Below are 57,671 nucleotides of genomic sequence, written 5' to 3'. Positions count from 1 at the left end.
TGTACTGGTTCCTCCGTACTCCGACGCCGGGACCTCGGTGCCGTTGCCCTGTACCCACGCGGTGACCTCGTCGTTCCGCCCGCCGGGACCGCCCATGCGCCCGCCGGCCAGGACGTACTTCAGCCGCCCCTCGGCCACGTACCGCTGGAGCGTCTCCACGGTCATCGCCGGATCGCTGCCGCTGAAGCCGCCCATCGCGATGACGGGCTCCCCACCGGTGGCGAGGATGAGCGACGACGCCTCGTGGGCGCTGCTCACCGCGACCAGCCACGTGGACGTCCCCTTGTTCGCGCGCAGGTAGGACACCAGCGCGGGGTCGACGCCGCCCTCAGGGCCGCCGGGACCGCCGGAAGGCCGCGTTCCCGCGCGGGCGGAGGCGCCCGTCCGCGTGCCGGTGGCCGCGCCTGCGGGCAGCCCCGGGCCGGGGGGCACGCCGTCGCCGGCATCTCCGGCCCGCATGCCCGGACGGCCGGACGGCCCGCCCGGACCTCCCATGCCGCCGAAGCCCGTCTGCGGTCCGGCCGTGGGGTTGGTGCCGTTGACGGGGTCGGACAGCGGGGTCAGCGCGTACGCCGCCGGGCCCGCGAGCCCGCCCGCCAGGGCGAGCGCGATCGCGACGGCGGCGAGCCGTACCCGTCCCCTGCGGCCGAGGCGCAGGACGACCAGGCCGAGGAGCGCCGCCGCGCACGCGACGGCGACCGCGAACGGCAGCCAGGGCACCCAGCCGGACGTGCGGCGCAGGACGGCGAACGCCCACGCCCCGGTGACCGCGACGCCGAGCGGGAGGGCCCAGCCGGCGACCGGCCGCCGCGCCCGGTACGCCCCCCACATCAGCACGCCGCCGATCCCGGTCAGCGCCGCGACGGCCGGGGCCAGGGCCGTGGCGTAGTACGGGTGGAAGATCCCCGCCGAGAAGCTGAACACCGCGTAGTGCACCACCAGCCACCCGCCCCACAGCAGCAGGGCCGCCGGCACGCCGGGCCCGGCCGGCACGGCGAGGGGCCGCGCGCCTGAGGTGTCCGGGACGGCGGTCGGAAGCGGGTGGACGTGCGGGTCCACCGGGAGCCCGCCGCCCGCCGGGCCGCGCCGCCGCGCGTACGTGAGGAGCCCGAAGACGAGGGCGAGGGCCGCGAACGGGATCAGCCAGGAGATCTGGCCCGCCATGATCTCGTTGAACAGGCGGCCCGCTCCCGCCTGCCCTCCGAAGCCGCCGCCACCGCCCGGACCGCCCCCGCCGGGACCGCCGCCGCCGCCGAAGATCCGCCCGAGGCCGTTGTAGCCGACCACCAGGTCCCAGACCGTGTTGTCGGTGCTGCCCCCGACGTACGGGCGGTCGCCCGAGGGCCACAGGTCCACGACGACCATCCACCAGGCGCTGGACACGACCAGCGCCGCGCCCGCGACGCCCAGGTGACCGAGCCGCCGCCACAGACCCACGGGCGCGGCCAGCACGTAGACCAGCGCCAACCCCGGCAGGACCAGGTACGCCTGGAGCATCTTCGTCGTGAAGCCCATGCCGACGAGGACCCCGCACAGCACCAGCCACCGCGGACGCCCCGTCCTGACCGCCTCCGCGCACGCCCAGGCGGCGGCGACGAGCAGCAGCACGAGGATCGTGTCGGGGTTGTTGTCCCGGTTGATCGCCACGGTGATCGGCGTGAGCGTCATCACCAGGGCGGCCAGCAGCCCGGCGACATGGCCGGTCGTGGAGCCCGCCACGGAACCCGCCACTGAACCGATCGTGGAGCCGGTCGTAGATCGTGCCACGCGGCCGAGCGCAGAACCGGTCGGAGAGCCGGTCACCGGGCCGGTCACGTGTCCCGCGTCCGCACCCCGTCCCATCCCGTCGAAGGCGCGCCGGACGGCCGAGTACAGGATGCCGGTAGTCGCGACGCCCGCGAGGGCCTGCGGCAGGAGCATGCTCCAGGTGCCGAACCCGAAGATCCGCGCCGACAGGCCCATGACCCACAGCGCGAACGGCGGCTTGTCCACCGTGATGAACGCCCCCGAGTCCAGCGCGCCGAAGAAGAACGCCTTCCAGCTCCGCGTCCCGGACAGGACGGCGGCGGCGTAGTAGTCGTTCGCGTGGCCGTTGCGTCCGAGTCCCCAGGTGTAGAGCACTGCGGCCAGGGCCAGCACGGCGAGCAGCGCGGGGCGTGCCCAGCGGGGCTGCCCCGGCGGGCCGAGGACGATCCGGGCGAACCTCCCGCGCGTGTCGTGCCGGCCTCCGGCCATGGGGAGCGGGGTCTCGATCTTCAGCGTCATCGGCCATTCTCCTTCTGATCGGCGGGCAACGGGCGACTCCGGTCCGGGCCGCCGCGCTCGGGGCGGCGCGGGGTGAAGACCCAGGCGCGCAGCAGCAGGAAGCGCAGGAGGGTGGCGAGCGCGTTGGCGCAGACGACCCCCGCGAGCTCCGCCGTCCGGGAGGCGGTGTCCGGGAGCAGCGCGAGGGCGCAGGTGGTCAGGGCCAGCCCGGCCGCGAACGCGACCAGGCCCTGGACGTGGTGCCGCAGCGCCCCGGCGCGCCCGGAGACGCCGAAGGTGAAGCGCCGGTTGGCGGCGGTGTTGGCGACGGCGGTCACGAGCAGCGCGACCGCGTTCGCCGCCACCGCCGGCATGAACCCGCGAAGGACCCAGAACAGGGCCGTGTAGGCGAGGGTGCAGGCCACCCCGACTGCGGCGAACGAGGCAAGGTGGCGTACCAGCCGAGGACGCGCCGGCCGCGGCCTCAGCCCGGCCCGCCCCGGGCGCGGGTCCTCCGGGAGTCCGGAGCCGACCACGCGCGACCCCTCCGGGAGCCCGGGGCCGACCACGCGCGACCCCTCCGGGGACCCGGGACGAACCCCTGCCGGGAACTCCGGGCGAACCGCGTCCGGGACGTCCGAGAGGGCGGTGCGGGCGAGCCTGGCCATGCCGCGCAGGTCGTCCAGGGCGGTGCGGACGATGTCGACGCGGCTGTCGGGGTCGTCCACCCAGTCGACCGGGACCTCGTGGATGCGCAGGCCGTGCCGCTCGGCCAGCAGGAGCAGCTCGGTGTCGAAGAACCACTGCTCGTCCTCGACCGCCGGCAGCAGTGCCTGGACGACTTCGGTGCGCGCGGCCTTGAACCCGCACTGGGCGTCGGAGAAGCGGGCGCCCATGGCCGAGCGCAGCAGCAGGTTGTAGGCGCGGGAGATGATCTCCCGCTTCGGGCCCCGGACGACCCGGGAGGTGCGGGCGAGCCGGGTGCCGATCGCCAGGTCGCTGTGCCCGGACAGCAGGGGCGCGACCAGGGGCAGGAACGCGTTGAGCCCGGTGGACAGGTCCACGTCCATGTAGCAGACGACGTCGGCGTCGCTCTCCGCCCACACCCGGCGCAGCGCGCGCCCCCGGCCCTTCTCGTCCAGGCGGACGGCGCGCACGCCGGGCAGGTCGCGGGCGAGGCCTTCCGCGATGCCACCGGTACCGTCGGTGCTCGCGTTGTCGGCGATCGTGATGCGGAAGCCGTAGGGGAAGGTGCCGGTCAGGTAGTCGTGGAGGTGGCGGACGCTGGACGCGAGCGCCCGCCGCTCGTTGTACACCGGGACGACCACCTCGACCAGGCGTCCCCGCCCCGTCGGCGGCGAGGCGAACCGGGCGAGCGGCTCGGAGGGCTCGGGGTCGCGCAGGGGCGCGGGCGCGGACCGGCCGGAGGCCCCTGGGGAAGAGGCCGCCTCGGCGGGCGCGGGCCGGAGCGCCGACGCGGAACGGCCGTCCGCGGGGGAGGTGGCCGGCCGAGTCGTCGGCGGGGTCATCGACAAGGTCGTGGGCCGGGTCGTGGGCGGGGTCATCGGCGACGACCCGGGGTCGGTTCGTTCATGGGTCCACCGTCGGCGGGCCGGATTGAACGACCGTTAGGCCTTCATTAACCCCGTCTGAGAATGCGCGCGCCCGGGAAGCCGGACGGTGGCCAGGATCCCGCCGCCGGCCGCGTTGGCGAGCGTGACCTCGCCTCCGGCGTCGCGGACCGCCTGGGCGACGATGGCGAGGCCGAGCCCGGAGCCGGACATGCTCCGGGCGGCCGAGGACCGCCAGAACCGTTCGAAGACGTGCGGCAGCTCGTCCTCGGGGATGCCGGGGCCGTGGTCGCGCACGGTCAGCTCTCCCCCGGCCAGCCGCACGCGGACCACGCCGCCGGGCGGGCTGAACTTGACGGCGTTGTCCAGCAGGTTCACGACCGCGCGTTCGAGCGCGCCCTCGCGGCCGTGGACGTACCACTCGGCGAGGTCGGCGTGGACGCGGACCTCTCCGGCGCGCAGGCGGGCGCGGGCCAGGGCGGTCTCGACGACGTCGTGGAACGGGAGGCCCGGGACGGGCTCCTCGCCCTCGGAGACGCGCGACAGCTCCAGCAGGTCGCCGACGAGGCTGGACATCTCGGTCATCTGCGCCTTCAGCCCGGCCAGGAGCCGCCGCCGGGCGCCGGGATCCAGCGGGCGGCCGGAGTTCTCGCTGTGCAGCAGCAGGTCGACGTTGGCGCGCAGGCTGGTGAGCGGGGTGCGCAGCTCGTGCCCGGCGTCGGCGACGAGCTGGAGCTGGCGTTCGCGCGAGCCGGCCAGCGCGGCGGTCATGGCGTTGAACGACGTGCCCAGCCGGGCGATCTCGTCGTCGCCGTCGACGGGGATGCGCGTGGCGAGGTCCTCCGTGCGGGCGATGTGCTCGACGGCGCCGGTGAGCCGTTCGACGGGGCGCAGCGCGGCGCGGGAGACGAGCCGTCCCGCCGTGGCGGCGCCGAGGACGCCGAGGGCGGCGACGCCGGCGAGCGTCAGGGCCAGGACGCGCAGGGTGGCGTCCATGCCCGACAGCGAGCGGGCCGCGCTGACCGCCACACCGGGCCCGATGTTGACGGTGAGCACGCGGACGGCGTCGCCGCTCTCGGTGACGCCGTCCCGCAGCAGCCGCCCTCCCGGCACGCGCGCCACGCGCTCGTCGGCCGGGACGACCTTGACGGCGTCCCATCCCTGCGCGCAGCGGGCGCCCTCGGCCGTGACGATCTGCTGGAGCCGCAGGAACGGTCCAGGCGGCTCGGCGCCGGTCGGCTGCTCGGCGCAGTCGCGGCGGATCATCGCCGCCGTCCTGCCGTCCAGCGGGGGCTGGTTCAGGGAGTCGTTGAGCTGGCGGTCGAGGACGTCGCGGACGAGGAACCAGCAGGTGGCGGCGCAGACGGCGATCGCCAGCGCGACCGCGGCCGCGACGAGCAGGGTCAGCCGCGATCCCAGCGACCGGCGTCCGCCGCGCGTCGGGCCACTCATCAGGCGGAGGTCCGCAGCGTGTAGCCGACGCCGCGCACGGTGTGGATCAGGCGCGGCGCGCCTCCGGCCTCGGTCTTGCGGCGCAGGTACATGACGTAGACGTCGAGCGAGTTGGAGGACGGCTCGAAGTCGAAACCCCACACGTCGCCGAGGATCTGCTCGCGGGTGAGCACCTGCCGGGGGTGGCCCAGGAACAGTTCGAGCAGCAGGTATTCGGTGCGGGTGAGCTCCAGGGGGCGGCCATCGCGGGTGACCTCGCGGGTCGCGGTGTCCATGCGCAGGCCGCCGTAGGCGAGCACGCCGGTCTCCTCGGGGGGCCGCCTGGCGCCGCGCCGCAGCAGGGCGCGGACGCGGGCGAACAGCTCGTCCAGCTCGAACGGCTTGACCAGGTAGTCGTCGGCCCCGGCGTCGAGCCCGGAGACGCGGTCGCCGACGGCGTCGCGGGCGGTGAGCATGAGGACCGGCACCTCCTCGCCCGCCGCGCGCAGCCGCCTGCACGCGGTGAGGCCGTCCACGCGGGGCATCATGACGTCGAGCAGGACCAGGTCGTAGGACCCGCCGGCGAGCGTCTCCAGGGCCTCGGCGCCGTCCTTGGCGAGGGTGACGTCGTACCCCTCGAAGGTGAGGCTGCTGTGCAGGGCCTCGCGCAGGGCGGGCTCGTCGTCCACCACCAGCACGCGGACGGCGTCCCGGCGGGCGGGATCCTGGAGATCACGGAGGTCGGAGGTGCTCACCGGCCCACGGTAGCCGCGAATCGTGAGAAGCCCGTTAAGGACCATGAGAACGCGATGAAAAGGCGCCCGCTCGCCCTCACCCGGCGATCGGCCAGGATCCACCAGGGGCGCGGCGGGGGGCGCGGCGGGGGGCGCGAAACCCTCAGGAGGTGGCCTCCAGGACGGCCATGGCCGCGTTGTGCCCGGGGATGCCGCTGACGCCGCCGCCGCGCCTGGCGCCCGCCCCGCACAGCAGGACGCGCGGGTGGGCGGTCTCGACGCCCCACCGCCCGGCCTCTCCCGGGTCCTCGGCGAAGGGCCAGGACAGGTCCCGGTGGAAGATGTGGCCGCCGGGCAGGCCGGCCTCGTTCTCCAGGTCGACGGGGGTTTTGACCTCCAGGCACGGCGATCCGTCCGGGGCGCGCAGCAGGCAGTCCTCAATGGGCTCGGCGAGGACGCTGTTGACGGAGGCGAGGGTGGCGGCCAGCGCCTCCTCACGCGCCTTATCCGGATTTTCCCGGAAAAGGCGGGCGGGCATGTGCAGCCCGAACAGCGTCATCGTCTGCGCCCCGGCCTCCCGCAGCGACGGCCCGAGGATCGACGGGTCGGTCAGCGAGTGGCAGTACACCTCGGCCGGCGGCAGCGTGGGGATGCTCCCCGCCGCGGCCTGCGCGTACGCCCGCGCGAGCGCCGCGCTCCCCTCGTTGATGTGGAACGTGCCGCTGAACGCCTCGGCCGGGTCCACGAACGGGTCGTTCAGCCGGGGCATCCGCGCGAGCACCATGTTGACCTTGAGCTGCGCCCCCTCCGGGTCCGGCGCGCCGCCCTCGCCGAGCAGCCGGGCCAGGATGACCGGCGAGGCGTTGACCAGCACGTGGCCGCCCGTCACGGTGTGCTCGGCGCCCGCCCCGTCCCGGAAGACGACCTCCCCGCCGGGGTCGACGGCCAGCACCTCCGTCCCGGTCCTGATCTCCGCGCCGTACCGGGCCGCGGCCTCGGCGAGCGCGCCGCTGACCGCGCCCATGCCGCCCACGGGGACGTTCCAGTCTCCCGTGCCGTCCCCCACGACGTGGTAGAGGAAGCAGCGGTTGGCGAGCAGGTCCGCGGACGGGTCGGCGAAGGTGCCGATCAGGGCGTCGGTCAGCACCACCCCGCGTACGGTGTCGTCGGCGAACCGCTCGTCCACGACCTCGCCGATGGGCCGCTCGAACAGGTCGCGCCAGGCCTCCTCGTCGGCGACGACCTCGTCGCGCACGGCCGCCCGGTCGCGCAGGGGCTCCAGCAGGGTCGGGGCCAGGCGGCGGGCGACGCGGGCGGTCATCGCGTAGAAGCGGTCCCAGGCCGCGAGGTCTTCGGCGCCGCCGGTCACGTTGGCGAAGGACGCGGCGGTGCGGGCGGCGTCGCCGTTGTCGACGAGCAGCCCGGTGTCGCCGACGGGGGTGTAGGAGGCGTAGCGCCGCCGCCGCAGGTCGAGGGCGAGACCGAGATCGGCGACGACCTTGCCGGGCAGCAGGCTGACGAGGTAGGAGTAGCGCGACAGCCGGGCGTCCACCCCGGGGAACGCGCGGGCGGAGACGGCGAGGCCTCCGGCGTACGGCAGGCGTTCCAGCACCAGCACGCGGCGGCCGGCGCGCGCCAGGTAGGCCGCGGCCACCAGGCCGTTGTGCCCGGCCCCGACGATGACGGCGTCGTACTGCGACGGTCTCATAACAAAGCCCCCTAACCCGGACAGTACGGTGAGATGGCACACCAGGGAACAATCTCCCTGGGAGCGTACATACGGAGAGGACCGAGAGCGAGCATGCGACTGACCGGCCCCGGCGCGGCGATCCGGACGTCCGAGGAGGTTTCCGAGGCCCTGGCCACGGGCGCCCCCGTGGTGGCGCTGGAGACGACGATCATCTCCCACGGCCTGCCCCGCCCCCGCAACCTGCGCGTCGCGATCGAACTGGAGGAGCTGGTCCGCGAGGCCGGCGCCGTCCCCGCGACCATCGCCGTGCTCGACGGGGTGGCCCGGGTCGGCCTGGACAAGGACATGCTGGAACGCGTCGCCACCGAGCCGGACCTGCGCAAGCTGGGCTTCCGCGACCTGCCCGTCGCCGCCGCGCTCGGCGCGAGCGGGGCCACCACCGTCTCGGCCACCGCGTTCCTCGCGGCGCGCGCCGGGATCCGGGTGTTCGCCACGGGCGGCCTCGGCGGCGTCCACCGCGAGTGGACGGCCGACCAGGACGAGTCCGCCGACCTGGACATGCTCGCCAAGACCAGGATCACGATCGTGTGCGCGGGCGTGAAGTCGATCCTGGACGTGCCGGCCACGCTCCAGCGGCTGGAGACGCGCGGCGTGACCGTCGCCGGGTACCGCACGGACGCCTTCCCCGGCTTCTACCTCCACAGCTCCGGGCTGCCGGTCGACTGGCGGCTGGAGAACCCCGAGGACGCCGCCGCGGTGATGCGCGCGCAGGACCGCCTCGGCGGGCCCGAGACCGCGCTGATCGTCGCCAACCCCGTCCCCGAGGACGAGCAGCTCGACCCCGCCCTGCACGACCGCGTGCTGGCCGAGGCGCTCGACGCCGCCGCGCGCGAGGGGATCGCCGGGCAGGCGATCACCCCCTTCCTGCTGGACTACCTCGTGCGGGGCACCGGCGGCGCCTCGCTGGAGGCCAACCTGGCCGCCGTGCGCGGCAACACCCGCCTAGCCGGGGCCATCGCCGCCGCCTGGACCGGTCCGGAGAGCTGAGTGGCCGGCCTGCTCGTCATCGGCGACGCGGTCACCGACGTTGTAGCGGTCCACCACGCGCCGGTGGCCCCCGGGACCGACACCGCCGCCGACATCGTCGTGCGGCCGGGCGGCTCGGGGGCCAACACCGCCGCCTGGGCCGCCCACCTGGGCGCGGACGCGCGCATCCTGACCCGCGTCGGGTACGACACCGGCCCCTGGCACGTCGCCGAGCTGCGCGGCGCGGGGGTGCGCCCGCACGTCCAGGTCGATCCCGGCCATCCGACGGCGGTCGTCATCGCCATGGTGGACGCCACCGGGGAGCGTTCCATGCTCACCAACCGGGGCGCGGGCGGCCGCATCGGGCCCGCCGACTGGGACGACGGCCTGCTCGACGGCGTGACCCACCTGCACGTCTCGGGGTACACGCTGTTCGCCGAACCGGGCCTCGCGCTGTTCAGGACGGCCGTGGGGGCCGCACTCGGCCGCGGCCTGCGGATCAGCGTCGACCCGGCCTCCACCGGGCCCCTGACGGGCTTCGGCGTCGAGCGGTTCCTGGCCGAGACCCGCGCCGCCTCGCTCGTCTTCCCCAACCGGGACGAGGCCCTGCTGCTCACCGGCGAGCGCGAGCCGGAGCGGGCCGCGTCCGCCCTCAGCGCCCGCTACGGCACCGCCGTGGTGAAGCTGGGGCCGGACGGCGCCCTGCTGGCGGTGGACGGCCGCGTCACGCACCGGGCCCGCGCCGCGGCACCGCGGGCCGTGGACTCCACGGGTGCCGGGGACGCGTTCGCCGCCGGGTACCTCACCGCGCTCCTGGACGGTCACTCAGCGGAGTCCGCCCTGGAAGCGGGCTGTCTGGCGGGCGCGCGGGCGGTCGCCGGGCTCGGCGGGAGGCCCGGCGGGACGGGCGGGATCCGCGCACCGGCGGGCCCGGGAGTCAGTGAGCCGCTATGTTCTCCCTAGATGGCGCTAATTGATAGCCTCCGGCGTAAGCTGCACCATTAGCAACATGCGTCACACTCGGGAGGATGCGGTCAGCCGATGGACGCCGATTCAATGATCTGCCTGAGTGATCTGGTACCGGTTCTGCGCTGGAGCCGGCCTCAGCAGATCGCCGAAGTTCTCGCCGACCCCCGGCTTCCTGGGGGCTGGTGGGCGTCGGTCGCTCTCGGTCGCGCCCTCGGCACGACCGGTGTCGAGTGGCTCTGCGACCGCCTCTCGCGGCTGGCGGTCAGCCGCTGGGAGCATTTGGCGCTGATGGACGTGCTGCCCGCGCTGCAGGTCCACAAGGTCGACCCGGCCCTGCCCGGCTGGCCGGAGCCCGCGCGCTCGGCCATCAGCGGCATGGGCGGATGGCAGCGGCTGCGCAGGCTCACCGCCGCGGACCTGCGGGTCCCGTCGGCCCCCGCCTCGCCCGAGGTCATCATCACGGCGATGTTCCGCGAGGTGCTCGGCCGGGTCCCCGCCGTGTCGCCGCAGGTCCCCGCCGCCGCGGGCCCGCCGACGGGCCCCCATCCCGCGCAGCGGACCGGGCCCCAGCCCGCGCTGCCCGCCGGGCCCCGGACGCCGCCGACCGGCCCGCACCCCGCCCAGACGACCGGCTCCTACCCCGCGCAGCCGACCGGCCCCTACCCGGCGCAGCCGACCGGGCCCCAGCCCGCGCTGCCCGCCGGGGCCCGGACGCCGCCGACCGGCCCACACCCCGCCCAGACGACCGGGCCCTACCCCGCGCAGCCGACCGGCCCGCACCCGGTCCAGGCTCCGGCCGCCGGGGCGAACGGCGCGCCGCAGGCCCCGTACGCGCCGCAGGCGGCCGCGCAACCCGCCCTCCCGCCCTCACCGCCCGTCTCGGACAACCCGCTCGTCCGGCTCGTCGACGCGGTCTTCCGCGAGTGGACCCCGCTCGAGCGGGCCGTGGCGATCGAGCGGCTGTTCGCCGAGGAGCCCGTCAGCCTGCGCAGGCTGGCCCACGAGCTGCACGTCGACCGTGACATGCTCTCCCAGGCGCAGCGCGCCGCCGAGGAACGCGTGCTGCACTGGCTGCGCTCGCCGGAGTCCACCGCCGTCACCGGCCACCTGTTCCGGCTCACCGAGTGGCTCGGCAACGCGGCCACCGAGGAGCAGCTGATCGGCGCCGACCCCGCGCACCCGATCGAGGTCCCCTCGCTCGGCACCCCCCTGTGGCGGGTGCTGGTCGCGCTCATGCGCGACCGCCGCCTCCAGGACGGCTGGCTGGTCGTCGGCGACCTGACCCGGCTGCGGGAGCGCACCGCGCAGATGCTCGGCGACAAGACCTCCGGCGAGGACGCCGTCGAGCTGCTGGCGCAGGTCGGGATCCGCGCCCACTCGGCCCAGGCGTGGATCGACGCCCTGCCGAAGGCCGCGGTCCCGCCGCCCGACCTCACGGCGACGGGCGGCTTCGCGCCGCTCCCCCGCCGCACGCCCGGCGCCAACGGGCACCAGATGCGCGGCGGCGTGCCCGTCCCGTCCGTGTCCGGCAACCTGCCGGACGCCCAGGCCGCCCTGGCCGCGCTCACGGCGCTGTCCGGCCCGCCGAGACCCCACCTGGTCCCCGAGCCGCGCGCCGCGACCCACGCGCCGCCGCTGCCGAGCCCGTCCTCCGACCCGCGCCGCTGGCAGCGCATCGACGTCACCAGCGAGCACCTGCGTGGCGAGCCGGTGCCCGTGCCGGAGGGGTACGCCACCCAGCTCGGCATGCGCCCCGGCACGCTGCTGTCGGTCACCGGCCCCGGCGACAACGCGGTGGTCCTGGTCTGGCGCGACCGCCAGCCCGTCTTCGACTCCCTGCAACCGGTCCTGATGCGCCTCAACGCCCGCCCAGGCGACTCGGTCTACGTCACCGTCGACGGCTACCGCCTGGACGCCCAGCTCACTGCCTGATCACGCATCGTGTAACCGGTCACTGACAGACCGAGCGTGTCACGGTGGGAGTTCAAGCACACGTGAGGCTCAGAGACGTCCAGCCTCTGGCCGCTGGATATGGCTTTGGGGGCCGACTCGGCCGACTGAGCTGTCATCTATCCAGGAGGCCATAGGCATGAAGCCGGCCGAAAGGCTGTACGACCTGCTGAGCTCCTATGACGACAGCGATGTTTCGATGTGGCGGTTCTACGCCGTGTGGTGCGAAGGCATCGCCGTCGAGGAAGCCGTTCTTCTCCTGAGCGCCGACCCGGACACCGCCACGCCGGCCACCTTCGTCGGGTGGGGGCCCGGCTCCGACGGAAGCGGTGACGAGGACAGCGGCTTGCTCGTGGGGACGATCAGCGCCTGGGTCGTGCTCATCGGCGACCACCGCTGTACCGAAGACGAAGCGCTATCCGCCTTATCGGAGAACAACAGGCGGACACTGGGAATCAGCTGGGATAGCCACGACGACAACACGCTGAAATACGCCAGGGACGGCGAGCTGATCACCGTCCTCGATATCTTCGACACGAGCGACCGGTCAGGTCGCGACCCGGACGCGCTCGATCCTTACCTGCACGGCCTGCGCTTCAACATAGACGAGCGGAAGCCCGGCGAACCCATGGTCGAACCGCACGAGAGTTTTCACCTCCGCGCTGGTCGCCATCGGCAGGATGGTCGGCCGGGAGATCGACAAGGAATGGCTGGACTCGACGCTCACCTGCTACATCGTGCCAGCGGACAACTCCGAGTCGTGAGAGCCTGTCCTCGGCAGGCGGCCAGTGCCTCCCCCGCCACCAGCGACCCCCTCAGCACGGCCGACCACGCCGGGCTCTACTACGGCGCCCCAGCCATCAGCTTCCCCTTGCATGTCGCCCAAGCCGACGGAATACCCCTGCTCACGCGCTGCGCCAGGCGCTGAGCAGTTCCTCGGGACCGTACGCCGCTTGGAGCCCGGAACAGCTGATCCCGTTGCGGGAGACCGCCACGAGCGGTACCGGCTCGTCGGTGATCGCCGCCCGGTGCTTCTGCAGCGCGGCCAGGTCGTGGCTGTCGAACGTGGAGTTCTCCAGCCACTTGATCGAGCCGAGGAAGAGCAACTGCTTGGCCACCGGTTGTCGGTCGGCGCCCACTAGGTCGATTTCGACGTCATTGCTACGGGTCCAGTACCCGCCGATCGCCGGGGTGGCGGGTAGGAGCCCGTCCGGCAGGAGACGGGCGAGTGATTCCCGGACGAGGGGCTCGATCGCGCGGCCCCGCCAGGCCGTCCACTGCTCCTTGATCCGGCTCAGAGTGAGATCTCCCCGCATCCGCTCGATCTCCGCCATGTGCGGATCCAGAAACGCGAGCCAGAACCGCAGGTAAGGATCGGCCACCCGGTAGCGCCGTTCCTTCGACGGCCGCAGTGAGAGCGGCAACTCGGCTGCCACCACCCGTTTCTCGGTCAGGACATCCGTGGCTCGGGTGAGACTGGTGTGAGCGATGCCGCCGGCGGCGCGCGCGATGTTGGTGAAGGTGCGCTCCCCGGTACCGATGGCCCGCAGGACTTCCCTGCTCATCGCCTGCGGTGGAAACTCGGCGGCCAGTGAGCGCTCTGCGGAGACCAGCAGCGCCGAGATGGGGTTGTCCAGCGAGTCGCGAAGGAACTCCCAGACGTCCGCTCCGGCCCGCCACTCCGCGCAGATCAGCGGGAGACCGCCCGTGATCAGGGCGGCGTCGAAGGCGGCCGCCGGCGGAAGGCCGAGCATCTCGCCGATGTCGGCCGGGGTCAGCGGCCCCACGACCATTTCCCGGCCCCGCTGATGGAAGGGTCGGTCGTAGCTGTTCAGCGCCTCCATCATCGACAGGTCGGATCCGACCAGGAGGAGAAGTACCGGCTTGCGGCTGAGCAGGCGGTCCCATGCCCGCTGGAGCATGCCCTCGAAGGCGTCGATGCGGTCCATGAGATACGGAACCTCATCGATGACGACCACGCTCGGGCTGTCATCGGGCAGGATCGCCGCAAGCAGCCTGAATGCCGCATTCCACTGCTCCGGGGTCTCCTCCGAGAACAGTCCCCGCTCCGGCAGCGTGGATCTGGCGACGGCGTCGAGCAGCTCCGTCAGTTCGTCCTCTGCCGTACCGCCCGCCGCGGTGAAGAAGAGGTTCGGCGTCTCGGTGCGCCGGAGGAACTCCTCGACGAGGCTCGACTTGCCGACCCGCCGCCTTCCCCGCATGAGGATGCATTGACCTGGTCTGGCCGACCCGGCGGCATCGTGAACCGCTTGGAAGGCGTTGCGGAGCACGTTCAGCTCCCGCTCCCGCCCGACGAAACGACGCATGTACACCCCCGTAGCCGATAGTATCGACAGAGATACTATCGCCATCGCTACCAACTTGCCCGCCGCCGGCTCGTAGACTGGGCCAGCCTCTTCAGGGTCGCGGTCATGACCGTGTCGATGCCCCTGGACGCCAATGCGTACTTTCCTGTACCAGCGCGCAGCGAGCCGGCATTGCCACCGGTAAGCGGGGTGAGCTTTGTGGGGCGCCCCGTCAGGCGGGGTGGTCGCCGGTTTTGAGGACCTTGCGGTAGTACGTGCCGGCGGATTCGTACTTGAGGGCCTGGTAGAACTCGGGGGCCCTGCGGGTGGCCAGGGCGATGTAGCCGGCGTCGCGGCTTCGGGCCCAGGTTTCGAACTCCTCCAGGAGCGCTCGGCCGAGGCCGCGCCTGCGGAAACCGTGCTGGGTCATGGCCTCTTCCACCCAGGCGACGGGGCCGTTGGCGAACAGGGTGAGGTGGACGAAGCCGAGAAGGTACCCCCGCACGTGGCCGTCCACGCAGGCCACGAGCACCAGCGCGTCGGGGTTGCCGAGCAGTGCCGGGTAGGCCGCCTGGAAGGCGGCGCGCTCTGGCCGGAAGGAGAGCGCGAACTCGCGCGTCAGCCCGTAGATCTCCTCGCCGTCGTCCTCGCCCGCCCTCCGCACCAGGAGATCATCTGAAGTCATGAAAAGGACTTTAGGGACTCGCACGCGTGTTCGTCCATTCGGATGCCGGGAAGATCAGGCGTCGGCGTCGTACGGGCAGAAGGCGTATCCGAGTTGGGAGGCCAGCTCCAGCTGGTCGTAGTAGATGCGATGGCTCTCGATGCCGCCGTCGTCGACGCTGCAGAGGGACGAGCCCCGCAGGACGACGGGACGCCCGGTCGCGTCGAGGTCCCCGCCGCCCGGCATCATGTAGGGCCCGCCGTGGGTGCCGGTGACGGTCCACTCGCTGACCGCCGTGTCGCCGTGCGCGATGCCGGTCCAGATCGTCGCCATCATGTCGGGGAAGGCGCTCATGATCGCCTCCCAGAAGAAGGAGATCTGCTCCGGGCCCTCCCCGATGCCGCTGGGGGTGACCAGCGCGGCACGCGGGCCGTAGCAGCGGACCACCGCCTCCAGGTGGTGGCGGTTGAAGGCCTCGGTGACCCTGTTCATGGACTCCATCGCGTCGGGCATGGCGACGCCCTTCCTCGCGGCACCGCCGGCCCCGGTGTGGCGCGAAATAGCCTGAAATGCTCTATATGTCGGTTTGCTTACTTTAGCGCAGACCGAGCGATGCGCTCAGGGACCGGCGATCCGCGCGGGACTAGGCGCTCAGGCCCAGCTGGCGGGCGATGAGCATGCGCTGGACCTCGCTCGTCCCCTCCCCGATCTCCAGGATCTTCGCGTCCCGGTAGAAACGGCCCACGGGGTACTCGTTCATGAACCCGTAGCCGCCGAAGATCTGCGTGGCGTCGCGGGCGTTGTCCATCGCGGCGTTGGAGCCCACCAGCTTGGCGATCGCCGCCTCCTTCTTGAACGGCTCGCCCGCCAGCATCTTCTCGGCCGCGTGGTAGTAGGCCAGCCGCGCGGTGTGCGCGCGCACCTCCATGTCGGCGACCTTGAACTGGATGGCCTGGTAGCGCCCGATCGGCATGCCGAACGCGTGCCGCTCCTTGACGTAGCGCAAGCTCTCGTCCACACAGCCCTGCGCGAGGCCCACCGACAGGGCGGCGATGGCGACGCGGCCCTCGTCCAGGGTGCGCAGGAACTGGGCGTACCCGCGCCCGCGGTCGCCGAGCAGGTTCGCGGCGGGCACCCGGCAGTCGGTGAAGGACAGCTCGCGGGTGTCGGAGGCCGACCAGCCGACCTTGGAGTACTTCTTGGACACCGTGAACCCGGGCGTACCGGACGGCACCAGGATCGTCGAGATCTCCGGCGTCGCGGACCCGTCCTCGCGCGGACCCGTGAGGGCCGCGACCGCGACGAATCCGGTGATGTCGGTGCCGGAGTTGGTGATGAACGCCTTGGAGCCGTTGATCACCCACGCGTCGCCGTCCAGCACCGCCGTGGTGCGCATGCCGCCGGGGACGTCGGTGCCGCCGCCCGGCTCGGTGAGGCCGAAGGCGCCGAGCGTGCGTCCGGCGGCGAGGTCGGGCAGCCACTCGGCCTTCTGCTCCTCGGAGCCGTAACGGTAGAGCGGCATCGCGCCGAGGGAGGTCGCGGCCTCCAGGGTGATGGCCACCGAGGAGTCGACGCGCGCCAGCTCCTCCAGGGCCAGGCACAGGGCGAAGTAGTCGCCGCCCATGCCGCCGTACTCCTCGGGGATGGGCAGGCCGAACAGTCCCATCCGCCCCATCTGGGAGACGATGTCGTACGGGAACGCGCACCGCTCGTAGTAGTCGCCGATCACCGGGGCGACGACGTCCCTGGCGAACTCCTCGACGGTCTTGCGCAGCGCCTCGTACTCGTCGTTGAGCCGATGCATGGCCTACTCCTCATCCTTTGAAGCCTCTGAAGCCTCTGAAGCCAGTTCCTTCGCGAGCGCGCGGACCACCCGGGAGGGGCTCGGACGTCCCAGCTCCCCGGCCAGCCACACGCTGGTCGCGACCAGTGACCGGAGGTCGACGCCGGTCTCGACGCCGAGCCCGGCGAGCATCCAGAGCAGGTCCTCGGTGGCGAGGTTGCCGGTGGCGCTCCTGGCGTACGGGCAGCCGCCGATGCCGCCCGCCGACGCGTCCACGACGGTCACCCCCGCGCGCAGGGCGCTGAGGGTGTTGACCAGCGCCTGGCCGTAGGTGTCGTGGAAGTGCACGGCGAGGCGCTCGGGGCCGACGCCCGCCTGGGCGAACGCCTCCAGCAGCGCGGTCACGTGGCCGGGGGTGCCGACGCCGATCGTGTCCCCGAGCGAGAGCTGCCCGCAGCCGAGGTCCAGCAGGCGCCTGCCGTTGCGGACGACCTGCTCGATCGGCACCGGCCCCTCCCACGGGTCGCCGAAGCACATCGACAGGTACGCCCGGACGGCCAGGCCGTTCTCGCGGGCGCGGGCCACGACCGGGGCGAACATCTCTATCGAGGCGTCCACGCTCCGGTTGAGGTTGCGCCGCGCGAACGTCTCGGTGGCGCTGCCGAAGATCGCGACGTCGGTGACGCCGAGGTCGAGCGCGCGGTCCAGGCCGCGCTCGTTGGGCACCAGCACCGGGTAGCGGACGCCCGGTACGCGCTCGACCCGCTTGAGCAGTTCCTCGGCGTCGGCGAGCTGCGGCACCCACTTGGGGTGGACGAAGCTGGTGGTCTCGATGGTGGTCAGCCCGGCCGCGGCCAGCCGGGCGACCAGCTCCGCCTTGACCTCCAGGGGGACGACGGACGGCTCGTTCTGCAGGCCGTCGCGCGGGCCGACCTCGTAGATCGTCACCCGCTCCGGCAGCCCGTCCGCCGGCACGCGCATCGGTTCGAGCATCATGACCCTCCCGTCTCGTCCGGAGACCCGTCCGGTGCACGGACGACGGCGAGCACCGCGTCCATGTCGACCGGCTGACCGGCGCGGACCGAGAGCTCGGCGACCACACCGTCCGCGGGCGCGGTCACGGTGTGCTCCATCTTCATGGCCTCGACGATCAGCAGCGGCTGGCCCTCGGTGACCTTCTCGCCCGGCGTCACCTTGACCAGCAGCACCGTGCCCGGCATCGGGCTGCGGACGACGCCGTCACCGGCCAGGCCCGCCGCGGCGCGGTCGCCCGTGTCGCCGGGCACGTGGCGGGTGAGCGCCCAGGCGTGGCCCTCGCGCCCCAGCCAGACCGTGCTCCCGGCAGGGCCGCCGCCGGTCGCGCAGGCGTAGCGCGCGGTCACCCCGTCCAGCGTGACGAGCACGTCGCCGCGCCGCTCGCCGGGCGCCGCCCCGGCCGCGTCCCCGGGGGTCAGCCGGGCCGCGCGCGCGGGGCCGTCGCCCACGGCGACCTCGGCGGCACGTCCCGGCAGGCCGCGGACCCGGACCGGGACCGGCTCGCCGCGCGCCGCGAGCAGCCAGGTCGTCCAGGCGGCCTCGCCGACGCGCCAGCCGTCCGGCACCTCCCACGGGTCGTCGCCCGCGTCCGCGGACAGCCGGTCCTGCAGGACGAGCGCCGCCGCGGCGAGCACCTCGTCCGGCGGGGCCCCGGTGCCGTACGCCGCGGTGAGCAGGGCGTCGAGGCGCTGGTCGATCAGGCCGGTGCCGAGGCGCCCTGCGGCGACGTCGGGGTCGGCCAGCAGCGCGCGCAGGAACGCGACGTTGGTGGTCACGCCGAGGACGGAGGTCTCGCGGAGGGCCGCGTCCAGCGTCCGCAGGGCGCTCGCGCGGTCGGGCCCCCAGGCGATCACCTTGGAGAGCATCGGGTCGTAGTCGCTGCCGACGACCGCGCCCTCGAAGAGCCCGGAGTCCACGCGCACCCCGTCGCCGTCCCGGGGCTCGGCCAGGGCGAGCACCCGCCCTCCCGTGGGCAGGAAGTCCCGCGCGGGGTCCTCGGCGTACACGCGGGCCTCGACGGCGTGGCCGCGCAGGCGCACGTCCTCCTGCGCCAGGGGCAGCGGCTCGCCGGCCGCGACGCGGAGCTGGAGCTCGACCAGGTCCAGGCCCGTGACCATCTCGGTGACGGGGTGCTCGACCTGCAGGCGGGTGTTCATCTCGATGAAGTAGCCCGGGTGCCCCGGCTGATCGCCCGGAACGATGAACTCGACGGTGCCCGCGCCGACGTACCCGACCGCGCGGGCGGCGCTGACCGCGGCCGCGCCCATGCGGCGGCGGGTCTCCTCGTCCAGCAGCGGGGACGGGGCCTCCTCGATGATCTTCTGGTGGCGGCGCTGGAGGCTGCACTCGCGCTCGCCCAGGTGGATCACGTTGCCGTGCGCATCCGCGAGCACCTGGATCTCGATGTGCCGGGGATCGCCGACGTAGCGCTCGACGAGCAGCGTGCCGTCGCCGAACGCGGCCTCGGCCGTGCGGCGGGCGGAGGCGATCGCGTCGGGCAGCCCGTCCGCCGAGCGCACCACGAGCATGCCCTTGCCGCCGCCGCCCGCCGAGGGCTTGATCAGGACGGGGAAGCCGATGCGCGCGGCGGCCTCGGCGAGGTCGTCGCCGGGCTCGGCGCCGCCGGGCACCACGGGCACGCCCGCGGCCTCCACCGCGGCCTTGGCGCGGATCTTGTCGCCCATCGCCTCGATCGCCTCGGGCGGCGGGCCGACGAACACCAGGCCGGCCTCGGCGCAGCGCCGCGCGAACGCGGTGTTCTCCGCCAGGAACCCGTACCCGGGGTGCACGGCCTGGGCGCCGCTCGCCCGCGCGGCCGCGACGACCCCCTCGACGTCGAGGTAGCCGGAGGCCAGCCGCACGGCCGCGTCGGCCTCGCGGACGTGCCGGGCGCCCGCGTCGGCGTCGCTGTGGACGGCGACCGAGCGGATGCCGAGCCGGCGCAGCGTCCTGATCACCCGGAGCGCGATCTCACCCCGGTTGGCCACCAGCACGGTCTCGAAAAGCCCAGAGTTCATGGTCACATCCGGAAGACGCCGTAGCCGATGGGGTCGAGGGGGGCGTTGGCCGCGGCCGACAGGGCCAGCCCGAGCACCGTGCGGGTGTCGAGGGGGTCGATCACGCCGTCGTCCCAGAGCCGCGCGGTGGAGTAGTACGGGTTGCCCTGCGCCTCGTACCGCTCGCGGATCTCGCGCTTGAACTCCGCCTCCCCGGCGGCGTCGCCGCCCGGCCGCACGGTGGCCAGGACGTTCGCGGCCTGCTCGCCGCCCATGACCGAGATGCGGGCGTTCGGCCACATCCACAGCAGGCGCGGAGAGTACGCCCGCCCGGCCATCGCGTAGTTGCCGGCGCCGAACGACCCGCCGATCACCACGGTGAACTTGGGCACGCGGGCGCAGGAGACGGCGGTGACCATCTTCGCGCCGTGCTTGGCGATGCCCCCGGCCTCGTAGGCGCGGCCCACCATGAAGCCGCTGATGTTCTGCAGGAAGACCAGGGGGATCCCGCGCTGGTCGCACAGCTCGATGAAGTGCGCGCCCTTGAGCGCGGACTCGCTGAACAGGATGCCGTTGTTGGCGACGACGCCCACCGGGTGGCCGTGGATCCGGGCGAAGCCGGTCACCAGCGTGGCGCCGTACTCGGCCTTGAACTCCAGGAACTCGCTGCCGTCCACCACGCGCCCGATGACCTCGCGCACGTCGTAGGGGGTGCGGGTGTCGGAGGGCACGATGCCGTACAGATCGCGCGGGTCGTGGACGGGCTCGCGGGACGGCGCGCGCTCCCAGGGGGCGGGGCCGCGCGGGGCGAGGGTGGCGACGATGTCGCGGACGATGGCCAGCGCGTGGGCGTCGTCCTCGGCGAGGTGGTCGGTGACGCCGCTGACCCGGGCGTGGACGTCGCCGCCGCCGAGCTCTTCGGCCGAGACCTCCTCGCCGGTCGCGGCCTTCACCAGCGGCGGGCCGCCGAGGAAGATCGTGCCCTGGTTCCTGACGATGACGGCCTCGTCGCTCATCGCGGGCACGTACGCGCCGCCGGCCGTGCAGGAGCCGAGCACTGCGGCGATCTGCGGGATGCCGCGCCGGGACATGGTGGCCTGGTTGTAGAAGATGCGGCCGAAGTGCTCGCGGTCGGGGAACACCTCGTCCTGCAGGGGAAGGAACGCGCCGCCGGAGTCGACCAGGTAGACGCACGGCAGGTGGTTGTGGAGGGCGACCTCCTGGGCGCGCAGGTGCTTCTTGACCGTGATCGGGTAGTACGTGCCGCCCTTCACGGTGGCGTCGTTGGCGACGATCACGCACTCGCGGCCGGAGACGCGCCCGACGCCGGTGATGATGCCGGCGGCGGGGGCCTCGTCGCCGTACAGGCCGGTGGCGGCCAGCGGCGAGAGCTCCAGGAAGCGGGAGCCGGGGTCGAGCAGCGTGCCCACCCGGTCGCGGGGCAGCAGCTTGCCGCGCTCGACGTGCCGCGCGCGCGAGCGCTCGGGGCCGCCGAGGGCCGCCACCGCCAGCCGTTCGCGCAGCTCGGCGGCCAGCCGTTCGTTGACCTCGGCGTTGCGCTTGAACTCCTCGCCGCCCGGACTCACCAGAGTCCGGAGCACAGGGGCCATGGTGCGCTCCTCCCACCGGTTAACGTACGCTAACTCCGCCCTGGATGTTAGTCATCATTAACCGGTTCGTCTACCATTGCCGGTCATGACGGTCATGCGAAGTCCTACCCGCGTTCCCAGCCCCCGGCGCAGGGAGATCCTGGACGCGGCCGCCACGCTGTTCGCGGCGCGGGGCTTCCACGGCACGTCCATCGAGGAGATCGGCGGGGCGGTCGGCATCTCGGGCCCCGCGCTCTACCGCCACTTCAGCGGCAAGGTGTCGCTGCTGTCGGAGATGCTGCTGGACATCAGCGAGCGCCTGCGCGGCTCGGCGGTGGAGCGGGTCACCCGCGCCGAGACGGCGGCCGAGGCGCTGGACGCGCTGATCGGCGGCCAGATCGACTTCGCGCTGGACCATCCGGCGCTGATCACCGTGCACGACCGCGAGCTCGGCAACGTGCCCGAGCCGGCCCGGCGGCAGATCCGGCGGCTCCAGCGGCTGTACGTCGAAGAGTGGGTCACCGTGCTGAGCGAGCTGTACCCGGACGTGCCCCCGCCGGGCCTGCGGGCCGCGACCCACGCGGTCTTCGGGCTGCTGAACTCCACCCCGCACAGCGCCGGGGAGCTTCCCCGGGAGGCCATGGCGGCGCTCCTGCACCGCATGGCCCGCGCCGCGCTCTTCGGGCTCGTTAACCAGTACTAACTTCCTCACCGTCCCATCCGCCGCCCCGGCCCGCCGCCGTGGCGCCCTTCCGCATGTCCGGAAATAGCCTCTTGTTGCGCCAACTATCTAGATATATCGTTAACGTATCTCGATAGTTGGAGGTCGTGAGATGGACACCCACACGACGACCGGCACACGCGCATGACCGCGCCACCGCCACCACCACAGGCGCCACCCCCGCCCGTGCCGCCGCCGTTCGGCGCGCCCCCGCCGGGCCCCGTTCCCCCGGCGCCGCCGTTCCCGCCCGCCCCTCCGTGCCCGCCGGGAGCCCACTTCGCGCCCCGCGTGCGCCGCGGGGACGTACGGGCCGCGCTGCTCTCCCTGCTGGCCGAGCGGGGGCGCAACGGCTACCAGATGATCCAGGAGATCCAGAGCCGCAGCCACGGCATCTGGCGGCCGAGCCCCGGCTCGGTCTACCCCGCGCTCCAGCAACTGGAGGACGAGGGCCTGATCGCCGGGACGGACTCCGGCGGCAGCCGCACCTACGAGCTCACCGGTAAGGGCCGCGGCCACATCGCCGAGCACGGCGACGTGCTGGTCAACACGTGGTCGGAGGTCGCGGGCAGCCTGCCCGAGGAGATGATGGAGTTGCGCATGCTCTGGGCGCGGCTCGGCGACGCGTTCGCCCAGCTCACCCAGGTCGCCACTCCCGAGCAACTGGCCGCGGCGCGCAGGCTGCTCAAGACCACCAGAAGGTCGATCTTCGCGATCCTCGCGGAAGGCGGGGACGAGGAGGAAGAGGAACAGTGACGACAAGCGAGGCGCCCGCCGTCGCCGTACGGGGGCTCAGGAAGAACTACGGCACGCTGGAGGCCGTGAAGGGCGTCGAGTTCGACGTGCGGCCGGGCGAGGTGTTCGGCTTCCTCGGCCCGAACGGCGCCGGGAAGACCACCACGATCAGCATGCTGTGCACGCTGGTGAACCCGACGGGCGGCAGCGCCCTGGTGGCGGGGCACGACGTCGTCCGGGAGCGCGACGAGGTGCGGCGCAACATCGGGCTGGTGTTCCAGGACCCCACCCTGGACGGATACCTGTCGGCCGCGCAGAACCTGCGCTTCCACGCCGAGCTGTACGGTGTGCCGAGGGACGTCGTCGGAGAGCGCATCAAGCAGGTCCTGGAGATGGTCGCGCTCTGGGACCGCAGGGACGCCAAGGTGAACACGTTCTCGGGAGGCATGAAGCGCCGCCTGGAGATCGCGCGCGGGTTGCTGCACTCGCCGCGCGTGCTCTTCCTGGACGAGCCCACCGTGGGCCTGGACCCGCAGACCCGCTCCGCCATCTGGGGATATATCAACAAACTGCGTCACACCGAGGACATCACGATCTTCATGACGACGCACTACATGGACGAGGCCGAGTACTGCGACCGCATCGCGATCATCGACCACGGCGAGATCGTGGTCATCGACTCGCCCGAGGCGCTGAAGGCCAGCGTCGGCAAGGACCGCGTCCAGATCCAGACCGCCGACGACGAGACGGCCATCACCGCGCTCAAGGAGCGCTTCGACCTGGACGCGGCCGTCCGCGAGGGCATGGTGACCTTCGCCGTGGCCTCCGGCGAGGCGTTCGTGCCCCGGCTGTTCTCCGAGCTGGGCGTGCCGATCCGCTCGGTCAGCGTGTCGCGCCCGTCGCTGGACGACGTCTTCATGAACTACACCGGCTCCACGATCCGTGACGCCGAGGGCGAGAGCGGCGCGTCGTCCGTCATGCGCGCCATGGCGAGGAGGTAGAGATGGCAACCGGAGTCACCGCGCCCGGCGTCGTCCGGGTGCGTGTGCCGGGCCGCAGCGTCCGCCACGACCTGCGCGCGATCAAGATCGTGCTGCACCGCGAGCTGCTGCGGTTCGTCAACGACCGCACGCGCATGGTGTCCGTGCTCGTCCAGCCCGTGCTGTGGCTGTTCGTGATGGGAACCGGCCTGAGCACGCTGATCTCGGGCCGCGCCGCCCAGGGAGTCGACTTCCGCACGTTCATGTACCCGGGCGTGATCGCCATGACGGTGATCACGACGGCGATGTTCTCCGCGGGCTCGATCGTCTGGGACCGCGAGTTCGGGTTCCTGCGCGAGATGCTGGTCGCGCCGGTCGGGCGCGGCTCGATCGTGATCGGCAAGTGCCTGGGCGGCGGCATCGTCGCGACCGGCCAGGGCGTCATCATCCTGGCCCTGGCCGGCCTGGTGCACGTGCCCTACTCCCCCACGCTGATCCTCACGCTGCTGGGCGAGATGTTCCTGGCCTCGTTCACGATCACCGCCTTCGGCGTCAGCCTGGCGGCGCGCATGAAGAACATGCAGTCGTTCTTCGGCGTCATGCAGATGGCCATCATGCCGATGATCTTCCTGTCGGGCGCCATGTTCCCCCTGGCCAACCTGCCGACATGGCTCGCCCTGCTCACGAAGATCAACCCCCTGACGTACGCCGTCGACCCGATGCGCCACGCCGTGTTCAGCCACCTGTCGGTGAGCCCGCAGGTCGTCGACGCGCTCAACCCCGGCGTCCACTGGTTCGGCTGGCACGTCCCGGTCGCGCTGGAGCTCGGCATCGTCGCCCTGATGGGCGCGGCCCTCCTCGGCGTCGCCATCGCCCAGTTCCGCCGCACCGACTAGCCCCACCGGACAGGCCGGCGCCGAACCCCCGACACGGCCGGCCGGATACGGCCGGCCGGGCACGACACTAGCCGCCGGACGGCTCGCCCGTCACCGCCGCGCCGTAGTCCCGCACGACGCCGCCGAGGTAGGCGATGACCTCGGTGAGCTGCGTCATGACGAACTGGCACTCGGGCGCGCCGCCCCGCGGGCAGACGCGGTAGGCCGTGCCGCGCATGCCCGTCTGGATCGTGACCCGCCCCCGGGGCGAGCCGTCCGGGCCGAACACCAGCAGCTCGCCGGGCTGGTGGGTCACCGGCTGGATCTTCCCGTACGCGAGCACCAGACGTACCCGCCGTACCACCAGGCAGGCGATGCCCTCCTCGCGCAGGCTGTCGTGCAGCGCCTCCAGCAGCCGCGTCTCCGCGTGCGCCTTCTTCTCCGTAACCGCCTTGGTCTTGATCTGGTTCATGAGATGAGAACCGTTCGTCGAATGGGAGAGTGACCCGGGCCAGGTGCCCGGGCCGCGTGTTTCCGTGGCCCGTCCCGGACGCGATTTCTGTAACGAAGCCGCCGCCGGTCGAGTTAAAGCCATAAATGCCTTAAAGGGCTACATTCGGCCGTGAAGGTCTTCCACGGCGTCGGACCACCCATACCCCCCGGCGTCTTCGCCCGGTCTTCTCAGATTGCTCCTTCGCGATTACTCTCGGTAGAGCTTTCCCTTCAACACCGCACGGACAGATCTGGTTAATCCCGCCGTGAGAAACGCGGGGCGGTCGGAGGAGCGTCTCGATGCCGCATCCAAGTGAGCTCAACCCCGCGGAGAGCCCGAGAGCCCTTTTCGGGTACGAGCTGCGCAAACACCGGAAGGCCGCCGGTCTCTCCCAGGAGCAGCTCGCGGCCCGCGTGCAGTACACGGCCGCGATGATCAGCTCGGTCGAGACCGCCAAGCGCACGCCGTCGCGGGACTTCGCCCAGCGCTGCGACGACGCGCTCGACCTGGACGGCGCGCTGGTCCGGCTGTGGCCGTTCATCCACCACTCGGCGACGCCGCCGTGGTTCCGGCCCTGGCTGGACATCGAGCGCGAGGCCTCGGCGCTGCGCGCCTGGGAGCCGCTGGTCATCCCCGGCCTGCTCCAGACCGAGGCGTACGCCAGGGCGATCTTCCGCGGCGAGCCGCGCCCGGTGCTGGAACGGGTGGAGGAACAGGTGGCCGCGCGCATGGAACGCCAGACCATCTTCGAGCGCCCCGAGCCGCCGATGTTCTGGGCCGTCGTGGACGAGGGCGCGCTGCACCGCGTCATCGGCGACGCCCGTGTGATGATCGATCAGCTCCGGCGCCTGGAAGACCTCGAAACGGTTTCCAACGTCATTGTCCAGGTATTGCCGTTCCTGGCGCGTTCCACCGCCGGTCTGGAGGGCGGATTCCTTATGGCGCAGGCCCCGGGCGTTCCGGACTCCGTCTACGTCGAGGCGGTGGGCGGGCACGGCCAGGTGGTCGAACGTGCTTCGGAAGTGCACGAACTCCTTACGCGATACGAGATGATCCGTGCTGAGGCGCTGCCTCAGCAAGCATCTCTTGAGCGAATTAGGGAGATTCGAGAACATATGGAGCTGAACGAGGAACTCGCCGTGGCGCGATGGGCGAAGTCCAGTTTCTCCGGCGGTAGCGGCGGCAATTGCGTCGAGGTGGCCCCGCTGGCGGGCGGGCGCATCGGCATCCGGGACAGCAAGAGGCCGACCGGACCGGCGTTGGTCTTCACGCCGGGCGAGTGGGCGGACTTCGCGAACGGCATCAAGGCAGGAGAGTTCGGCGCCTGATCTCTGACGGGCGAGCGCCACGGCCCGGGAACCCGCGGGTTCCCGGGCCGCGGTGCGCTATCGGCCGTACGCCTAGGTCACCTCTTCACCTTGACGTAGTCGGCCCGGGAGGCCGAGGCGCGTGCCCCGGCGTTCCCCTTGAACGTGACCTTCCAGTGGCCGGAGTTCCACGCCTTGACCTGGGTCCAGAACGCCCCGGAGGTGCCGGTCGCGACGGTCTTGACGTACTCCCACTTGGACGACCCGGCCCGCTTGAAGTACAGCGCGACCTTCTGGTGGCCGTACCCGGCCCAGTGGTCGCCCTTCCAGATCTGCAGCGCACCCCGGTTCTTGACGTACCTGCCGTACTTGACCGGCTCGGGGTAGGCGTCGAACCGGATGATCCGGGTGCCGGCGGCCGGGGCCGGCGGTGTCCTGACCGTCACGTACACCGCGCGGCTGCTCGACCCCCGCACGGTGCGGGAGCCCGGGAACTCGGCGCGGAACCAGCCGGACCGCTCGGCCCGGGCGTCGATCCGGAACCGGCCGCCGCGGTCGGTCCGGTCGTAGGCCACGAACTGCCACCGGCTCGACCCGTCGGGCTTGAACAGCAGGTTGACCTTCTGCCCGCGGTAGCCGTCCCACCCGCGCAAGGCCTCCAGGCGGCCGCGCGCGACGAGATCGTCGCCCTTGGCCGCGGGGTTCGGGGACACGGTGAAGCCGGAGATCCGGCTGCCGGTCCTCTTGATCCGCACGTCCACCCGGTCGCTGTCGCTGACCGACTTGTGCGCGACGTCCGAACCGTCGTACTCGGCCCGCCACCAGCCGGTGCGCCACGCCCTGACGCCGAGCGAGAAGCGGCCCCTGGCGTCGGTGTACTTGTCGGCGACCCGCTCGTAGCCGGAGGCGCCGAGCGCGCGGAACGCGACGTGCACCTTCTGCGACGCGTACGGCTTCCATCCGTCGGTGCCGTTGATCAGCAGGCGGCCCCGGAGCACCAGCGTGTCGCCCCGGCCGATCGGCTCGGGTCCGGCGCCGAACCCGGCGAGGTCGGTCTCCCAGACCTGCCTGACCGTGAAGTCCTTGGACGCCTGGCCGGTTCCGGTCACGCTGGTCGCCTTGGCCGTGACGTTCCACGTGCCGGGGGCGTCCGAGCGCCCGAACCTGCGGGTGCCCTCCCACTTCTGCTTGCCGCCGACCTCGCCGGCCTTCTTGGCCTCGACGTCGAGGCTCGACCCGTCGGGCCGCTTGAGGGTGAAGCCTCCCGTGGTCGCGCCGTCCACGAGGAAGCTGAACGTGACCGGCCTGCCGTCCCTGCTCTCGACGACGACCGGGCTCGGGCCGACCTCCACGGAGGTGACCTGGGGGGCCGCCATCGCCGTGGCCGGCGCGGGTGAGGAGACCAGGGCCAACGCCCCGGCGCCCATCGCCACCGCCACGACGACGGCGCGCATGCGTTGAAACACGGGGTACCGTCCTTCCCGTTGCTCTAACGCGGCTTGAGGGTGCCACGTCATTCCCTTCAATAGACGGGCGGCCCGGTACGGTGGTTGTGACTTCTGACAAAGAGTAAATTCCGTAAGTCAGATAGAATGATCCACACCCGCGGCCAGACGGTTCCGGCAAGCCCGGGGACGCCGCCTCGCCTGGGGCGACATAATCGGCCTTGTGGGCCGAGACGCAGTAGAGACGCACTTCACCGAGTCGGTCGCCGCGCTCTCCCCGGGTACGCGACGCGATCCCGCCCTGCCCATACGCCCGGGCACGACGCTGACGGGCGCGCGCTGCCGGGAGCTCTTCGAGATCCAGCTCGCCAGCCGGCTGCTCGACATCGCCGCCCGGTGGCTGCGCGAGCAGGGCGAGGGCTTCTACACGATCGGGTCGGCCGGCCACGAGGGCAACGCGGCGGTCGCCGCGGCCGTCCGCGCCACCGACCCGGCGCTGCTGCACTACCGGTCCGGGGCGTTCTACCTGGCGCGGTCCGCGCAGGCGGGGCGGCTCGCCGAGGAGGGCCTGCGCGACGTCCTGCTCGGCCTGTCCGCCGCGGCCGAGGAGCCGATCTCCGGAGGCCGCCACAAGGTGTTCGGCCACCCCGACCTCGCGGTCATCCCGCAGACCTCGACGATCGCCAGCCACCTGCCGAGGGCGGTGGGGGTGGCGTTCGCCATCGAGCGGGCGCGCAAGCTCGGCGTCTCCTCCGCCTGGCCGGCCGAGTCGATCGCGGTGTGCAGCTTCGGCGACGCCTCCGTCAACCACGCGAGCGCGCTCACCGGCTTCAACACCGCCGCCTACTGCGCCTACCAGGGCCTGCCGCTGCCCGTCCTGTTCGTCTGCGAGGACAACGGCATCGGCATCAGCGTCCGCACCCCGCCGGGGTGGGTCGAGGCGTCCGGCCACCCCCTGATCCCGAGGTTCCAGGCCGACGGCTGCGACCTGGCCGAGGCCTACGACGCCGCCGTCCAGGCCGCGGAGCACGTGCGCGCCCGCAGGTCTCCCGCCTTCCTGCACCTGCGGGTGGTCCGGCTGATGGGGCACGCGGGGTCGGACGTCGAGTCGGCCTACCGCGCGCCGCGCGAGATCGCCGAGTCCCTCGACCGCGACCCGCTGGTCGCCACGGCCAGGCTGCTGGTCGAGGCGGGGCTGACCGACCCCGACGAGCTGCTCGGGCGGTACGAGACGATCCGCGAGCACGTGCTGAAGCTCGCGCTCGAGTCCACCCGGCGGCCCCGGCTGCGCTCGGCCCGCGAGGTCATGGAGCCGCTGGCGCCCCGCCGCCCGGCCCTGGTCGCGGAGCGGGCCGCGCGGCGTCCGCGCGACCGCTCCGCACTGTTCGGCGGGACGCCGCCCGAGCAGGAGGGCCCGCTCACGCTCGCCCAGTCGATCAACCGCACGCTCACCGAGATCCTCGCCGCGCACCCGGAGGCCCTGCTGTTCGGGGAGGACGTCGCGCGCAAGGGCGGCGTGTACGGCGTCACGCGGGGGCTGCTGAAGAGGTTCGGCGCGGCCCGCGTCTTCGACACCCCGCTGGACGAGCAGGCGCTGCTCGGCCTCGCGCTCGGCGCGGGCGCCTCCGGCCTGCTGCCGATTCCGGAGATCCAGTACCTCGCCTATCTGCACAACGCCCTGGACCAGATCCGCGGCGAGGCCGCCTCGCTGCGGTTCTTCTCCAAAGGCGCCTACCGCAACCCGATGGTCGTGCGGGTGGCCGCGTACGCCTACCAAAAGGGGTTCGGCGGCCACTTCCACAACGACAACTCGGTGGCCGCGCTCCGCGACATCCCCGGGCTGGTCGTCGCCTCCCCCGCCCGGCCCGACGACGCCGCCGCGATGCTGCGCACCTGCGTGGCCGCCGCCAAGGCCGACGGCGAGGTGTGCGTGTTCCTGGAGCCGATCGCGCTCTACGGCACCCGCGACCTGATGGACGAGGGCGACGACGGCTGGCTCGCCCCGTACGTCCCGCCGCCGAGGTGGCCGGAGACGCACGTGCCGATCGGCCGGGCGCGCTCGTACGGCGACGGCCGCGACCTGACGATCGTGACGTTCGGCAACGGGCTGCGCATGAGCCTGCGGGCGGCGATCCGGCTGACCTCCGAGGGGTACGGCTGCCGTGTGCTGGACCTGCGGTGGCTGTCGCCCCTGCCGGTGGAGGACCTGATCCGTGCGGCCGATCTGACGGGCCGGGTGCTCGTCGCCGACGAGACCCGGGGCTCGGGAGGTGTGTCGGAGGGGGTGCTGGCGGCGCTCGCCGACAACGGGTTCGGCGGAAGGGCGGCCCGGGTGACCTCCCGGGACAGCTTCGTCCCGCTGGGCGACGCCGCCGCCCACGTGCTGCTGTCCGAGGCCGCCATCGAAGTGGCCGCCCGGAGGCTACTGGCCTGAGCGGGCCGAGCCCGAGCGGGTGACGAGGGTCAGGCGCACGCGACCGAACGCCCAGGTCCGTGACCGGTGGAAGCGCTCGTCCTTGAGCAGCGCCTGGCAGCGTTCGTCCTCGCGCCGGCGCCGTCCCGGCGAGGTGGAGATCACCCATATCTCCGGCGACGCCGCGACGGCCCTGTGCGGTTCCCGGTCCCGGGTCAGGGGTGGCGGCCGGTGAGGGCCAGGGTGCGGTCCTGCGGGCCCGCGTCGTCCGGCACGGGGACGGGCGGGGCGAACATGCCGCTCGCCGACAGCTCGTCCTTCATCGGTGCCAGGTAGTCGTAGACCTCGGCCATGAGCGCGGGGTCGATGCGGCTGTCCACGCCGAGGGCGCGGGCCAGGTCCCAGGCGTGGACGGCCAGGTCGCTGCTCATCTCCATGCAGTAGCGCCGGGCGCTCACCGTCCCGTAGGACAGGTGGACGTCGCGGTCCAGGGCGCCGGGCTCGGCGAAGGCCCGCTGCGCCTCGGCGCTCGCCTGCGTCCACCGGCCCACCGGGTCGTCGCCCAGCTGGTCGCCGTCGAAGCGGTCGCCGACCTCCTCGACGGTCCGCCCGGCGAGCAGCGGCGGCACCCACAGCTGCTCGGTCACCAGGTGGCCGACCAGGTCGCGGACGGTCCACCCCTCGCACGGCGTCGGAGCGTCCCACCGGTCTTCCCCGACCATCGCCACGCGCAGACCGAACTCGTCCATCGCGACGGCGTGCAGTTCCAGGACACGATCCTCCATATCGGCGGACCTACCCCGTTCGCCGCGGTTTACCGGGCTCTTCCGCGAAGTCGGCCGATCACAGCCAGTCCCGGCGTTTGAAGACCAGGTACAGCGTGACGCAGACGGCCGCCATGAGCGCGACGGCGAAGGGGTAGCCGAACCGCCAGTCCAGCTCGGGCATGTGCGTGAAGTTCATGCCGTAGATCGTGCCGACGAGCGTGGGGGCGAACAGGATGGCCGCCCAGGAGGAGATGCGCTTGACCTCCTCGCTCTGGGCGTAGCTCGCCTGCGTGACGTTGCGGATCTCCTCGTTCTGCGCCTGGCTGACCAGGGTGGAGTTGACGATCAGGATGTCCTGGAGCATCTGGCGGAAGTTGTCCACCCGCTCCACCACGGTGATCGCGTGGTCGGCCACGTCGCGCAGGTAGCGCTGGAGCTCGCCGTCCACGCCGTACTTGGACGAGCCGGCGATCAGGCCGTTGAGCATGTCGAGCAGCGGCCGGGTCGCCCGCTGGAACTCGATCACCTCGCGGGACAGCGCGTAGATGCGCCGCGGCGCGGCCGGGTCGCCGCCGAAGACCTGGACCTCGATCTCGTCGATGTCCTTCTGCAGGCCCGCCACCACCGGGGCGTACCCGTCGACCACCGCGTCCAGGATCGCGTACAGGACGGCCTGAGGGCCCTGGCGCAGCAGATCGGGGTCGGTCTCCATGCGGCGGCGGACCTTGCTCAGGTCGGGGGCCTCGCTGTGGCGGACGGTGAGCACGAAGTCGGGCCCGACGAAGACGTGCAGCTCGCCGAACTCGACCTTCTCCGGCGAGTCGAGGTACTGGGCCGCGCGCAGGACGAGGAACAGGGTGTCGCCGTACCGGTCGGCCTTCGGGCGCTGGTGGGCGACGATGGCGTCCTCGACGGCGAGCTCGTGCAGGTGGAACTCCTCGGCGACGTTGAGGATCTCGGCCTCCGCCGGGCGGTACAGGCCGATCCACGCCATGCTGCCTTCGTGGGAGCGCAGCGCGACCACGGCCTCGGCCAGCGAGGGCGGGGTGGCCACGCGCTGGCCGTTCACGTAGACCGCGTTGTCGATCACGCTCTGGTGTGAGGACGCCCCGCGCTCGCCCGAGCGGGGGTCCATCGAATGTTCCGGCGCCTGCTCGTGCTCGCCGCCCCGCGGCGGCACTCGCATGAGATCTCTCAGCCCGCGTACCCGACGCTCTGCCACGAAACCCTCCCCTCGGATGGTGGGGACGGGCGATCAAGCACTCCGCCCGTGTCAGACCTTAACCTGATATGGGCGAGGTACTCCGCAGGTACTCCTCCAACCGGCCCCGGGCATGGTCACGTACCCCGCGGCGCAGGGCCGGAGTCCAGCCGAGCACCACTCCCGCGGGCACGCCGAACGCCATCTTGCACCACCGGCGGAAGTCGAACACGTCGTGGTGGCGGACGATCAGCCCGTCCTCGAAGCGGAACTCCGCGTCCACCTCGTTCAGCACCCGGCGCCCGTTCTCCCGCAGGACGTAGGAGGCCGTCCAGTGGGCCGCCCCGGTGTGCTCGCCCGCCACGATGTCGCGGGCCGACACCTCGACGCCACGGGTGCGGACGATCATCAGCCGCCACATGCCGACGACGCGCTCGCGGCCTTCGAGCTCCGGGTAGAGCGGGTCGCCGAAGCTGATCTGCGGATGGTAGCACCTCCCCATGGCGTCGGAGTCGCCACGGGTGAAGGCGTCGAAGAAATCATGCAGCAGTCTCTGGTGCTCCCGGCCGAGTGAGGCCGACGTTCGGCGCATTCCCCCAGCTTAGACGGCATGTCCCAGCAGCTTGAGCCCATTGTCCCAGCAGACCGCGCGCAGCCAGTCCTCGCCGAGATCCAGCCGCGCGAGCGCGTGGAGCTGATGGGCGTAGGCGTAGGGGATCGCGGGAAAATCGGACCCGAGGACGGCCTTCCCGGCGAGCCCGAGGTCGCGCAGCGCCGGGCGCAGGCGCGCGGGGAACGGGCTGACGGCCTCGCAGAAGTCGGTGAACGCCATCGCCGTGTCGAGACGGGCGTTCGGGAAGCGCGCCGCGAGGTCCAGGAACTCCTCGTACTCGGGCATCCCCAGGTGCGCCACCACGACGGCCAGGGACGGGTGGGCCGCCAGGACCTCCGTGATCGGCCCCGGCCCGGTGTGCCGGCCGGGCACCGGCATCGAGGACGCGTGCACCACGACGGGGAGGCCCGCCTCGGCCAGTAGCCCCCACACCGGGACGAGCGCCGTCTCCCGCGGGTCGAACGCCCCCACCTGCAGGTGCGCCTTGAAGATCCGCGCCCCGGCGTCCAGCGCCTCGCGGACGTACGAAAGGACGCCGGGCTCGGGAAAGAAGGTCGCCGAGGGCACGCAGCCGGGCGTCGTCCGGGCGAACTCCAGCGTCCACGCGTTCAGGCTGCGGGCCATGTCCGGCTTGTGGGCGTAGGCGAGGGCGGTGAAGCGGCGCACGCCGAGGGCGTCCAGACGGGCGACGCGCTCCTCGCGGGTACCCCGGTAGCGGACCTCCCAGCCGTCCCCGACCAGCGGGCCGCCGTGCTCGAAGTGGTGCCAGACCCGCCGCTCCATGCGCTCGGGCAGGAAGTGGACGTGCACGTCCGCCAGCCCCGGCAGGCCGAGCCCCGCCCACCAGCCCGGGACCTCGGCGTCCTCCGCGGGCCCGGGGACGACCGGCCCGCCGCCGGGCCACGCCTCCCCGCTCACGCTCAGGCCGTCCTCCCCCGCCTCAGGGCCCTGCCGGGCGCCGCGCTCACCACGCCACCCGGGCGGATCATGCTCTAGCATCTCGGGAAGAGCCTAACCCCGCGACTTCCCGGCGATGCCCGGGGGATCGTGCGACGCCATGTCCGCGCGATTCCCGCCCGCGCCCCCGACACGACGGCATGGCACCGGAGGTGCACCCTGCAGACGCTCAGCGGACTCCTGGCCAAGCTGATCGACGTGCAACCGGGCCCGCCCTTCTGGATGACGGCCCTGGCCGCGCTCGTCGCCCTCGGCGTGGTGGTGTACCCGACCTCCTGGCACATCTCCCGGGGCCTGATCACCGTCGCGCACGAGGGCGGGCACGCGCTCGTGGCGCTGCTCACGCGGCGCAAGCTCCAGGGCATCCGCCTGCACTCCGACACCTCGGGCGTCACGCTCACCCGCGGACGCCCCACCGGGCCCGGCATGATCTTCACGGCCGCCGCCGGGTACGTCGCCCCCTCGCTGCTCGGGCTCGGCGCCGCCTGGCTGGCCGCCGCCGGATACATCACGCTCCTGCTGTGGACGGTCCTGCTGCTGCTCGCCTGCATGCTGCTGATGATCCGCAACCTGTTCGGCGTGGTCTCGCTGCTGACCATCGGCGGGGCGGTGTTCGCGCTGACCTGGCTGGCCAAGCCGGACATCCAGGCCATCGGCGCGCAGCTCGCCGCCTGGTTCCTCCTGTTCGGCGGCATCCGCCCGATCCTGGAGCTGCGGCGCAAGCGCCGCCAGGGCAGGGCGCCGGAGTCCGACGCCGACCAGCTCGCCCGGCTCACCCCCTTCCCCGGCGGCTTCTTCGTCTTCCTGTTCCTGCTGGTCTCGGCGGGCGCCCTCGTCGTCGGCGCGTACCTGCTGACCCCGTGGGACCTCCTCGGCCGCCTGAGCTGACCTCTCGATCGCCTCGTTGTCCCCGCGCCTCCCGGCGACCCGCACTAAGATCTCCGGCGACGGGGACATATGGGGAGATTCACGGTGCGACCACTCGACGAGGCTCCCGGCCACCTCTTCTCCTTTCGCGGCGGGGGTGACGCTCGCGGTGGTCGCGGTCGCGAGCCTGCGGCCCCGGCGGTTGTCGGTCGCGGCGGGCACGCGGCCGTGCCTGACGCAGGACCCGGGGGTGGAGGCGGCGGCCGAGCCGCCTGAGCGGCGGCGTGCCGCGCCGGACGAGCGCCCTCACCGCGTCCGCGTGACGCCACGATTCCTCGGGTGTGCCGGGGCCGACGTCCCGTCCGGCGAACTCGGCGCGGTTCACCAGCTCCACCAGCGCCCCGATATGAGGTGATATTTCAGGCCCCACCCGGGCCAGCCCGCGCGCCGCGACCTCGGACGCCGTCAGCGCCGCCTCCCCCGCCAGGCCCAGGTCCTCGCGCACCTGCCGCCAGGCGCCCCTCACCCGCTCCACCGGATCACCGCGACGGCGGCGGCGCCGTCGCAGCACCGGCACGACCACGACGGCGAGGCAGTAGAGCAGGACGGCGGCGACCGCCCCTGCCCCCGCCACCTGCCAGGACGCCCAGGACGGCCGGGCGTCCTCACGCGTGCGCGGCTTCGGCGATGGCGAGGGCGCGCTGGTCGGCGCGTTCGTGGGCGCGGACTGGAGCTGCTCGGCCAGGCGCTCGCGCTCCTTGACCTCCGTGCTGACCACGTCCTGCCCCGCCCGCGCGCCGCCGCGCTCGGGCGTCGGGTCGAACGCCGTCCACCCGAGGTCCCTGAACTCGATCTCCGGCCAGGCCAGCACGTCGCCCGAGGCCACGTGGTACGCGCCGTCGGAGCCCGGCGTCCCGGGACGAAAGCCCACCACGACACGGCTCGGCAGCCCGAGCGTGCGGGCGAGCAGGGCGAACGACGCGGCGAACTGCTCGGAGGTCCCCCGGTGCGTCGTGCGCAGGAAGTACTCCAGCACCGCCAGCGAATGACCGGGCGGCGAGGTCACGTCGTACTTCTGCCGGGTGCGCAGGTAGTGCTCCAGCAGCGACGCCTGCTGGTACGGCGAGCGCGCGTTGCGGGTCACCCGCTCGGCCAGCGACCGGAACACCCCGACCTTCGGCGGCAGCGCGGGCGGCGCCCCCGCGGGCGTGGCGTCCCTGCGGCGCTCGGCCGAGGGGACGGGAACGTACGAGGTGACCTGGTACGTCCTGCCCGGCGCGCCTCCCGGGGCGGACAGCAGCGTGCCCGACTCGTCCACGGCGACGCGGATGCCCGAGACCGAGACGGGACGGTCGGCCGCCGGGAGCCAGCCGCCGGGAAGCCCCTCCAGCGTGACCGCCTGCTCCACCGTCACGTACTCGCCGCGGTACGGCCCCGGCGGCACGGGCCCGCCGGTCATGCGGTACTGGGACGAGGACGTCCAGCGCACCCCGTCGTAGCGGTCCAGCACGGCCAGCCGCCAGTTCTCCGGGTGCGAGGCCCGCATGGTGAACATGGGCGTGGTCGGCACCTGCAGCCAGGCGGACACGCGATCCAGCGGGCTCACGCCGCCGAAGCGCGTCACCGGAGGCTCGTCGACCAGCGTCCGCGGGTCGTACACCTCCCGCGCGAGCGGCAGCGAGGGGGCCACCAGCACGCCCGCCAGGCCCAGCGCCGCCGCGACCGGAACCGCGGCCAGCGACCGCAGAAGGCCCCGCTCGCCGCGCACCACCGCCAGCGCCGCGACGAGGCCCAGCAGCACGCCCGCCACGGGCATGACCGAGCCCGGCCCGTTCACGCCCACCGCCACGGCGACGGCGAAGACCACGACGGCGGGCAGCGCGGGCAGGACGCGCGACCGCGTCCGCGAGCGCAGGGCCAGTTCGGCGCCCGCCGCCCCGGCCAGCCACACCAGCAGGTGCGCCACGACCAGCAGCGCGGGCTCGGCCGGCGCCGGGAGGATCGTCGTCAGCAGGGCACGCCAGGAGTTCAGCAGCGCCTCGGCGACGGCCGCGGCGGTCGCGGGGGACGGCAGGAACCCGGCCACGGCGGTGGTGTGGAACAGCGTCGCCGACACCGTCAGCACCCACACCACCAGCTGCGCCGCCAGGGCCGACCGCAGGGGGAGCCGCCTGGTGAGCGCGGCCAGCAGCACCGGCGCCACGGCGGCCACCCCGGCCACCGGAGCGAGCGCCCTCGGCTCGAACACCCGCAGAAACCCCATCCCGGCCACCGCGGCCATCGCCGCGACCACCACCAACGCCCCGACGACCTCCACCTCGAGCCCGCGCCCCGCCCCGCGCGGAGCAACGCCCGACGCGGACGTCTCCCCGCTGGTCCGGGGGTTGGACGCGGGCACGTCGCCACGCGTGCTGAAGGCCGGCACGGGCACCTCCCCGCCGAACCGGGATCCGGCCGGATCGCCGTCGGGGAGGGAGTCCGGACGGACGCGCGGGGCCGGCCCCTGCGGAAACGGGGAGGGCGAGGTGGTCACCGGGCGGCTCCCGTCCAGGCGGTGGCGAGCGTCTCCAGGTCCGGGACGTCCACGATCGTGACGCCGGGCACGGACACCGGGCCTCCGCGCGGGGCGACGCGCAGGCAGACGGTCCGCTCGTGGCGGCGGCGCGCGGCGGCGACCCCGGCGACGGCGGACGGGTCGCCGGTGACGACGACCAGCGAACCGCCGGGGCGCGCGAGCCGCACGGGGTCGGCGCCGGGATCGTCGCTGAGGCCGACCAGGGCGAGCCCGTCCAGCACCGCCTCGACGTCGCCCGCGCCGCCCCTCAGGTCGAGCAGCACCCGCTCGCCCGTGACCACCCGAACCGGGAACCCGGCTCTCGCGGCCCCCGCCGCCACGGACGCGGCGACGTCCACGGCCAGCTCGAACAACGCCCCGGCCGCGGACCCGGCCTCGGACCCGATTCCGGCACACGCCTCGGCGGAGGCCGCGCGGGTGTCCAGTGCGACCGTCGTGACGGGAAGGCTCGCGTCGACGAGCCTGCGGACCATGAGCGTGCCCGTGCGGGCGGTCGAACGCCAGTGGACGTGCCGCAGGTCGTCGCCGGGAACGTACTCGCGCAGGGTGTGGAACGTCGCGGTCCCGCTCGGCGCGCGGTCGCCGCTCGGGCCTTCCAGGTGCCGGGCCCGCCCGGACGGCAGCACGCCGAGCGGCACGACGCGCGGCCGTACCAGCAGGCGGGCATCCTCGCCGTACTCGGTCACGTTGCGCGTCAGGCCGAACGGGTCCTCCCGCACGACCGCCAGCGGCCCGACCTCGATCTCGCCGCGCGTGTCCGTGGGCAGGGGGTAGGAGACGACGCGGGCCCGGCCGCCGCGCAGGGTGGGCAGTTCGACGACGTGCTCGGCCGCGCCGATCCGGTCACGGGCGCGCAGGCCGATCAGCGCGAGCCGTCCCTGGTTGTGCACGCGGAGCACGGCGACGGCCGCCTCGCCGCGTGAGACCTTCAGCGGCGTCACCTCGCGGCCGACCTCCAGCTTGGCGCGGGGCAACGTCCACAGCAGGGCGACGATCAGGCCGATCACGCCTCCGGACGCCAGTACGACCGGCTCCGGGTAGCCCAGCGCGAACGCCGCCCCGTACAGCAGCACCGAACCGGCGAGAACACCCTTCCCCGCCCGGGTCAGCACCGCCCCTGTCGCCCGCTCCGCGACGTCGCCCCCGGCATCGCCGATCGGGGTGGCTACCCCGTCGCCGGTCGGGGAGGTCGCGACATGACCGGTCGGGGATCGCACGGGATCGGCAGAGGTCGCGACATCGGCAGACCCTCCCGGCGCGGGGCCGTCCCCCCGGCGACGACGACCCGCCATCACAGCCCCCCACCCCTCACGTCCGCCGACCGGCCAGACCGACCTCGCCGACCACGCCCCGCCGGACGACCCCAGCCCATTCGGCCCGCCATCGCGGCCCTGATCGCTCGTCGTCGCCACGGCGAGGTGCCTGCCCGCCGGCAGGGGACGACACGACGGCCCCGCGCGGCTTCGGTGACCCTGGAGACGGGGAGGCGGCCGGGCACGGCGAAGGTGTTCGGGCGGCCGGGCGGGGGTGTCGGCACGGGGTCAGACTCCGGCGAGTGCCTGGGGGCCGGGGGTCGTCGCGAGGGTGTCGGCGACGATCGCCATGGCGGTGCGACCGCGAAGCTCGGCCTCGGCGGTGAGCAGGAGCCTGTGGGCCAGGACGGGCACCGCCAGCGCCTTGACGTCCTCGGGAACGACATAGTGCCGCCCTGCCGCCGCCGCCCTGACCCTGCACGCGCGCAGCAGCGCGAGGCTGGCCCGGGGGCTCGCCCCCAGCCGGACCTCGGGCGAGCGCCGCGTGGCGCCCACCACCGCGACGACGTAGTCGTAGATGGAGTCGGCGACATGGATGCGCGCCGCGAAGTCGATCATGCCCGCGACGTCGGCGGCGCGCGCGATGAGCGGAAGGCGCTCCACCTGCGGGCCGGTGGGCATGCCCTTGAGCACCTCCACCTCGGACGCGTGGTCGGGATAGCCCACCGCGACGCGCATGAGGAAGCGGTCGAGCTGTGCCTCGGGCAGCGGGTAGGTGCCGTCCATGTCCACCGGGTTCTGGGTGGCCAGGACCATGAACGGGCGCGGCACCGGGTGGGACTCGGCGTCGACCGTGACGCGTCGTTCCTCCATGACCTCCAGCAGCGCGGCCTGCGTCTTGGGCGACGCGCGGTTGATCTCGTCGGCGAGGACGAGGTTGGCGAAGACGGGCCCCCGGTGGAACTCGAAGCTGTGGCTGGCCTGGTCGAAGATGGACACCCCGGTGATGTCGGACGGCAGCAGGTCGGGTGTGAACTGCACCCTGCGCAGCTCGGCCTGGATGCTCGCCGCGAGGCTGCGCGCCAGCGTGGTCTTGCCCGTTCCCGGCACGTCCTCGATGAGCACGTGGCCCTCGCAGAACAGGCAGATCAGCGCCAGCTCGACGGTCTCCCGCTTGCCCCGGATGACCTGCTCCATGTTGGCGGCGAGCGCCTGGAACCGCTGCTGGAACTGCAGCGCCAGCGCCGCCATGTCGTCCTGACCGCCCTGACCGGCCTGAGCGGCCTGGCCGATCGGATCGGAACCGGCCTGCCCGATCTGACTGGTGTGCGCGCCCTGATCGGTCTGCATGCCCTGACCGATCGGGCTGAACTGCCCGCCCTGCGCACCCCCCGGAGCGCCGTAGCGGGAGCCCATGTCCTCCTGGCCCACCCGATAGGGCGTCGCCGCAGCATGATCGGCGACGGCCGTCCGTCCCTGATTGGGGATGGTCATGCCGGGATCGGCCTGGACGGGTGCGCCGTAGGGCAGGGCGGGGCCGACGTGCTCGGGAAGGTAGGGCCGGCCCGAGTACCCCGTGCTCGCGTGGTCCGCGCCTCCGTACGGCGCGGCGGGCGGCTCGGCGCCGTACGCGGCGCCGGTGTACGGCCGGTCGTCGGTGCGGCCACCGCCGGTCATGTACGGCCGCTCGTCGACCTGACCGCCGGCGGCCGGCGTGGCTCCGCCCGGGGGCAGGGCGCCATAAGGCTGGTCCGCGGGGACGCGCGGGTCGGCGGGTGGCCGGGGGTCGGCGCGCCCCTGGTCGCTGTGCCGCGGTGTGTGGGTCACGACGTCGTCCCCCTGATCAGTCGTCGCATTGGAACAACGGCGCGGCGGGGAATCCGCCGCGTGGTGTCTTCATCAGCGTGTCGCTCAGGTACGCGACACCGCCGTTCCATTCGATGCGGTCCCAGACGTCGCTGGTCTCCCCCGAATCCGCCTCCGTGACCGAGTCGCCCTTGAGCTGGCAGATCACGGTGATGGACCTGTACTGGCCCCGCGGGATCCGCCCGACCTCGCCCGTCTTGCCGGTGCCGGGGCGGATGATCGTGTCGGTCTGGTCGTTGTACGCGTTCTCGTACGCCCGGCGCGGGTAGGCGAGGTCGGCCGTGGCGGAGGCCGTGGCCTGTCCTTCCCCGGCCGCGTTCTTCGCCTTCAGCACGAAGTCGTACCTCTGCGCGTTCTTCAGGCCGTCGACACCGAAGGAGGTGGCGGTGATGCCGTCCTTGGCGGCGGCGCCGGACAGGGAGTAGGTGGTGTCCGACCCGCGCGCGTTCCCGGGCGCGTCCCACGACAGGTCGGCGCCGTGGTTCTTCGGCGTGGCCCGGAAGTTCGCGGGGGCGGCGGGCGCGACGCACGGTTTGGCGGCGCCGCTCGGCTCCGAGGACACCTCACCGCCCTTCCAGTGGGCGACCACGACGAAGGTGTACTCCTTGGCGCAGTCGCCGCCGGTCACCTGGAACCGGAACGGGCCCTTACCGCCCACCCGCGCGGGCGTCACGTCCCCGCCCGGGGCGGAGGCGGTCAGCGTGTAGTGGTCGACCCGGCCTCCCGCCGACGGGGAGAACGTCACGTCGATCCTGCCGGGGCCGGACTGCACGCTCACCGACCCGGGCGCGCCGGGCGCCGAGGGCGTCGGGCTCGCGGTGGGCGACGGCCCGCGCGTGCGGGTGCGCTCGGGCGTCGGGGTGGCCTCGGGAGGCACGGCGTCACGCGACCTGGTGGGAGTCGGATCCCGGCCGGTCGGGTCGGAGACCGGCGGATCGGACGGCGGCGGGCTGCCGTCGTCGGTGGGCGGCGCGCTCGGCGTCGGCTCGGGCCTCGGGGTGCGCGTCGGGCCGGGAACGTCCGGATCGTCCTTCTGGACGCGCTGCTCGCGCCCCTCGGGGTCGACCACGACGGCGCCGTCGCCCTCGTTGGCCCACAGCAGCCCGTCTCGCACGAAGACCTCGAAATCGCCCTTGTGCTTCGTGACCTGGATGGGCGTGACGAATCCCTTCGCCGCCGCGTCCCAGACGATCAGCCGTCCGCTGCCGGTGTCCGGGATGTACGCGCGGCTTCCGAGCACCTGCGGCACCCCCAGCGCCGAGGGGTCGTCGACGACCTGCGCCAGCTTCGTCTGCGCGATCTGCCCGGACGCGGAGTCGAGCAGGAGCAGCAGACCATCCGGGCCGGGGACCAGGAGCGGCACGGTCGAGCCCTCGGTCATCGCCGGCGACAGCACGCCGCCGTGCCCGGCCGAGGTGACCGCCTCGGGCAGAGTGAAGCGCGAGCGCGTGCCGTCCGCGCCGATCGTGACCGCGTTCGCGGCCCGGGTGTTCACGACGACGGGCAGGCCACCGGCGACGGTGAGCGACAGCGGGTCACCGGCGTCACCGGCCGGGACCTCCCGGCCCTTGACGCCGCCGTGGATCGGCACGACCTGGCCGCGCGCGGGCACCGGAACCCACAGCGTGCCGCCCCCGTCGAAGGCGGCGCGGCCGAGCGGGCGGGGCAGGGTGACGGGCGCGCCGACGGCGTTGAGGGTGGCCGGGTCGATGCGCTGGACGGTGCCCTCCGGGTCGACGGCGTACGCGGCGTCCCCGGCCACGACGACCTGGAGGCGGGCGGCCTTGAAGTCGCGGGTCTGGACGATGGTGAGCCTGCTCGGCTCGATGCGGCTGACCGCCCCGGTCGCGCGGTCGACGAGCAGCACCGTCGTGCCGTCCTGGACGATGTCGAGGTCGCGGCCGGCCCCGGCGACCTTGTCGATGCGCCCGTCCACCTTGCCGGACAGGCCGTTGGCGTGGACCACCGAGCCCGTGTGCGAGCTCCACAGCCACGCGCCGATGTCGGCGAGCCTGGGACTGGCGCTGGACACGCCCACCCCGACCAGGGCCGCCGTGACCCCGAGCGCACCGACCACGACCGCCGCGATCACCCCGGTGAGCCGGTCACCACGCGGCTTTGGGACGTCCATCCCCGTGCTCTCCCCCAACTGATCGAATTTGTCCCGCCGTACGCCATCCCAGGGGTGTCGTCGATCCCACAGGCACCAACCATCACAGGCATGACAACGTTCCCATACGTGGCGGTCTATCCGGGAACGGCCAGGGAAAGACGGGAGCCGAAGCGGTTCTTGACGACCCGCAACTGCGCCGGGACGCGCGCGCGCAGCTCCCCGACATGGCTCACGATGCCGACGGCCCTGCCGCCGTCCCGCAACTCGTCCAGGATGTCGAGGACGCCGTCGAGGGTGTCCTCGTCGAGACTGCCGAACCCCTCGTCGATGAACAGCGTGCCCAGCTCGACGCCGCCCGCCTCGGCGGTCACGACGTCGGCGAGGGCCAGCGCCAGCGCCAGGGAGGTCATGAAGGCCTCGCCGCCGGACAAGGTGGCCGGATCGCGATCGACGCCCGTCCACCCGTCCAGGACCCGCAGGCCGAGACCGCCCCCCGCCCGCTTGCGGTCGCCCGCCGCCTTGCGCGGGTCGTACAGCAGGACGTAACGGCCGCCCGACATGTGGTCGAGGCGGGTGTTGGCCGCCGCCACGACCTGCCGCAGCCGCTCCCCCAGCACGTAGGACGACAGGCGCATGTGCGGGACGTTGTCGGACGACGTGCCGACGGCCAGCTCGGCGAGCCCCTTGGCGAGCTTGTGGCGGTCCTCGGCGGGACGCCAGCGCGCCATCGTGTCCTCCAGGTCCCCGGCCAGCGCGGCGAGCCGGTCGCGGCGGGCGGCGGCCTGGTCGCAGGCCGAGACGCGCTCGCCGTGCTCGCGCTCGGCGCGCTCGAACGCCTCGGTGAGCGCGGGCAGGTCGGGAGCGGGCCGCGCGGCGGCCTCGGCCAGCTGCGGGTCGGCCAGCAGCTTGGCCACGGCGGTGTGCTCGGCGTCCAGCGCGCGCAGCCGCTCGGCCATGCCCTGGCGCGCCGCCGGCGTGCGCGTCGCCGCGCGGGCGTCCTCGACCCCCGCGAAGCCGGCCTCCGCCGCCGCGCTCTCGGCCCTGGCGACGGCGGCCTCCCGTTCTGCCGCGGCCGAACGGGCGTGGCGTCCTACCTCGGCGGCGTCCCGGAGCAGCTCGGCCTCGTCGGCGAGCCGGTCCAGGCGCGCGGCCAGCGTGGCGTCCTCGCCCCGCGCGGCGCCGAGCCGTTCGGCCAGCCGTTCGGACTCGGCCGTGAGCCCTCCCTGCTTGACCCGCTCGGCGGCGAGCTCCACGCCCGTGCGGGCGAGCCGCTCGTTCAGCTCGGCGAGCTCGGCGTCGATACGCGCCGCCGCCTCGGCGAGCTCGGTCTCCGCGTCACCGGCCTCCCGCAGCCGCCCCAGCGCCTCCTCGGCGCGCACGGCGATCCGCCCGGCCCCTTCCAACGTCGCCCCGTCGGCTTCGCGCCCGCCGTCGCGCTCCCCATCATCCGGACCATCGACCCCCGACCCGCGCGGCCCCAGGTCCGGCGTGACGTCCGGCGCGGCCGTGACATGCTCGCGCGACCCCGGCTCCGGCGCCGGCGTGACGCCTGGCGGGGCCGTGGCCTCGCGCGCGGCCGTCTCGGCGGCGTCGAGGAGCCGGAGGACCTCGGGGACGTCGCGGCGCACGGCGGCTCCGGCCTCCTCGTGGACGGTCGCGGCCTCGCCGAGGCTCGCGGCGGCCTCGATGGCGAGGCCGAGCAGCCGTGCCTCCTCGCCGACGCGGTCACGCCGGGCGGCCACGGACGCGTCGGCTCCCCGGGCCGTGTCGAGGACGGCCGTGAGCCGGTCGAGCTCTGCCTGGAGCGCGGCGCGGTGGGTGCGCTGCTCGGCCGCAAGCAGGTCGAGGTCACGCACCTTGGCCTGAGCGTCGCCGAGCGCCTCACGGACGCCCTGGGCCCGCTCGGCGAGCTCGTCGGCCTCCTCCGCCGCCACGGCGAGCGCGGCCAGCTCGCCCTCGGCCTCCTCGCGAGCGGCGAGGGCCTCGCCCACCGAGTACCCCTCGGCGCGGGCCTCGGCCTCGTCGAGCTGGGACGACAGCACCGCGACCCGGCCCTCGGCGGCCTGGCGGGCGTCCTGCGCGGCGTCGGCCCGCGCCTCGGCCTCCAGCTCGTCGTCGACCGTGGGCATGGACTCGGCGGCGAGGGCGGGCTCGGGGTGGTCGGTCGACCCGCAGACCACGCACGGCTCGCCCGGGACCAGCCCGTGCGCGAGCTCGGCCGCCATGCCCTCGATGCGGGCCTGCCGGATGGACTGGAGGCGGTCGCGCAGCTCCTGGGCCTCGTCGGTGGCCGCGCGCCGCTCGGCCTCGGCGGCCTCCAGCTCGGCCACCAGCGCGTCACGGCGCTCGGCGTGCTCCAGCAGGGCGCAGGCGGCGTTGAACGCGTTCTCGGCGGCGGGGATCAGCGCGGCCCGCCGGCGTACGGCGGCCAGGCGCTCGTCCATCCGCGCGAGGGTCGCGGGGAGCTCCGCCTGGGCGCCGGCGAGGGCGGCCTCCCGCTCGGCCAGCCCGGCCAGCCGCTCGTCCGCGTCCGCCAGCTCGGCGCGCACGTCCGCGAAGCGGGCCTCCTCGGCGCGGCGGTGCTCTAGCCCCGCCAGCTCGTCCCGGTGGTCCCGTTCCCACTCGGCGAGCCGCTCGCGGACCGCGCGCGCGACCTCCCTCATGTCGACGGCCAGGCCGCCGGCCACCGCGGCGGGCAGACCGATGCCCCCGTCGTCCGGCGGGGAGGCGCCGAGCGGGCCGGCGACCGTCCCACGATCGTCCGGCGCGGGGGCGGCGACGGGCAGGCCTCCGGTCAGGGCGGCCGGCAACCGGGAGAGGGCGGTGACGAACCGGTCGTGGGCGGTGGCGACCTCGGCGGCCAGCTCTTCCCGGCGGCGGACCGCGTCGAGGTGGCGGGCGGTGGCCGAGACGGCGGCGCGCGCCGTCGGAAGGCCGGAGGTCGCGAGGCGTGCCAGCGCCAGACGCTCGCCCGTGTCCCTGCGGAGCTCCGGGAGGACGGCCAGCCGCCGGTCGGTCTCGGCCTCCTCGCGCGCCAGGCCCTCCAGGCGACGGCCCGCCCCGGCCAGCTCGTCGTACAACCGGGCCAGCCGCGACTCCTCGGGCACGAGCTGTTCCAGCCGGGCGACCTCGTCCCTGCGCACGCGCTCCAGCTCGGACAACCGCTCCGGATCCGGCCACGCGGACAGCCTCCCGGACAGCCCCTCGGGATCGGCCCCCGTGGAGTCCCCCTCCCACGGCTCCCCGGAATCGGGCCACTGCGGCGGCACACCGGAACGGGACCACGCGGAGTCCCCTTCGATCGGCCCGTCGGCGCCTGACCGCGCGGACGGCCGCTCGCTCTCGGGGAGCAGCGGCAACGCGCGGGCCGTGGCGTCGGCGGCGAGGCGGCGGGCCTTGGCCGCGGCCTCGGCCCGTTGTTCGGCCTGCTGAAGCAAGGGCGCCACCCGGTCGGCGCGGGCGGCCTCGGCGAGGATCGTCTCCAGGTCGGAGCGCTCCTCGGCCGCGCGGTCCAGTTCGTCGCGCCTGGCCTGGGCGTCGGCGTGGGCGCGGCGGCGCCGGGCCAGCTCGCGGCCGGCCTCCAGCTCGGCCCTCGCCGACTTCAGGACGTGCTCGCCGGCCGCGCGCTCGCCCGCGTACGCGGCCCACACCCGCTCGGCCGCCGCGAGCAGATCGCGGGCCCACTCCAGCGGCTTGTCCTGCGGGTCGTGATCGGCGCGAACGTCCGGGCCGCCGGCCTCGCGGCCGCCGCGCGCGCCGAGAGCGGAACGCTCGCCGAGCTCGCCCTGCCCGGACCGCGCGTCGTCACCGGACGGCGCCGCCAGCAGCGCGGGACCGGCCGCGCCGCGCATCTGGTCGAGGACGGAGTCGACGCGCGCGCGGAGCTCCTGGCGCTCCTGCCAGGCGGCGGTGCGGTGGTCGGCGAGCCAGTGCTCGACCTCGCTGTAGATCTTGACGGAGAACAGCTTCTCCAGGAGCTTGCGCCGCTCGTCGCCGTCGGCGCGAAGGAAGCGGGCGAAGTCGCCCTGGGGCAGCATCGCGACCTGGCAGAACTGGTCGGCGTTCATGCCGAGCAGCCCGCCGATGAACTCCCCGGCCTCGTCCGCGCGGTTGGTGTGGAACACCGGCTCGCCCGAGGGCGGCAGTTCCCACACGCGGACCTTGGCCTTCTCTTCGATGACCCCCTCGCCCCGCAGCTTGGGCCGATCCCAGACGGGGGAACGCGTGACCCGAAGGCGGCGGCCGCGCAGGGTGACCTCGAGCGTGACCTCCGGCCCGCGGTCGGCGGGCGCGTGGTCGCAGCGCAGGCGCCGGGCGTTGTTGCGCAGGCCGGGCACCTGGCCGTAGAGCGCGTAGCAGACGGCGTCGAGCACGGTGGTCTTGCCCGCGCCCGTGGGGCCGTGCACGAGGAACAGGCCCGCTTCCCCGAGCGCGTCGAAGTCGACCTCTTCGCTGCCGGGGAAGGACCCGAAGGCGGTGAGCCGGAGCCGGTGCAGCCTCATCTCAGGAAGCCTCCCGGCGCGGGGGTGATCGAGGGCATGACGAGGTCACGCGCTCCAGCCTGGCACGAACGCATTCAGACCAGAGCCTCTTTCAGCCGACAGGCCTCGACCGCCGCCTGGAGGAGCCGTTTCTCGTCGGCGTCGGCGGGCTCGCCGCGCACGGCGCGCACGAAGTCGAGGGCGACGTCGATCTCGGGACGGCCCTCGAAGCGGGGCGCCTCGGGGACGGCCTCGGCGCCGCCCTCCGGCTCGAAGGCGAGGCCCAGCGTGTGGGGGAAGCGCTGCCGGAGCCGCTCCATGGCGGCCTTGGGGCGCTGCGGGTCGGTGAGCGTGACATGCAGCCAGTGGTCCTCGTACCGGGCCCACGCCTCCGAGGTCAGCAGACCGTCCAGACGGCCGGCGATCTTGGCGATCGGGCGCGGCACGGGCGCGGGGACGAACTCGGCCGAGGCGAAGCCCTTCGGGCCGATGTCGACCAGCCAGGACCCCTTGTGCTGTCTTTCCTCCGAGAAGGAGTAGGCGATCGGCGAGCCGGAGTAGCGGACGGACTCGCTCATGCGCTGCCTGCCGTGCAGGTGGCCGAGCGCGACGTAATCGACGCCGTCGAAGGCGGAGACCGGCACGTGCGAGACGCCGCCCACGCTGATGTCGCGCTCGCTGTCGCTGCTCTCGCCGCCGGTGACGAAGGCGTGGGCCAGCACGACCGCGCGCGTGCCGCGACCGGCGAGGTCGGCGCGGATCAGGCCCATGGCGTGCTGGAGAGCGGCCGTGTGGCTGCGCTCGGCGAGCTCCCACGGCGCGCGCACGACCTCGGGCTCCAGGTAGGGGATGCCGTAGAAGGCGACGTCGCCGACCACGACCGGCTCGCCCACGCGGGCCGGGTCGGTGCGCAGGTGCACGCCCGCGGCGTCGATCAGGTCGGCGCCGAAGCCGAGCCTGCGCGCGGAGTCGTGGTTGCCGCTGATCAGGATGGTGCGCACGCCCTCGGCCGTGAGCCTGCGCAGGGCGTCGTTGCACAGCGCGACCGCGTCCACGGAGGGCAGCGCCCTGTCGTAGACGTCACCGGCCACGGCCACGACGTCGACGCGTTCGGAGCGGACCGTCTCGACCAGGTGGTCGACGAAGGCCGCCTGGGCACCGATGAGGCTTTCGCGGTGGAATGCCCGCCCGAGGTGCCAGTCGGAGGTGTGCAGCACACGCATGTCGCAGGAAGCTAACAGGTCCCACCGACAAATGCGGTACCGGCCGCACCATCGTTCGTGCCCCGTGACTTAACCTGATGATCTGAGGTCGTGTGTGGGGATGTAATCGTGTTGTGCGTAGTGAACGTTCGATCCGGGTCCCGTCGGGTGGGCGGAACACCTGGGGACGGGGTTCCGCGGGGAGGTCGCAGAAGTAGGAGGTGGCGTGACCGACCGTAGCCGGTTGAGCGTCGCGACGGCGGTGGTGCTCGCGATGCTCGGGTCAGTGGGCTATCTGCTGTCCCCGCCCGCGTTCGACCCGCCCCGGCTGTCCGAGAGCCTTCAGTCCCTCCCGGCCCAGCCCGCGGCGGAGTACCGCCCTGTCGCGCACAACGGCGCCATCACCAGCCAGGACGTCTCGGTCCCCGTCGAGGGCACCGCGCTCACCGCGACGATCCGCGCGCCGCGCACACCGGGCCGGCACCCCGCGATGGTGTTCGTGCAGGGCTCGGGCTCCGGGGCCCGCGGCGACTTCACCACGCAGTCCACGTGGCTGGCCAAGGCCGGGGTGGTGACGCTCACCTACGACAAGCGCAGCATCGGGTACGACTTCCGCCACCGCGACTTCGGCCTCCTCGCCGACGACGCCCTGCGCATGATCCGGGTGCTGCGCCAGCGCGCCGACGTCGACCCCCTCCGCACGGGTCTGTGGGGTGTCAGCGAGGGAAGCTGGGTGGTCCCCATCGCCGCCGCCTCCAGCGACGACGTCGGCTTCAGCGTCCTGGTGTCCTCCCCCAACGTGTCCCCCGTGCGCCAGGTGGCCTGGGCGCTCAACGAGCAGTTGGAGCGGTTGCACGCGCCGCTCGGCGTCCGCGAGCTGCTGACCAAGGCGATGGGCGGGGTCGGGTTCGACTTCCTGCGCTACGACGGCGTCCCCGACCTGCGGCGCATGCACCAGCCGGTCCTCGCCCTGTACGGCACGATGGACCCCTCCATCCCGTTCGTCGAGAGCATGCACACGCTCACCTCGGCACTGGACGCGGGGAACAACCCCGACTACACGATCCGCTTTCTCGGCGGCGCCGACCACGCGATGCGCGTCAACGGCGGCGCGTACACGCGGGGTTACCTGGAGACGCTGGCGAACTGGGTTCTCGGGCTGCCCGCCACGGCCCACCCGCGGCCCGGCACGCAGATCGCGGGGGCGACGCCCGTGCAGCGCTACGAGGCCAGCGACATCCCCCAGGCGCCGTGGTACGCGCACAGCGCCATCCTGGGGCTCGCGCTGACGCTCACGGCGGTCGGCTACGTCGCGGCCCCGGTCACCGAGATGGTGGTGCGGCTGCGCGGCCGGGGGCCCCTGTCCTCCGCCGGGTCGGAGATGTGGCCGGTCATCCGCCGCCGCCTGCGCCGCATCGCCTGGACGGGCGTGGCCCTGCTGGCCTCCGTACTGGCCTTCATCACGCTGATCGTGCTGTTCTCGGTGAACCAGGCGGGGGCGTGGCCGGCGGTCCTGTCCGGGTGGCTCATCGTCCGGGTGCTGGCCCTGCTCATGCTGGTGCAGGAGGTCGCCGCCGTGGCGGCGGTCGTGGCGGCGTACCGCGAGGGGTGGCAGCCGGGGCGCTGGCAGCGGTACACGATGGCGGCGGTGCTGGGCGGCAACGCGTTGCTGCTGGTGACGGCGGCGTACTACGGGCTGTTCGGCATCCCCTGGTAGCGGTTCGTCCCTGGTAGTGCCTCGCGGGCGGCCGGCGGGGGTTCATGGTGGCCGCCTGACCAGCGTTGTCCGGATATATCGTGATTTGTTCGCGGCGTGTTCACGTTCCGGACGGGTGATCTAGATACTGTGCCCCCCTGACTCTTAGGGGGAGCGGGGATCATTGCCTGGCACGAGCAAGCGGCCCAGAACGGCCGAGGTGATCGCCTGGACGGCCCTGTCGGCTCTGCTGCCCGGCTCGGCGCACCTGCGCGCCGGGCGCCACCGCACCGGCATGATCCTGCTCGGCGCGTACGTCCTGGTGGTGGTGGCCCTCGGCGTGACGATCCTGACGGTGGGGGCCGACCTCGCCGGGCTCCTGGTCGACCCGGCCTGGCTGCGCGGCGTCATCGCGGTCGCCGCTCTCGCCGCGCTCGGGTGGTTCGCCCTCCTCGTCCGCTCGTACGTCGTTCTGCGGCCGTCCCTGCTGTCCCAGACGGGCCAGGTCGTCTCCGGTGTCCTCGCGGGGACGCTGGCCGTCGCGGTGTCCCTGCCGTTCTTCGCGGTCGCCCAGTACGCCCTGGTTTCAGAGGACACGCTCAACAGCGTCTTCGACGCCCCCATGCCCGTGGCGGCGGCCCCGAGCAAGGGCGCCCCCGCGCCGGCCGAGGCCGACCCCTGGGAGGGGAGGACGCGGGTCAACGTCCTGCTCATCGGGGGCGACTGGCAGCCGGACCGCGTAGGCGTGCGCACCGACAGCATCAACCTGGCCAGCGTGGACGTGCGCACCGGCGCCACCGTGCTGTTCAGCCTGCCCCGCAACCTGGAGAACGTGCGCTTCCCCCCGGACAGCCCGATGCACCGCCGGTTCCCCACCGGCTTCCGCCTCCCCGCCCACCCAGACGGCTCGCGCGAGGACCTGCTCTTCTCCGTCTGGGAGTACGCCGAGACCCACCCCGAGGTGTTCGGGGGACGCACCGGCATGGGCCCCGAGACGCTGAAGGAGACCATCGGCCACACTCTCGGCCTGAAGGTCGACTGGTACGCGATGGTGAACATGTGGGGGCTCGCCAGGATCATCGACGCCCTCGGCGGGCTCAAGCTCACCGTCCCCACCGACGTGGTGTTCGGCAAGTACAACGAGGGCCTGATCAAGGCGGGCACCCGGCGGCTGCGCGGCGCGGACGCGATGTGGTTCGCCCGCTCGCGCACCTACAGCGACGACTACACCCGCATGGGACGCCAGCGCTGCGTGCTCGACGCGCTGCTGCACCAGGCCGACCCGGCGACGGTGCTGCTGCGCTTCAACCAGCTCGCCCGGGCGACCAAGGGCATGTTCCGCACCGACATCCCACGGCCGATGCTCTCGCACCTCGTGCCGCTGGCCCTCAAGGTCAGGGACGCCCGCGTCGCGGGGGTGCAGTTCGTCCCCCCGCTGATCCACACCGGTGACCCGGACTGGACGCTGATCCGCAAGCTGGCCGCCAAGGCCGTGCGGGACTCGGCGCGGCGCTCCGCGCCGACCGACTCTCCCGCGCCTCAGGCCGCGGCCACCCCCGGGATCACGGGCACGGCGACCCCGGGCATCACGGGCACGTCCACCCCCTCGCCGACGCCGCAGACCACGGACTCGGAGACGGGCAGGGAGACGGGCACGGACCCGACGGCGTCGGCTTCGCCGGAGCGCGGGACACCCGGACCGTCCGCCACACCGAACCGGGACGAGGGCATCTGCGCCGCCTGAGCCGCCCTCCCGCGGTTGTCACGGTTCCGTAACGGTGCCTTCGTCGTCACTTTCCGTGGTGGACCGGCTACGGTAAGCCTTTCTTGTGTGTCCGCCCCCCGCGACGCGGTCGTCCTGAGAGCGGCCCCCGCCCATGCCCCTTCGCTCGCCCTTCCGCGCTCCGGGTGGCCTGTTCCGCGCGTTGTTCCGGCATTCCAGGCCGCGCACGGCCGCGCCGGCGGCCACGCCGATCAAGCCGATCAAGCCGGCGACCCCGCCGGCCGCCGCGTCACCCCCGGAGACGGCCGGCGAGGCCGGCGCCGGGGAAGACGCCGACAACGCCGATGACCCCGGCCATTCCCACAAGGAGAGCGCAGTGTCCAACGCGGAAGCCAGTTCGGGCATCACCGTGACGGGAATCGACGACAGATACGGCGCGCTGTGCCAAGGGTTCAACCAGCGCTGGACGTCGCATCCCGACTACATCAAGATCGTACGATCGACCGCCGACGTGATCGGGGCTCTCAACGAGGCCCTGAACAGCGGCCGCACCCGGATCGCCGTCCGCTCGGGGGGACACTGCTACGAGAACTTCGTGTCCAACCCCGAGACACAGGTGATCATCGACGTGGGCCAGATGGACCGCGTCCACTACGACCCCGGCATGGGCGCCTACTGCGTGGAGGCCGGGTCGACGAACTGGCACAACTACACCCAGCTCTACCGCGAGACCGGCTTCACCTTACCGGCGGGGTCCTGCTACTCGGTGGGCGCGGGCGGCCACATCTGCGGCGGCGGGTACGGCCTGCTGTCGCGGCGGCACGGCCTCACCGTCGACTACCTGTACGCCGTCGAGGTCGTCGTCGTGCGCCGCGAGCCGCACAGCGACTACCGGGCCGAGGCCGTGATCGCCCGCAAGGACGACGCGGGCCATCTGCGGGACCTGTGGTGGGCGCACACCGGGGGCGGCGGCGGCAACTTCGGGATCATCACCCGCTACTGGTTCAGGAACCTGCCCCGGCCTCCGATCAACGTGTGGCTCAGCGCCGTCGCCTGGGAGTGGAAGGACCTGACGTACGAGCGCTTCGCCCAGCTCGTCGGCAACTTCGGACGCTTCTGCGCCGAGAACAGCGGGACGCGCAGCGAGTACGCCGACCTGTTCTCCATCCTGAAGCTCACCCACAGGTCGGCGGGCAAGATCGGGCTGATCACGCAGGTGGAGGCGACCAACCCCCTGACGGGCAGGGAACGGCTGGAGGCGTTCCTGGCCCAGGTGGAGGAGAACGTCGGCCTGGCGCGGACCGAGCTGGACGTGGGCATGGGCGAGCATCCGCAGGTGCCGGGGCTGCACGAGCGGCCGCGCCTCATGCCCTGGATCCAGGCGACGCAGACGCTCAACGGCTCGGGCCCCAACCGGCGTGGAAAGTACAAGTCCGCATATATGCGGAAGACGTTCCCAGAGGCCCAGATCCGGACCATGTGGAACTTCCTGTCCAACACCCGCGACCCCGACTGCGGCGACTACGACAACACCGGCTACGACAACCCCGAGGCGCTGATCCAGGTCGACACCTACGGGTGCGAGATCAACGCGGTCGACGCCCCCGACACGGCCGTCGTCCAGCGCGACTCGATCATGAAGTTGCAGTACCAGACCTACTGGACCGACCCGGCGGAGGACGCCGAGCACGAACGGTGGATGCGCGAGCTGTACCGCGGGGTCTACCGCGACACGGGCGGCGTCCCGGTGCCCGCGGTGGCGGGCGGCACGACCGACCCGGAGGCGGTCACCGACGGCTGCTACATCAACTACCCCGACCGCGATCTCGGCAGTGACGCGTGGAACACCTCGGACGTCCCCTGGTACCGGCTGTACTACGGCGAGAACTACGAGCGGCTGCTCCAGGTCAAGCGGGTGTGGGACCCGTACGACGTCTTCCGGCACGACCAGTCGATCGGCTGACGTGGCCCGCCTCACGCCTCGTCCGGCTCACATACGGAAGGAGTCGCGGGCGAGCCGCCGGACGCGGTCCTCATCCACCAGGTGCCCGAGGCCCGGCTGGGTCAGCGGGACGGCCACCACGCCGCCGGACGCCCCGACCGGCGGCGTCACGATCTGGGCGCTGCGCGGCGGCTCGGTCACGTCGCCGGGCAGCGTGCACCCCGGCAGGCTCGCGACCGCGACGGTAGCCGCGCGGGCCAGGCCGGTGCCCCTGCCACCGGCCGCGGTGATGTCCCAGCCCGCCGCCGCCGCGCGGTCGTGGGCGAGCCGCGTGGCCCGCAGCGACCCGAACCGCGACGGACGCAGCAGCAGGGCGCTGGCCGCGCGCGCCGCGATGGCCTCCTCCAGGGCGGGCACCGAGTGGACCTCGACCGCGACCAGCGAGGACACCCTGCCCTGCAGCTCGGCGTGCATGGCGAGGTCGGGCGGGCCGTCGACCCCGCCGAAGGGCCGCTCGATCGCCGTGAGGTCGTAGGCGTCCAGGGCCTCCAGCGCCGTGACGTCGGTGTACATCCCCCGGGCGTCCACCGCCAGTGCCAGCGCGGGGTACACCTGGCGCACCGCCCGCACCGGCTCGACGTCCCAGCCCGGATGCACGTCCAGGGTCACGTGGGCGTATCCGGCGCCCACCTGGCGGTTGACCCGCGCGACCATCGCCTCCAGAGATCGCTCCGCGGGCAGGCGCACGGTGGCCACCACCGACGTGCGGGTGCCGCCGATCGCGTGCGCCAGCGGCACGCCCCGCATGCGGGCCCACAGATCCCAGCAGGCGAGGTCCACGGCGGGGCTCGCGGGGACCGCGGCCAGCTCGTCCGGGTGCTCCCAGTCGACGCCGAGCAGCGCGGGGCCGAGGGACTCCTCCAGCGTGGTCCAGGTCTTGGCGAGGATCTGGTCGCGGTCGCCCCGGGCCTCGGCGGCCTCCGCCTCGTCCGGGTCCCGCTCGTCCTCCGCGGCGTCCGCGCGTACGGCCTGCGGACGGTCGGGGCCCTGCACGACCTCGCCCCAGCCGGTCATCCCCCCGTAGTCGGTGAGCTTCACCAGGATGCTCTCCGGGCGCCTGCCATAGGGCAGGACGAGCCGGAAGACCTCGAGCTCACGGACGCGTGGCATGGAACCCCCTCGTCGGACACCTGCCCTTCCATGGTGCCCGTTGTGCGGATCCAGTCCAAACGCGGGCAGAGGTCACGATGGTTCCCCCTGGTCAGGGGCCGCCCGTTCTGTCAGGCCGACGGCCCCGTGATCCCTTTCCTCCCCTGTCCGTCACCCCGTCCGTCACCGCCGGACGCGCCCGGCGGTGACCGTGCCGAAGGCGGCCTGGCCCGCGATCATGCCGAAGCAGAGCAGGTAGACCCACCAGGCGGTGTCCAGCCCGGCGAACACCGCGCCGGTGACGGCGATCACCACCACCGAGAAGACGGACTCGCCGATCTGGAGCGAGGAGCTGTTCACGCCTTCCTTGCCCGGCTCGGAGAGCTCCAAGGTCAGCACGGACAACGTCGGGTAGACCAGGCCGATGCCGAACCCGGCGACCAGCCACGCCCCAAGGCCCACGGCCAGCGGCACCACGTCGAAGACCAGCAACGACGTGCCCGCGATACCCGAGGCCAGCAGCGCGGTGCCGAGGCGCAGCAGCCTGTCGCGGTCGTGGACCCCGCGTCCCTGGATCCACGAGGCCAGCGACCAGCTCAGCGCCGACCCGGTGAGGAAGAGCCCCGCCTGGGTCGGGCTCAGCCCGCGCTCGCCGGTCAGCATGAGCGGCACGAACACGTCCGCCGCGAACGACGCGCCCGCGGCCAGGCCGCGCAGCAGGACCACGGTGGGAAAGCCCCGCGCGGCGCGCAAGGTGCCCCTGGGCAGCAGCCGGGGAAGGGCGAACGCGAGGACCAGCAGACCGGCGGCCAGCAGGACGAGCCCCCGCCCGCCGAGGCCGCTGCCGTACTGCAACAGGGCCGCCCCCACGGCGACCACCCCGCCCCAGACCAGCCTGGCCCCGAACCCGGCGCCGGAGGGAGCGGCGTCCGTCCTGGGCGGCGCGGAGGTCCTGCCGGCGAGCCCGCGCCACAGCAGCAGCGCCGCCGGGGCGACGAAGATCGGGATGCCGAGGAAGACCCACCGCCAGCCGACGTGCTCGACCACCGCGCCCGTGATCGCCGGGCCGACGACGGACGGAAGCACCCACGCCGCCGCGAGCAGGGAGAACGCCCTCGGATGCATCGCGGCGGGAAAGACCTGGGCTACCACGACGTACAGGGCCACCGAGAACAGGCCGCCGCCGATTCCCTGGACGAACCTGCCGATGATCAGGAGGTGCATGGTCGGGGCGAAGCCGGCGATCAGCAGTCCGAGCGTGAAACCGCCGACCCCCGCCCACAGCGGCGCCACCGGTCCCCGGACGTCGCTCCACCGGCCGCCCGCCACCGTGGCGATCACGCTGGCCGCCATCGAACCGCTGAACGCCAGCCCGTACAGGGGCAACCCGTCGAGCGCCTTCGCCACCACCGGCATGGCGGTCGCCACAGCCAGATACTCGAACGCCAGAAGAAGGACCAGTGCGACCATGCCGATGCTGATCGCCCGATATGGACGGCTGAGCACACCGGGAGGAGGCGCTCCGACAGGAGTTTCGATCACCACTGTAGACACCGCCTCAAGCTAAGCCCCCGTCCCCGCCCCCACATCAGCCGACCACCTCGGCCTTTGGTCCTAGGCCACCCGAACCCCCTCAAAACCCCCACAACAACCAAACCCCACGTCCCCCGAGCACCCGCGAAACCACGCCAAAGCACCCAGAGTCAAGCACACCTCTAAAAGTGATCACATACAGGCCGACGCCCTTCCCACAGCGGGGGTCACCGCCGAGCGGGGCCCAACGAGAGCCGGGCACCCCCACCAAGCCGCAACCAGGGCGGAGACACACCCGTCCATGACAGAACCACCGTCAGCCGCCAAACGCCTCAAATCGCGCACCCATGAGCCACCGGCGACGATCACCCTCGGAATGGGCGCAGGCCACCCACCGCCTTGATCCCCCTCGCGTCAGACCCGCGTCCGCCCCTTTTACTGGCGAGGGCCGAGGATGCAGAACTCGTTCCCTTCCGGGTCGGCGAGCACCACCCACGACTCGTCGCCCTGGCCCACGTCGACCTTGCGGGCGCCGAGGGCGACGAGGCGGTCCACCTCCGCGTCCTGGTCCTCGGGACGGAAGTCCAGGTGCAGTCGGTTCTTGACCTCCTTCTTCTCGGGCACGGGCGCGAAGATGAGGCCGGGGAGGATGTCGACGGCCATCCGGATCTCGTACTCGTCCTCGGCGTCGTTGACCACCACCCACCCGAGGGCCTTGGACCACCACTGCCCCAGAGCAACGGGATCCGCCGCGTCCACCACCAATTGTTCCCATATGAGGTTCATGGCGGATCCCGTACCCGGCACGCCACCGGTAATCCTGGCTACGGCCACGCATGATGATTTGTCGCAGAGGCCGCGTGGCGAGGGCCCGGCCGGATCTGACGCGCACGGGATTGCGGCCAACCTCACCCTGCCGACCTGCGGCTTTCACATATCTCCAAGGGACCGGGCGGCCGCCCTGCGGACGGCCCCGATTTTGTCAGAGGGCGCCGCTAGTGTGCCGCTCGTGATCGAACGTTGGAGCCGTGATCAAGTGCTCGCGCTCGCCCCCGACGCCTCTTCCCAGAAGGGCGCGCAGAGCGTGAGCACGCCGGCGAAGTGGTCGGCGACGGGCGCCGGGCAGGGCGCGCTGTGGGGCGAGTGCAAGGGCAGCGGCTCGTCTCCGTATCGCGCGTGCGTCGACTTCGGCGAGCCCGCCTACCGCTGTTCCTGCCCCAGCAGGAAGTTCCCCTGCAAGCACGCCCTCGGCCTGCTGTTGCTCTGGTCGGCCGACGGCGTGCCCGCCGCCGAGGCGCCGCCCGCCTGGGTCGCCGAGTGGCTCGACCAGCGCCGCGCCCGCGCCGCCAAGGCCGTCGCCACGAGAACGCCCGAGGGGCCGCCCGCCGGGACGGAGGCCACCGGCGTCCCTGAGACGGGTTCCGGCGACACCGCCGCCAGCGAGCGTCGCGCGGCCCAGCGTGAAGAGCGCGTCGCCGCCGGGCTGTCCGAGCTGGAGCGCTGGCTGGGCGACCAGATCGGCCAGGGCCTTTCGGGAGCCCGGCAGAACGCCCCGGCCCAGTGGGAGGAGCTGACGCGACGGCTGGTGGACGCGCAGGCGCCCGGCGTCGCGGCGACGGTCTCCCGCCTCACCCGGGTGCTCGCGGAGGAAGACTGGCCGGCCCGCGTGCTCGGCGAGTACGGCCTGCTCAACCTGCTCGCGGTCGGCTACCGCCGCGCCGATGGGCTGCACGCCCCGCTGCGCGACACCATCAGATCCCGCATCGGCTTTCCGACCT

The 57,671-nt window shown here is 73.2% G+C and carries 43 protein-coding genes (2 of these 43 running past the window's edge); 15 read left to right on the top strand and 28 right to left on the bottom strand.

Going from position 1 to position 57,671, the window contains the following annotated elements:
* The 5 genes from DQ384_RS20555 to DQ384_RS20535 form a co-directional block, all read right to left on the bottom strand.
* On the bottom strand, nt 1-2,265 hold the 5' portion of the coding sequence (locus tag DQ384_RS20555) for a glycosyltransferase family 39 protein (protein ID WP_245966646.1). The gene continues 27 nt to the left of window position 1, outside the view; the window shows 2,265 of its 2,292 coding nt (coding positions 1-2,265); the start codon lies at nt 2,263-2,265; its stop codon lies off the left edge, out of view.
* Nucleotides 2,262-3,773 (bottom strand): bifunctional glycosyltransferase family 2/GtrA family protein, encoded by a 1,512-nt coding sequence (locus DQ384_RS20550; RefSeq protein ID WP_245966645.1) that lies wholly within the window; start codon nt 3,771-3,773, stop codon nt 2,262-2,264. The genes DQ384_RS20555 and DQ384_RS20550 overlap by 4 nt, the downstream gene beginning before the upstream one ends.
* A 99-nt stretch (nt 3,774-3,872) precedes the next feature.
* Complete coding sequence (locus DQ384_RS20545; protein ID WP_114030477.1) at nt 3,873-5,267, bottom strand: sensor histidine kinase; 1,395 nt, start codon at nt 5,265-5,267, stop codon at nt 3,873-3,875.
* Complete coding sequence (locus tag DQ384_RS20540; protein WP_245966644.1) at nt 5,267-6,001, bottom strand: response regulator transcription factor; 735 nt, start codon at nt 5,999-6,001, stop codon at nt 5,267-5,269. Before DQ384_RS20540 ends, DQ384_RS20545 begins: the two co-directional genes overlap by 1 nt.
* 142 nt (nt 6,002-6,143) lie before the next feature.
* Nucleotides 6,144-7,688, bottom strand: coding sequence for a phytoene desaturase family protein (locus tag DQ384_RS20535; protein WP_114030475.1), 1,545 nt, complete (start codon nt 7,686-7,688; stop codon nt 6,144-6,146).
* A gap of 93 nt (nt 7,689-7,781) precedes the next feature.
* Between DQ384_RS20535 and DQ384_RS20530 the strand changes: the two genes are divergently transcribed.
* From DQ384_RS20530 to DQ384_RS20515, 4 genes are all read left to right on the top strand, one after another.
* Nucleotides 7,782-8,717, top strand: coding sequence for a pseudouridine-5'-phosphate glycosidase (locus tag DQ384_RS20530; protein WP_114030474.1), 936 nt, complete (start codon nt 7,782-7,784; stop codon nt 8,715-8,717).
* Nucleotides 8,718-9,659 (top strand): carbohydrate kinase family protein, encoded by a 942-nt coding sequence (locus tag DQ384_RS20525; protein ID WP_114030473.1) that lies wholly within the window; start codon nt 8,718-8,720, stop codon nt 9,657-9,659.
* A gap of 78 nt (nt 9,660-9,737) precedes the next feature.
* Complete coding sequence (locus DQ384_RS43665; protein WP_147268845.1) at nt 9,738-11,597, top strand: hypothetical protein; 1,860 nt, start codon at nt 9,738-9,740, stop codon at nt 11,595-11,597.
* A 157-nt stretch (nt 11,598-11,754) separates the two neighbouring features.
* The gene (locus DQ384_RS20515; RefSeq protein ID WP_114030471.1) at nt 11,755-12,543 is read left to right on the top strand and encodes a DUF6461 domain-containing protein; all 789 of its coding nucleotides are present in this window, start codon (nt 11,755-11,757) and stop codon (nt 12,541-12,543) included.
* On the opposite strand, the gene DQ384_RS20510 is transcribed toward DQ384_RS20515, so the two are convergent.
* The 7 genes from DQ384_RS20510 to DQ384_RS20480 form a co-directional block, all read right to left on the bottom strand.
* Nucleotides 12,521-13,942 (bottom strand): ATP-binding protein, encoded by a 1,422-nt coding sequence (locus DQ384_RS20510; RefSeq protein ID WP_114030590.1) that lies wholly within the window; start codon nt 13,940-13,942, stop codon nt 12,521-12,523. The two genes, DQ384_RS20515 and DQ384_RS20510, sit on opposite strands and share 23 nt — an antisense overlap.
* Before the next feature lie 211 nt (nt 13,943-14,153).
* Entirely contained in the window at nt 14,154-14,606 is a 453-nt protein-coding gene (locus tag DQ384_RS20505) for a GNAT family N-acetyltransferase (protein WP_114030470.1), read from the bottom strand.
* Between the two features lie 54 nt (nt 14,607-14,660).
* Nucleotides 14,661-15,098 (bottom strand): ester cyclase, encoded by a 438-nt coding sequence (locus DQ384_RS20500; RefSeq protein ID WP_114030469.1) that lies wholly within the window; start codon nt 15,096-15,098, stop codon nt 14,661-14,663.
* A 130-nt stretch (nt 15,099-15,228) separates the two neighbouring features.
* Nucleotides 15,229-16,389: an acyl-CoA dehydrogenase family protein gene (locus tag DQ384_RS20495; RefSeq protein WP_114030468.1), complete on the bottom strand. Its 1,161-nt coding sequence runs from the start codon at nt 16,387-16,389 to the stop codon at nt 15,229-15,231.
* Nucleotides 16,390-16,392: 3 nt separating this feature from the next.
* Complete coding sequence (locus DQ384_RS20490) at nt 16,393-17,364, bottom strand: hydroxymethylglutaryl-CoA lyase (RefSeq protein WP_114030467.1); 972 nt, start codon at nt 17,362-17,364, stop codon at nt 16,393-16,395.
* The gene (locus DQ384_RS20485; RefSeq protein WP_114030466.1) at nt 17,361-19,421 is read right to left on the bottom strand and encodes an acetyl/propionyl/methylcrotonyl-CoA carboxylase subunit alpha; all 2,061 of its coding nucleotides are present in this window, start codon (nt 19,419-19,421) and stop codon (nt 17,361-17,363) included. Before DQ384_RS20485 ends, DQ384_RS20490 begins: the two co-directional genes overlap by 4 nt.
* A gap of 2 nt (nt 19,422-19,423) precedes the next feature.
* Entirely contained in the window at nt 19,424-21,010 is a 1,587-nt protein-coding gene (locus DQ384_RS20480; RefSeq protein WP_114030465.1) for a carboxyl transferase domain-containing protein, read from the bottom strand.
* An 85-nt stretch (nt 21,011-21,095) separates the two neighbouring features.
* Between DQ384_RS20480 and DQ384_RS20475 the strand changes: the two genes are divergently transcribed.
* The 4 genes from DQ384_RS20475 to DQ384_RS20455 all read left to right on the top strand — a co-directional run bounded on the left by DQ384_RS20475 (nt 21,096) and on the right by DQ384_RS20455 (nt 24,318).
* The gene (locus DQ384_RS20475; protein ID WP_114030589.1) at nt 21,096-21,692 is read left to right on the top strand and encodes an SACE_7040 family transcriptional regulator; all 597 of its coding nucleotides are present in this window, start codon (nt 21,096-21,098) and stop codon (nt 21,690-21,692) included.
* A gap of 162 nt (nt 21,693-21,854) precedes the next feature.
* Nucleotides 21,855-22,463: a PadR family transcriptional regulator gene (locus DQ384_RS20465; protein ID WP_220183034.1), complete on the top strand. Its 609-nt coding sequence runs from the start codon at nt 21,855-21,857 to the stop codon at nt 22,461-22,463.
* Nucleotides 22,460-23,443, top strand: coding sequence for an ATP-binding cassette domain-containing protein (locus tag DQ384_RS20460; protein WP_114030462.1), 984 nt, complete (start codon nt 22,460-22,462; stop codon nt 23,441-23,443). Before DQ384_RS20465 ends, DQ384_RS20460 begins: the two co-directional genes overlap by 4 nt.
* Nucleotides 23,444-23,445: 2 nt before the next feature.
* The gene (locus DQ384_RS20455; protein WP_114030461.1) at nt 23,446-24,318 is read left to right on the top strand and encodes an ABC transporter permease; all 873 of its coding nucleotides are present in this window, start codon (nt 23,446-23,448) and stop codon (nt 24,316-24,318) included.
* A gap of 67 nt (nt 24,319-24,385) precedes the next feature.
* On the opposite strand, the gene DQ384_RS20450 is transcribed toward DQ384_RS20455, so the two are convergent.
* Nucleotides 24,386-24,769, bottom strand: a complete 384-nt coding sequence (locus tag DQ384_RS20450) for a hypothetical protein (protein WP_114030460.1) — start codon at nt 24,767-24,769, stop codon at nt 24,386-24,388.
* 320 nt (nt 24,770-25,089) lie between these two features.
* On the opposite strand from DQ384_RS20450, the gene DQ384_RS20445 reads away from it, so the two are divergent.
* Entirely contained in the window at nt 25,090-26,118 is a 1,029-nt protein-coding gene (locus tag DQ384_RS20445; RefSeq protein WP_114030459.1) for a helix-turn-helix domain-containing protein, read from the top strand.
* A gap of 77 nt (nt 26,119-26,195) precedes the next feature.
* On the opposite strand, the gene DQ384_RS20440 is transcribed toward DQ384_RS20445, so the two are convergent.
* Nucleotides 26,196-27,563, bottom strand: coding sequence for a hypothetical protein (locus DQ384_RS20440; protein WP_147268843.1), 1,368 nt, complete (start codon nt 27,561-27,563; stop codon nt 26,196-26,198).
* Between the two features lie 202 nt (nt 27,564-27,765).
* Here DQ384_RS20440 and DQ384_RS20435 point away from each other — a divergent pair, with 202 nt between their 5' ends.
* Nucleotides 27,766-29,976: a thiamine pyrophosphate-dependent enzyme gene (locus tag DQ384_RS20435; RefSeq protein ID WP_114030457.1), complete on the top strand. Its 2,211-nt coding sequence runs from the start codon at nt 27,766-27,768 to the stop codon at nt 29,974-29,976.
* Here the strand turns inward: DQ384_RS20435 and DQ384_RS41345 are convergent.
* From DQ384_RS41345 to DQ384_RS20415, 5 genes are read right to left on the bottom strand one after another with little or no spacing between them, the layout of a single operon-like run.
* Nucleotides 29,965-30,120 (bottom strand): hypothetical protein, encoded by a 156-nt coding sequence (locus tag DQ384_RS41345; protein ID WP_181871308.1) that lies wholly within the window; start codon nt 30,118-30,120, stop codon nt 29,965-29,967. The two genes, DQ384_RS20435 and DQ384_RS41345, sit on opposite strands and share 12 nt — an antisense overlap.
* Before the next feature lie 50 nt (nt 30,121-30,170).
* On the bottom strand, nt 30,171-30,740 hold the full coding sequence (locus DQ384_RS20430) for a TIGR03086 family metal-binding protein (RefSeq protein WP_114030456.1): 570 nt from the start codon (nt 30,738-30,740) through the stop codon (nt 30,171-30,173).
* A gap of 58 nt (nt 30,741-30,798) precedes the next feature.
* Nucleotides 30,799-31,944, bottom strand: a complete 1,146-nt coding sequence (locus DQ384_RS20425) for a magnesium and cobalt transport protein CorA (protein ID WP_245966640.1) — start codon at nt 31,942-31,944, stop codon at nt 30,799-30,801.
* Nucleotides 31,945-32,002: 58 nt separating this feature from the next.
* The gene (locus tag DQ384_RS20420) at nt 32,003-32,515 is read right to left on the bottom strand and encodes a nuclear transport factor 2 family protein (protein WP_114030455.1); all 513 of its coding nucleotides are present in this window, start codon (nt 32,513-32,515) and stop codon (nt 32,003-32,005) included.
* 9 nt (nt 32,516-32,524) lie between these two features.
* The gene (locus tag DQ384_RS20415; RefSeq protein WP_114030454.1) at nt 32,525-33,535 is read right to left on the bottom strand and encodes an amidohydrolase family protein; all 1,011 of its coding nucleotides are present in this window, start codon (nt 33,533-33,535) and stop codon (nt 32,525-32,527) included.
* 180 nt (nt 33,536-33,715) lie between these two features.
* Here DQ384_RS20415 and DQ384_RS20410 point away from each other — a divergent pair, with 180 nt between their 5' ends.
* Complete coding sequence (locus tag DQ384_RS20410) at nt 33,716-34,381, top strand: M50 family metallopeptidase (protein WP_114030587.1); 666 nt, start codon at nt 33,716-33,718, stop codon at nt 34,379-34,381.
* A 79-nt stretch (nt 34,382-34,460) separates the two neighbouring features.
* Here DQ384_RS20410 and DQ384_RS20405 read toward each other — a convergent pair whose 3' ends face one another.
* From DQ384_RS20405 to DQ384_RS20380, 6 genes are all read right to left on the bottom strand, one after another.
* Entirely contained in the window at nt 34,461-36,893 is a 2,433-nt protein-coding gene (locus DQ384_RS20405; protein ID WP_114030453.1) for a transglutaminase TgpA family protein, read from the bottom strand.
* Nucleotides 36,890-38,152 carry a DUF58 domain-containing protein gene (locus DQ384_RS20400; RefSeq protein WP_181871307.1) on the bottom strand — a complete coding sequence of 421 codons (1,263 nt, stop codon included), beginning with the start codon at nt 38,150-38,152 and terminating at the stop codon, nt 36,890-36,892. Before DQ384_RS20400 ends, DQ384_RS20405 begins: the two co-directional genes overlap by 4 nt.
* 324 nt (nt 38,153-38,476) lie before the next feature.
* Nucleotides 38,477-40,015 carry an AAA family ATPase gene (locus DQ384_RS20395; RefSeq protein ID WP_245966639.1) on the bottom strand — a complete coding sequence of 513 codons (1,539 nt, stop codon included), beginning with the start codon at nt 40,013-40,015 and terminating at the stop codon, nt 38,477-38,479.
* A gap of 16 nt (nt 40,016-40,031) precedes the next feature.
* On the bottom strand, nt 40,032-42,185 hold the full coding sequence (locus DQ384_RS20390) for a fibronectin type III domain-containing protein (RefSeq protein WP_114030451.1): 2,154 nt from the start codon (nt 42,183-42,185) through the stop codon (nt 40,032-40,034).
* Between the two features lie 116 nt (nt 42,186-42,301).
* The gene (locus DQ384_RS20385) at nt 42,302-46,669 is read right to left on the bottom strand and encodes an AAA family ATPase (protein WP_114030450.1); all 4,368 of its coding nucleotides are present in this window, start codon (nt 46,667-46,669) and stop codon (nt 42,302-42,304) included.
* Between the two features lie 74 nt (nt 46,670-46,743).
* Entirely contained in the window at nt 46,744-47,871 is a 1,128-nt protein-coding gene (locus DQ384_RS20380) for an exonuclease SbcCD subunit D (protein WP_114030449.1), read from the bottom strand.
* Between the two features lie 205 nt (nt 47,872-48,076).
* Here DQ384_RS20380 and DQ384_RS20375 point away from each other — a divergent pair, with 205 nt between their 5' ends.
* The 3 genes from DQ384_RS20375 to DQ384_RS20360 all read left to right on the top strand — a co-directional run bounded on the left by DQ384_RS20375 (nt 48,077) and on the right by DQ384_RS20360 (nt 53,232).
* On the top strand, nt 48,077-49,567 hold the full coding sequence (locus DQ384_RS20375; RefSeq protein ID WP_245966638.1) for an alpha/beta hydrolase family protein: 1,491 nt from the start codon (nt 48,077-48,079) through the stop codon (nt 49,565-49,567).
* Nucleotides 49,568-49,730: 163 nt separating this feature from the next.
* Nucleotides 49,731-51,290: an LCP family protein gene (locus DQ384_RS20370; RefSeq protein WP_245966637.1), complete on the top strand. Its 1,560-nt coding sequence runs from the start codon at nt 49,731-49,733 to the stop codon at nt 51,288-51,290.
* 355 nt (nt 51,291-51,645) lie between these two features.
* Complete coding sequence (locus tag DQ384_RS20360) at nt 51,646-53,232, top strand: FAD-binding oxidoreductase (protein WP_114030447.1); 1,587 nt, start codon at nt 51,646-51,648, stop codon at nt 53,230-53,232.
* Between the two features lie 27 nt (nt 53,233-53,259).
* Here the strand turns inward: DQ384_RS20360 and DQ384_RS20355 are convergent, their stop codons facing one another.
* The 3 genes from DQ384_RS20355 to DQ384_RS20345 all read right to left on the bottom strand — a co-directional run bounded on the left by DQ384_RS20355 (nt 53,260) and on the right by DQ384_RS20345 (nt 56,679).
* On the bottom strand, nt 53,260-54,381 hold the full coding sequence (locus DQ384_RS20355; protein WP_245966636.1) for an enolase C-terminal domain-like protein: 1,122 nt from the start codon (nt 54,379-54,381) through the stop codon (nt 53,260-53,262).
* A 162-nt stretch (nt 54,382-54,543) separates the two neighbouring features.
* The gene (locus DQ384_RS20350; protein WP_245966635.1) at nt 54,544-55,866 is read right to left on the bottom strand and encodes an MFS transporter; all 1,323 of its coding nucleotides are present in this window, start codon (nt 55,864-55,866) and stop codon (nt 54,544-54,546) included.
* A gap of 462 nt (nt 55,867-56,328) precedes the next feature.
* Complete coding sequence (locus DQ384_RS20345; protein ID WP_114030445.1) at nt 56,329-56,679, bottom strand: VOC family protein; 351 nt, start codon at nt 56,677-56,679, stop codon at nt 56,329-56,331.
* A gap of 223 nt (nt 56,680-56,902) precedes the next feature.
* Between DQ384_RS20345 and DQ384_RS20340 the strand changes: the two genes are divergently transcribed.
* On the top strand, nt 56,903-57,671 hold the 5' portion of the coding sequence (locus tag DQ384_RS20340; protein WP_114030583.1) for an SWIM zinc finger family protein. The gene runs 599 nt beyond the window's last position; 769 of the gene's 1,368 nt are visible here — the first part of the coding sequence; the start codon lies at nt 56,903-56,905; its stop codon lies beyond the right edge, outside the window.

Origin of the sequence: Sphaerisporangium album (assembly GCF_003323745.1) — a bacterium.
Lineage (GTDB): Bacteria > Actinomycetota > Actinomycetes > Streptosporangiales > Streptosporangiaceae > Sphaerisporangium > Sphaerisporangium album.
This window is presented reverse-complemented; position numbering and strand designations above follow the sequence as displayed.

Bases quoted from the DNA above. Each gene is read 5' to 3' on its own strand.
- DQ384_RS20545 (WP_114030477.1), bottom strand. From the start codon at position 5,267: ATGAGTGGCCCGACGCGCGGCGGACGCCGGTCGCTGGGATCGCGGCTG.
- DQ384_RS20455 (WP_114030461.1), top strand. From the start codon at position 23,446: ATGGCAACCGGAGTCACCGCGCCCGGCGTCGTCCGGGTGCGTGTGCCG.
- DQ384_RS20420 (WP_114030455.1), bottom strand. From the start codon at position 32,515: ATGCGCCGAACGTCGGCCTCACTCGGCCGGGAGCACCAGAGACTGCTG.
- DQ384_RS20445 (WP_114030459.1), top strand. From the start codon at position 25,090: ATGCCGCATCCAAGTGAGCTCAACCCCGCGGAGAGCCCGAGAGCCCTT.
- DQ384_RS20515 (WP_114030471.1), top strand. From the start codon at position 11,755: ATGAAGCCGGCCGAAAGGCTGTACGACCTGCTGAGCTCCTATGACGAC.
- DQ384_RS20495 (WP_114030468.1), bottom strand. From the start codon at position 16,389: ATGCATCGGCTCAACGACGAGTACGAGGCGCTGCGCAAGACCGTCGAG.
- DQ384_RS20510 (WP_114030590.1), bottom strand. From the start codon at position 13,942: ATGCGTCGTTTCGTCGGGCGGGAGCGGGAGCTGAACGTGCTCCGCAAC.
- DQ384_RS20530 (WP_114030474.1), top strand. From the start codon at position 7,782: ATGCGACTGACCGGCCCCGGCGCGGCGATCCGGACGTCCGAGGAGGTT.
- DQ384_RS20535 (WP_114030475.1), bottom strand. From the start codon at position 7,688: ATGAGACCGTCGCAGTACGACGCCGTCATCGTCGGGGCCGGGCACAAC.
- DQ384_RS20415 (WP_114030454.1), bottom strand. From the start codon at position 33,535: ATGCTAGAGCATGATCCGCCCGGGTGGCGTGGTGAGCGCGGCGCCCGG.
- DQ384_RS20550 (WP_245966645.1), bottom strand. From the start codon at position 3,773: ATGACCCCGCCGACGACTCGGCCGGCCACCTCCCCCGCGGACGGCCGT.
- DQ384_RS20505 (WP_114030470.1), bottom strand. From the start codon at position 14,606: ATGACTTCAGATGATCTCCTGGTGCGGAGGGCGGGCGAGGACGACGGC.
- DQ384_RS20465 (WP_220183034.1), top strand. From the start codon at position 21,855: ATGACCGCGCCACCGCCACCACCACAGGCGCCACCCCCGCCCGTGCCG.
- DQ384_RS20345 (WP_114030445.1), bottom strand. From the start codon at position 56,679: ATGAACCTCATATGGGAACAATTGGTGGTGGACGCGGCGGATCCCGTT.
- DQ384_RS20480 (WP_114030465.1), bottom strand. From the start codon at position 21,010: ATGGCCCCTGTGCTCCGGACTCTGGTGAGTCCGGGCGGCGAGGAGTTC.
- DQ384_RS20380 (WP_114030449.1), bottom strand. From the start codon at position 47,871: ATGCGTGTGCTGCACACCTCCGACTGGCACCTCGGGCGGGCATTCCAC.
- DQ384_RS20385 (WP_114030450.1), bottom strand. From the start codon at position 46,669: ATGAGGCTGCACCGGCTCCGGCTCACCGCCTTCGGGTCCTTCCCCGGC.
- DQ384_RS20490 (WP_114030467.1), bottom strand. From the start codon at position 17,364: ATGATGCTCGAACCGATGCGCGTGCCGGCGGACGGGCTGCCGGAGCGG.
- DQ384_RS20450 (WP_114030460.1), bottom strand. From the start codon at position 24,769: ATGAACCAGATCAAGACCAAGGCGGTTACGGAGAAGAAGGCGCACGCG.
- DQ384_RS20430 (WP_114030456.1), bottom strand. From the start codon at position 30,740: ATGGAGGATCGTGTCCTGGAACTGCACGCCGTCGCGATGGACGAGTTC.
- DQ384_RS20500 (WP_114030469.1), bottom strand. From the start codon at position 15,098: ATGCCCGACGCGATGGAGTCCATGAACAGGGTCACCGAGGCCTTCAAC.
- DQ384_RS20475 (WP_114030589.1), top strand. From the start codon at position 21,096: ATGACGGTCATGCGAAGTCCTACCCGCGTTCCCAGCCCCCGGCGCAGG.
- DQ384_RS20410 (WP_114030587.1), top strand. From the start codon at position 33,716: ATGACGGCCCTGGCCGCGCTCGTCGCCCTCGGCGTGGTGGTGTACCCG.
- DQ384_RS20390 (WP_114030451.1), bottom strand. From the start codon at position 42,185: ATGGACGTCCCAAAGCCGCGTGGTGACCGGCTCACCGGGGTGATCGCG.
- DQ384_RS20355 (WP_245966636.1), bottom strand. From the start codon at position 54,381: ATGCCACGCGTCCGTGAGCTCGAGGTCTTCCGGCTCGTCCTGCCCTAT.
- DQ384_RS20485 (WP_114030466.1), bottom strand. From the start codon at position 19,421: ATGAACTCTGGGCTTTTCGAGACCGTGCTGGTGGCCAACCGGGGTGAG.
- DQ384_RS43665 (WP_147268845.1), top strand. From the start codon at position 9,738: ATGGACGCCGATTCAATGATCTGCCTGAGTGATCTGGTACCGGTTCTG.